This is a genomic window from Castellaniella sp. S9, assembly GCF_027257175.1.
Lineage (GTDB): Bacteria > Pseudomonadota > Gammaproteobacteria > Burkholderiales > Burkholderiaceae_B > Castellaniella.
This window is the reverse complement of sequence record NZ_JAPFGD010000007.1, coordinates 1-55,124: the sequence shown is the minus strand read 5'-3', so window position 1 is coordinate 55,124 and position 55,124 is coordinate 1. Positions and strand designations below refer to the sequence as shown.

The window sequence follows — 55,124 nt, the reverse complement described above, 5'->3', positions numbered from 1 at the left end:
CCGGTCATCGAGGCCATGACCCAGCCAGGGCGGTTCATCATGAGCCGCCAGGTCAGCCAGGCCGAATATGCGCGCTGCGTGCAGGCCGGCGCCTGCAAGCGCCTGGACAAGGCGTTCCGCAACCTCCAGGCCGGCGACAAGCCCGCCGTGGGCGTGAGCTGGAACGACGCCACGGCCTATGCCGAGTGGCTGTCGGCCACCACCGGCCGGGCCTGGCGCCTGCCCGACTATGCCGAATGGGTGCGCGCCGCCGCCGACCGTTATCGCATGGAGGGGCCGCTGCCCTCCGATCCCGATGATCCCGCGGTGCGCTGGCTGGCCGAGTACGAGCGCAGTACGGCCCGCGGCCGCGGGCGCATCAAGCCGGCCCAGCCGTTCGGCCATTTCGGCACGAACAGCCTGGGGTTGTGGGACGTCGGCGGGAACGTCTGGGAATGGACCAATACGTGTTTCGCCAGCCACACGGTCGGCACCGTGCCGCTGCCGCCGCGCGAGAACTGCAGCGTGCGCATTCTTGCCGGTGCGCACGTCGCCGCCATGCCGGATTTCATCCGCGATCCGCGCAACGGTGCCTGCTCCATCGGCCTGCCGCCCAGCAATCTGGGCTTTCGCCTGGTGCGCGACGGCTGAATCGTTTGCGCCAGATCAAACACCCGGTGTTTTGGCGGGCTGATACCTGGAATCGTTTGATCTAGTGCAACTAGTGTTAACCCTGATCATGGCACGATGGAACCGTCGAATAAGACACAACAAATCAGGGAGTTCAACATGAAGGTTTTTCGTCTGTGCATGGCCGCCACCGCCCTGGCTTCCGTTCTTGCGGGTGGGACAGCCCTCGCCGATCCGGTGGACAAGCTCGAGCACGTCAAGGTCGAGCTGGTCGCGCCCCCGCTGGTGCATGCGCACGAGCAGGCCACCAAGGCGGCCCCGCGGGTGATCCAGTTCCGGATGGTGATCGAGGAGAAAAAGGTCGTCATCGACGAGGAAAACGGCACGACCCTGCAGGCGATGACCTTCAACGGCTCGATGCCCGGACCGACCATGGTCGTCCACGAGGGCGACTACGTCGAGCTGACGCTGGTCAATCCGGACACCAACGCGCTCGAGCACAACATCGACTTCCACGCCGCCACCGGTGCGCTGGGCGGCGCCAGCCTGACGATCGTCAAGCCGGGCGAGGAAGCCGTGCTGCGCTTCAAGGCCGACCGCTCGGGCGTCTTCATCTACCACTGCGCGCCCGAGGGCATGGTGCCCTGGCACGTGGTGTCCGGCATGAGCGGCACCATCATGGTGCTGCCGCGCGACGGCCTCAAGGACGCCGCAGGCAATGCGCTGCACTACGACAGGGCCTACACCATCGGCGAGTTCGACTTGTACATCCCCAAGGACGAGGACGGCAATTACAAGGAATATGACACTGCGCTCGAGAGCTACGGCGATACGGTCGAGGTCATGCGCGGCCTGATCCCGACCCACGTGGTGTTCAACGGCAAGGTCGGCGCCCTGACCGGCGACGGCGCCATGACCGCCAAGGTCGGCGAAAGCGTCCTGTTCATCCACGCCTCGGCCAATCGCGACACCCGCCCCCACCTGATCGGCGGCCACGGCGACTGGGTCTGGGAAACCGGCAAGTTCGCTAATGCGCCCGAGAAAGACCTCGAGACCTGGTTCATCCGCGGCGGTTCGGCGGGTGCGGCGTTCTACACCTTCAAGCAGCCCGGGGTCTACGCCTACGTCAATCACAACCTGATCGAGGCTTTCGAGCTGGGCGCTGCCGGCCACGTCAAGGTGGACGGCAAGTGGAACGACGACCTGATGAAGCAGGTGGCCGCGCCCCGGCCAGTCACCGCCAAATAACCCATGAAACAACGGGCATGGCCTTGGGCCATGCCTCTCAGGAGACCCTCATGTTCAAGACTCTCGGTATCGCAGCCCTCGCACTGGCCCTCGCGCCTTTCGCCTCGATGGCCGCCGATGGCGGCAAGGTCAACCCCTCGGGTGAAAAGCTCTATAAATCCTCGTGTGTGGCCTGCCACAGCACAGGCGCGGCCAACGCCCCCAAGCTCGGCAATAAAAAGGCGTGGGAACCCATCATCGCGCGTGGCATGGACGAGATGATGGCCGTGGCCATCAACGGCAGGGGCGCCATGCCGGCGCGCGGCGGCACCAAGGCCGACGACGCCGCCCTGCGCGCGGCCGTCGAATACATGGTCAGCCGGGTGCGCTGATCACAGCCGGCGGATCCCCTCGAAGCGGAACCGGATGTCGCCCGGGGGGGCCTGCACCGTCCATGCGGCCAGCGGCCCGCCGAGGTCGATGTCCGCGGTGGCCATGGTGTTCTCGTCATCCGTATCGGCGGCCGAGTTCCGGTAGATGGGCTCGGCCGCATCGCCTTGATCGGCCAGGATGTCGAGGGCTTCGGTCCCTTGTGCCAACAGGGCGTCGCCGCGCGCCTGCCGGTGCCGCGACGAGGCCGTGACGACCTGGGACAGGCCGGCCTGCAGGGCGTGGATGGCATGGTTGGCGTGGACCCGCCTGCCGGCGGCCACGCGTTCGGCGGACACTGTTTCAGATGAGAATTCCACGCTGTACGTGGCGTCCCCGCCGGCCGTGCCGATGCCCAGGTGGAAGGCGCCGGCGCGCGGGTGGGCGCGCAGCAGCGCCACGGCGTCCGTGGGCGTGCCCAGCGTCAGTACGGCCCGCGTCAGCACCATGCGCGGCATGCCGGGCGGGGCACGGCGCGCCCGGATGTTGTTGACGGTCATGGCCAGACCGGCGTCGTTGACGGCAAAGGTGTGGCCCGGGATGGACCCCGGGTAGACGAAGGATACGAAGGCCGGGCCATCGGGCGGCCGCAGGTCGACCAGGCCGCAGCGGCCGGCGAAGCCCGGATCGCCGTCCTCGTTGTGCGACAGGCGCGCGGCGGCCAGCACGGTGGTGCAGCCGTCGGGCGCCATCGCCCACAGGTCGCCTCGGCAATTCCACAGAAAGACGTCCTCTAGCGGTAGTCCCAGCCCTTCGGCCAGGCCCGAGAGCTCGTCCATGATCCACGGAAAGGCCTGTTCGACATGCGCGCGCATGGCCGCAGCCTCGGCGCTGCCGCGCCAGCGCTGTACGCCGGCCCATGCGGACGAGCGCAGCAGATGGCCGTGGCAGGCCTCGGCCCCCCAGCGCCCCAGCGCCAGCCCGATGTCGCGATGGGATCCTTCAGCGCGCAGCCATGCCAGCACGGTGATTCTCCTGGTGTGGAAACGATGCCGCCATGCCGCGCCGCCTCAGAGGTAGGCGCCGCTGTCGTGCAGTTGCGCCTCGGCGTGCGCCAGGCCTTGCACGGCTCGCGCGCCGGCGCGCACGAGCAGTTGCTGGGCCAGCACCTCGACCAGACCCTGTGCGGCCACGGTGGACGGAAAGAAGGAACCGCTGTGCGTCGTGAACGTCAGTACGCATGCGGCCTCGATGGCCACCGGCGCGAGCTTGCTGTCGCACAGGGCGATGATGGGACAGCTTTGCCGGCGCGCGGCCTCGGTGATCTGGCGGACTTCGCGCGAGTAGGGCGCGAAGCTGATGAGGACAATGGTGTCTTCGGGGCCCAGGTGGCGCAGGTCCTGGTCGAGCGTGCCGGCGGTGTTGTCCAGCAGGTAGACGTCGGGACGGAACAGGCTGCAGAGGTACTTGAGGCTGAAGGCCGCGGGATGCGACGAACGAAACCCCGCGATGTGCAGCCGCCGCGCCCGGTGCAAGCGTTCGACCGCCTCGGGCATCGCCCGCGCGTTGGCCGCGCCCAGCGCCAGCAGGTTGGCCGATTGCGCCTGGGTGCCGCGGATCCAGTCGGCGGACTCGGACGGGTGGTCGGCGACCAGCGCCTGGGCGCGGTCGGCGTAGCCGCCGGGCACCATGCGCAGTTGCCGGTTGAAGACCGATTTCAGGGGCTCCCAGCCGGCATAGCCCAAGTGCTGGGCGAGCCGCACGAGCGTGGCCGGCTGTACGCCGGCCAAGGCCGAGATCTTGCGCATCGACAGGATCGACACTTGGGTCGGATGGTCGATCAGATAGCGCGCGGCGATCTGGAACTGCGGGCTCAAGTCCTTGTAGCAGGACTGGATGTGTTGGACCAGGGCTTCCAGGGACTGTGGCGCTTGCATGACGGTCGGTCGGGAAAAGCCTCGGGGGGATTGATTTATTTGTTCCAAGTATTATGATACACGAAACACTTGTTGAATAAACGGCGTGCCGCGACGATCGGCCGAGGACGCCTGGGACCCCCGCCATGACCCATGTCTTTCATCGCAACCCCCAGCATACGCTGAAACGCGCCGTACGCGGACAGGGGGTTTCCCTGTTCGATGAGGACGGTCGCGAGTACATTGACGCCTCCGGCGGCGCGGCCGTGTCCTGCCTGGGGCATGGCCACCCCGACGTGATCGCGGCCATCAAGGCGCAGCTCGACGAACTGGCCTACGCCCATTCTTCATTCTTCACCACGCAGGCTTGCGAGGATTTGGCCGACTTCCTGGCCGCCCGCGCGCCCGGGGACCTGGACCACGTCTATTTCGTATCCGGCGGCTCCGAGGCCGTGGAGGCGGCGCTGAAACTGGCGCGCCAGTATTTCGTCGAACGCGGCGAGGATTCCCGCAGCCAGTTCATCGCCCGGCGCCAGAGCTACCACGGCAACACCCTGGGGGCGCTGGCGATCGGCGGCAATGCCTGGCGGCGCGCACCTTTCCTGCCCCTGCTGGTCCCCGCCCATCACGTCTCGCCCTGCTATGCCTATCGCGACCAGCGCGCCGACGAGACCGAGGAGCAATACGCCGCACGGCTGGCGCAAGAACTCGAGCAAAAAATCCTCGAGATCGGCGCGGAAAACGTCGCGGCCTTCGTCGCCGAGACCGTGGTGGGCGCGACGGCCGGCGTGCTGCCGCCGGTGCGCACCTACCTGCAGCGCATCCGCGAGGTCTGCGACCGCCATGGCGTACTGTTGATCCTCGACGAGGTGATGGCCGGCATGGGCCGCACCGGCCACCTGTTCGCCTGCGCCGAGGACGGTGTGGCCCCCGACATCCTGGTGATCGCCAAGGGGCTGGGGGCGGGCTATCAGCCCATCGGCGCCATGCTGGCCAGCCGCCGGATCTATGACACCATCGTCGGCGGCAGCGGCTTTTTCCAGCACGGGCACACTTATATGGGCCACGCCACCGCCTGCGCCGGCGCCCTCGCGGTGCAGCGCGTGATCGAGCGCGATGGCCTGCTGGACAATGTGCGTGCCCGCGGCGAGCAATTGCGCGCCCGTTTGCGCGAGGCCCTGGGCGATCACCCCAACGTCGGCGACATCCGCGGCCGTGGCCTGTTCACCGGCGTCGAGTTCGTGCGGGACAAGGCCGATAAATCGGTGCTGGACCCCGCCCGCAAGACCCACGCCCAGCTCAAGCGCCAAGCCATGGCCAATGGGCTCATGGTCTATCCGATGGGCGGGACCATCGACGGCGTGCATGGCGACCATGTGCTGCTGGCGCCGCCCTTCATCAGCACCGCCGCCGACATCGACGAGATCGTCGAGCGCCTGGCGCGCAGCGTGCGCGACGTGCTGCCCGCCTGACCCGGCAAAGGACGATACCCATGGCAAGAATCGGATATGCGGACCTGGCGGACGGCTCGACCCAGGCGCTGGTCGAGCGCATCGTCGCCGAACGCGGCAGCGTGCTGCACCTGTACCAGATGCTGTTGCACAGCCCGCCGGTGGCCGAAGGGTGGCTGGCGCACCTGACCCGCATCCGCCAGCAGACCGGGCTGGACGGCGCGATCCGCGAACTGGTCATCATGCGCATCGCCCACCTCAACCGGGCGCCCTACGAGGCCGACCAGCATGCGCCGATCGCGCGGCGCGCAGGCCTGGCCCAGGCGCAGCTGGACGCCTTGCGTGAACGCGCCCTGCCCGAGGGCGTGTTCGATGCCCGCGAGCGCGCCGTCCTTGCCTACACCGATGCGATGACCTTGTCGGTGCAGGTCGAGGATGCGGTGTTCGATGCCCTGCGGCCGCATTTCGATGAGCGCGGCCTGGTCGAGCTGACCGCGACCATCGCCACCTACAACATGGTGTCGCGCTTCCTCGAGGCCCTGGATGTCCACTCGGCCGACGCGCGCTGAGGCCGCCGGCGCCGGATCGGCTTGGCGGTGGGGCGGTTTACGCCCCTGAGGCGTGCTGAGGTCCCGTCCAGCAGACATCGGGCACGCCGGCGGCGCGGTTCAGTGTGCGCGCCAGCACGAAGCACAGGTCCGAGAGGCGGTTCAGGTACTGGCGCACCGGGGGATTGACGGCCTCCTCGCGGTCCAGCGCCACCACGGCGCGCTCGGCCCGCCGGGCGAGCGTACGCGCCATGTGGGCCAGCGCGGCGGCCCGACAGCCGCCGGGCAGGATGAATTCCTGCAGGCGACCCAGCCCGGCGTTGTAATGCGCCAGGGCCTCGTCCAGGCGCGCCACGTGGGCCTCGGTCACGGCGGCGTGGCCGGGGATGCAGAGCTCGCCGCCCAGGTCGAACAGCTCGTTCTGGATGCGCCCGAGCAGCGCGGCTACGTCGGGCGGCAGGGCCTCGGTGCGCCACAGGCCGATCATGCTGTTGAGTTCGTCGACGTCGCCCAGGGCGGCGATGCGCGGCGCGTCCTTGGGCAGGCGCGTCCCGTCGCCCAGTCCGGTGGTGCCGTCGTCGCCGGTGCGGGTGCTGATGATGGAAAGCCGGATGGACATGATTGCCCTCGCGTTCGGTCGGAATGTCAGGGAGTCTGCGCCAGGCGCCGCAGCGCGTCGCCGGTCACGCGCACCACGCGCCAGTCGTGCAGGACCTCGGCGCCATGGTGCTCGTAGAATTCGATGGCGTTCCGGTTCCAGTCCAGGACCACCCATTCGAAGCGTCCGCAGTCCAGGTCCACCGCCAGGCGCGCCAGGTGCCGAAGGACCCAGCCGCCCAGGCCGCGTCCCCGGTGCGCAGGGCTAATGTACACGTCTTCGAGGTACAGGCCGCGCTTGTCCAGGAAGCTGGAATAGTTATGGAACCACATGATGTAGGCGATCGGCGTCCGATCGTCGTCCTCGGGCACGATGACCAGGCAGTGGGCCGCCGGCGTCGGGCCGAAGAAGCTCGCGCGCAGGCTGTCCCCGGTGGCCTTGAAGATCCCGGTGAGCCGTTCGAATTCCGCCATCTCGCGCATCAGCGCGAGGATGCCGGGGATGTCGGTTTCGATGGCGGGCCGCAGAATATAACCGGGGACGGGATCGGGCAAGGTGCTTCCTTTTGGCGTTATATTGGGGTGTTGAAACGGGATACGGAAAAGGAGTTTAGCGTATGCCTGGAACGATGTTTTCGCGATCAGGCGCCGTGGCGCTTGCCGCCCTGGCTGCGGTTGCCGTGGTTGCCGTGCCGGCCCAGGCGCAGGAGGCCCAGGCCAGCGGCGAGGTCCGGCGCGTGGATGCCGCGCAGGGCCGGATCGCCATCAAGCACGGCGCCATCAGCGCGCTGGACCTGCCGGCGATGACGCTGGTCTACCGGATCGATCCGGCCTTGCTGGCGGGAATCCAGGTCGGCGACACGGTCAAGTTCACCGCCACCCGCCAGGATGGCAAGTACGTGGTCACCAAGCTGTCCAAATAAGCCTTGCGCGGGTCCCGGCTACAGCACGTAGCGCGCCAGGTCCTGGCTGCCCGCCGTGGCCTCGAGCTTGTCGTTGACGTAGGCCGCATCGATCACGACCTTGTCGGCGCCCGGATTGGCAGCCTCGAAGGACAGGTCCTCCAACAGTTTCTCCATCACCGTGTACAGGCGGCGGGCGCCGATGTTCTCGGTGCGCTCGTTGACGTCGAAGGCGATTTCGGCCAGGCGCCGAATGCCCGCCTCGGTGAAGTCCAGCTCGATGTCCTCGGTGGCCAGCAGTGCGTGGTATTGCTTGGTCAGCGATGCGTCGGTCGCATCCAGGATGCGCACGAAGTCCTCGGCCGTCAGTGAGTCGAGTTCCACGCGGATGGGAAAGCGGCCCTGCAGTTCTGGGATCAGGTCCGAGGGGCGGGACAGGTGGAACGCGCCCGAGGCGATGAACAGGATGTGGTCGGTGCGCACCATGCCGTACTTGGTGTTGACCGTCGTGCCCTCGACCAGCGGCAGCAGGTCGCGCTGGACGCCCTGGCGCGAGACGTCCGCGCCGCCTTGCTCCTGGCGCGCGGCGATCTTGTCGATCTCGTCGAGGAACACGATGCCGTGCTGCTCGGCCAGCGAGACCGCGCGGCCGCGCAGTTCTTCCTCGTTGATGCGGCGGCCCGCCTCCTCTTCGATGATCAGGCGAAAGGCCTCCTTGACCGTGAGCTTGCGGGTCTTGGTCTTGCCCTGCGACAGGCCGGCGAACATGCCGCGCAGCTGCTCGGTCATTTCCTCCATGCCCGGGGGCGCCATGATTTCCATCTGAGGCGCGGCCTGGGCGACCTCGACCTCGATCTCGGTGTCGTCCAGACGGCCCTCGCGCAGGCGCTTGCGGAAGATCTGGCGGGTATTGTTCTCGTCGCGTTCGGGCTCGCCGCGCGCGTTGCGCGGCGGCGGCAGCAGGGCGTCGAGGATGCGGTCCTCGGCGGCGTCCTCGGCCTGGGCGCGCACCCGCCGCATCTCGGTCTCGCGGGTTTGCTTGACGGCGACCTCGACCAGGTCGCGCACGATGGTGTCGACGTCGCGGCCGACGTAGCCGACCTCGGTGAACTTGGTGGCCTCGATCTTGACGAAGGGCGCATTGGCCAGCCGCGCGAGGCGGCGGGCGATTTCCGTTTTGCCCACGCCGGTCGGGCCTATCATCAGGATGTTCTTGGGCACGATCTCGTGGCGCAGGGGTTCGGGCACCTGCTGTCGGCGCCAGCGGTTGCGCAGCGCTACGGCGACGGAGCGTTTGGCGCGGTCCTGGCCCACGATGTGCTTGTCCAGTTCCGAGACGATTTCTTTGGGGGTCATGGTGGAGGCGGACATGATGGACGGGCCTAAAGTGTTTCGACGATGTGGTTCTGGTTGGTGTAGATGCAGAGTTCGCCCGCGATCTCGAGGGACTTCTTGACGACCTCGGCGGGCGGCAGGTCGGTGTTCTCGAGCAGCGCGCGGGCCGCGGACTGTGCGTAGGCGCCGCCCGATCCGATGGCGGCCAGGCCGTGTTCGGGCTCGAGGACGTCGCCGTTGCCCGACAGGATCAGGGTGTGCTCGCGGTCAGCCACGATGAGCATGGCCTCGAGCCGGCGCAGGATGCGGTCGGTGCGCCAGTCGCGGGTCAGCTCGACGGCCGCGCGCATCAGGTGGCCCTGGTGTTTTTCCAGCTTGGCCTCGAAGCGCTCCTGCAGGGTGAAGGCGTCGGCCGTGGCGCCGGCGAAACCCGCCAGGACGCGGTCGTGGTAGAGGCGGCGGATCTTGCGCGCCGTGCCCTTGATGACGATGTTGCCGAGCGTGACCTGGCCGTCGCCGCCCAGCGCGACGTCCTCTCCGCGGCGGACGCAGACGATGGTGGTGGCGTGAAATTGTTCCATGGGAATCCTTGCTGTGAGCCGTTCATATGGGGGCGGGACAGCCGGATTCAAGGCACGGCGCCCCGCCGGGGTCTGATCGGGCGGGGCCGTGGGGTCCTGCGAGTGCCGGACTTAGTCGCCGTAGAGCTTCTGGCGCATTTCGCGGCGCTCCTGCGCCTCGAGCGACAGGGTGGCGGTGGGGCGGGCCAGCAGGCGGGCGATGCCGATGGGCTCGCCGGTTTCCTCGCACCAGCCGTATTCGCCGGCATCGATCCGGGCGATGGACTGCTGGACCTTTTTCAGCAGCTTGCGCTCGCGGTCGCGGGTACGCAGCTCGAGCGCGTGTTCTTCTTCGATGGTGGCGCGATCGGCCGGGTCGGGGACGTATTGGGTCTCGCGCAGGTTTTCCGTGGTGGCGCCGGCGTTCGTGAGGATTTCGTGTTCGAGGCGGTGCAGGCGGTCGCGGAAGAACGCGAGCTGTGCATCGTTCATGTAGTCCTTTTCCGGCATCGCCAACAGTTCCTTTTCCGTCAGCAGGCGGACCTGGGATTTCGTGCTGGATTTGCTAGCCATGGTGTTTCCTCTACTCTGATTATCGTGCCGGATGGCGTTCACCCGCTGCCGCCTTGCCGGTGCGGCGCATAGTGCGGGATCAGGCCAGGCATTGCTCGAGCCCCTGGGTGAAGATGTCCTGGGGAAGTTTACGGCCGATGAAGACCATGCGGGTATTGGGCTTTTCACTGGCAAGCCAGGGTTTGCCGGGTTCGGCGCCCATCATCATGTGGACGCCTTGGAACAGCATGCGGCGATTGATCCCCTTGAGGTAGAGGATGCCTTTGTAGCGCAGCAGGTCGGGGCCGTAGACCTGGACGATGCCGCCGAGGAATTCCTCGAGGCGCTCGGGGTCGAAGGCCTTGTTCGAGCGGAAGACGAAGGCGCCGATTTCGTCGTCGTGGTGCGCGTGATGGTGATCGTGGCCGCATCCGGGACCGCAGGCGTGGCCGTCCTCGTCGTGATCATGATCATGGCCGTGGTCATGGTGGTGGCCATGATGCGCGTGATCGTGATGATCGTGGTCTTCGGACTCGAGGAATTCGGGATCGATGTTCAGGATCGCATCGAGATCGAAGCCGCTGACCTCGAGGAGGGCCTCGATGTCGGTTTCGCCGAAATGCACCGGCGTGATCGAGGCGCGCGGGTTGATGCGCACCAGTCGCGCGCGCAATGCCTGGTAGTCGGCGTCGTTGACCAGGTCCTTTTTTGAAATCAGGAGGCGATCGGCAAAGCCGACCTGGCGCTGGGATTCCTCCTGGCGGTCGAGGGTGGCCATGCCGTGCTTGGCGTCCACGACGGTGATGACCGCATCGAGCCGATAGGTATCGGCGATGTCGTCGTCCATGAAGAACGTCTGGCACACGGGGCCGGGGTTGGCCATGCCGGTCGTTTCGATGATGACCCGGTCGAAGGCCAGGCCGCCGTCCGCGCGGCGGGCCGCCAGGTCGTTGAGCGTGCGGATCAGGTCGCCGCGCACGGTGCAGCAGACGCAGCCGTTGCTCAATTCGACGATCTGCTCGTCACTGTCCTGCACGAGCAGGTCGTTGTCGATGTTCTCGGGGCCGAACTCGTTTTCGATGACCGCGATGCGCTGGCCGTGGTATTCAGTCAGGATGCGGCGCAGCAAGGTGGTCTTGCCCGCGCCGAGGAATCCCGTAAGCACGGTCACGGGAATCATGGTGTCCAGTTCTGTCGCAGCTTTCATAGGTGCCTCGCAGGCCGCGCAAGGCATCCATCCAAAGCTCTGCCAGGGTACGCCAACCAGCCGCTGGTAAGGCCTCGCGCAATCAAATCAACAAGCGATTACATCACAGCCCATGCTTTAGGGCAAACGTGAGGGTCGCATCCATGATCCATCGTACCCTACCCGGGCCGGCAGCGGGTTCAGGGGTGGCCGGTCGCCTGGCGGCTGGCGCAGACGGCGCGCAACTCGGTCTTATGGTTATGTTATAACATAACAAGTTCGCCGCACCGATCCGGTGCCTTGCCCATCCCATCATGCCCAGATTGTCCTTATTCCAGCGGCCGCGCCGCTATCGCGGCTCGGTGCTGCTGCTCTCCGCCGGCCGGCGCATGCTGCGCGCGTCGATTGCCGCAGTCTTCCTGTGGATCCTGACCGGCTGGGCGATGCAATGGTGGTAGGGCAGCCGGCGATCGAATTGCAGCGCGTGTGGCTGGGCTGGCGCGACCGCGTCGCGGTGCGCGATGCCAGCGGCGCCTTCGAGCAGGGTTCGCTGACCGCCATCGTGGGCCCCAACGGGGCCGGGAAGTCCACCCTGGTCAAGGGAATCGCAGGCCGCCTGAATCCGCTGCGCGGGCGCATCCACGTGGGCGCGGGTCTGGCCCGCAGCCTGGCCTGCCTGCCGCAATCCGCCGAACTCGATCTCGCCTTTCCCATCAGCACCTTCGACCTGGTGGCCCTGGGGGCCTGGCACCGCGTGGGCGCCTGGCGCGGCCTGGACGAGGCCGGCCTCGAGGGGGTCGAGGATGCGCTGCGCGTGGTGGGCCTGGCGGGCCTGGGCCGCCGGCCGGTGGACACCCTGTCCGGCGGCCAGTTGCAGCGTGCCCTGTTTGCGCGGCTCATGCTGCGCGATGCCCGGGTGATCTTGCTCGACGAACCGTTTTCCGCGGTGGATCGGGCCACCACCGAGGATCTGCTGGACCTGTTGCATGCCTGGCATGCCGAGGGGCGCACCGTGATCGCCGTGCTGCACGACCTGGACATCGTGCGCGCCTATTTTCCCCAGACCCTGCTGCTGGCCGGGCAAGTGGTGGAATGGGGGGCGACGGAGCAGGTCCTCAGTCCCGCCAACCTGCACCTTGCCCGCCACCTGTGCGCAGGGGCGCTGACATGAATCTCTGGCTGGAGCTGCTGACGCAGCCGTTCATCGACTACGGTTTCATGCGCCGCGCGCTGGCGGGTGCCTGGGCGCTGTCCTTTGCCGCGGGCCCGCTGGGTGTATTCCTGGTGCTGCGTCGCCTGAGCCTGATGGGCGACGCGATGGCCCATGCCATCCTGCCGGGCGTCGCGGTCGGCTTCCTGACGGCCGGCCTGTCCTTGTCGGCGATGACGTTGGGTGGCCTGGTCACCGGCGTCGTGGTCGCCCTGCTGGCGGGCCTGGTGTCGCGTCTGACGCCCTTGCGGGAGGACGCGAGCTTTGCGGCGTTCTACCTGGTGTCGCTGGGGCTGGGCGTTCTGCTGGTGTCGCTGCGCGGCACCAATATGGATCTGATTCACGTGTTGTTCGGCACGGTGCTGGGCCTGAACGACGCCGCCCTCCTGCTGGTGACGGCGGTCAGCAGTGTGACCCTGCTGGCGCTGGCCGCCCTGTTCAGGGTGTTGGTCATCGAGTGCCTGGATCCTTTGTTCCTGCGGGCCGAGGGCGGTGCCGGCGCCTGGGCCCACATGGCCTTCCTGCTGCTGCTGGTGCTGAACCTGGTGGCCGGCTTCCAGGTCCTGGGGACGCTGATGGTGGTCGGCATCATGATGCTGCCCGCCACGGCCGCCCGCTTCTGGGTCCGCTCGGTCGGCTCGCAGATGATCCTGGCCGCCGCCCTGGGCGCGGCGTCCTCGTATGCGGGGCTGCTGGTGTCTTATTACCAGGACGTGCCTGCCTCACCGGCCATCATCCTGGCGGCCGGGCTCCTGTATTTCGTCTCGGTGGCCATCGGGCCGCACGGCGGGATACTGCAGCTCGTGCGGCAATCGCGCCAGCGTCGTGCCCGTCTGCTCGAATCCATGGGGTCCTGATCCATGCGGAATACCATTCTCCAGGCAGGCGCCGCGTCCATGCGTCGCCGGCCGGCGCGCAGCCTGTCGGCCTGGTCCGCCGCCGCCGTGCTCGTCCTCTGCGGTGCGATGCTGCCGAGGGCGCATGCGCAGGCGCCCTCGGACCGCATCCGGGTGGTGGCCACGTTCTCGATCCTGGCGGATATGGTTCGCGAGGTGGGCGGGGATCGCATCGACATCCAGGCCATTGTCGGTCCCAATGGCGATGCCCATGCCTTCGAACCCACGCCTCGCGATGCGCGCGCATTGGGGGCTGCGCAGGTTCTGGTGCGCAACGGCCTGGGATTCGAAGGCTGGCTGCCGCGCCTGCTGGATGCCGCGGGCTTCAAGGGCCTGGACGTCGTGGCCTCGGACGGCGTGCGGCCGCGCGTCCTCGGCGACGAGGAACAGGCCTTGGAGGCGCATGGGCATGAAACCCACGACCACGAACCCCATGGCCACGGCCATGCGGGCGACGTCGACCCGCACGCCTGGCAGGACCTGTCCAATGGCGTAATCTATGTGCGCAACATCGCGCGCGGCCTGGCCGCCGCGGATCCGGCGCATGCCGATGAGTATCGCCGGCGTGCCGACGCCTATGCCCTGCGCCTGCAGGACGAGGATCGGGCCTGGCGCAACGACTTGGAGGCCGTGCCCCCGGCGCGGCGCGTCATGATGACGACGCACGATGCATTCGGCTACCTGGGCCAGGCCTACGGCATCCGGATCGTCTCGGTGCTAGGCCTGTCCAGCGAGGCCGAGCCCGCGGCGGGCGCCCTCGCGCGGATCATCGACCAGATCCGCGACCGTGGTATCCGGGCGATGTTCCTTGAAAAGGCGGTGAATCCGACACTGATGCGGCGCATCACCCAGGAAACCGGCGCCCGGATCGGCGGCACGCTGTATTCCGACACATTGGATGCGCCCGGCGCGCCCGCCGGCACCTACCTGGGGATGTTCCGCTGGAATGCGCGGCTGATCCTGGAAGCCATGAGGGGATGACACCGGTAGCGCATCGATTTACGGCGCCTCCGCATGCTCCACGGTGTCTGCCCGTCCCATGATTTGTTCGGCGGAGCCCTAATCGCGCGATTTCCGGTGCGCCCGCGGATGCGCCTGGTCGTAGCTGGCCGCCAGATGCTGGAAATCCAGGCGCGTGTAGATCTGCGTAGTCGAGATATTGGCGTGCCCCAGCAGTTCCTGGACGGCGCGCAGGTCCTGGGCCGACTGCAGCAGGTGGCTGGCAAAGCTGTGGCGCAGGCTGTGCGGATGCACATGCAGCGGCAAGCCCACGCGTCGGGCCAGCCGGTCCAGTTGCAGCTGGACCACCCGCGGGCTGATGCGCGCGCCGCGGGCGCCCAGGAACAGCGCCGCGCGGGTGGCCGCATCGGCGTGGGCGGGCAGCAGCGTCGCGCGTACGGCCATCCATGCGCGCAGCGCCTCGATGGCCCGGCCGCCCAGGGGGACGATGCGTGTCTTGCCGCCCTTGCCGCGGACCACGGCCTCGCCCTCGTCAAGCTGGATCCAGCTGTGCGAGGCATAGCCATCCTCGCGCGTGGGCACGTGATCCAGCCCGACCAGTTCGGCCAGGCGCAGTCCGCTGGAATACAGGACCTCGAACATCGCCAGGTCGCGCCGTTCGACGGCCGACTCGGCCGGCGGCAGGCCGTTGCGGTCGAGCAGGGCCTGGGCATGGTCCACCGACAAGGCCTTGGGCAGTGTGCGCGGGATCTTGGGCGCACGCACGCCATGCGCGGGGTTGTGCTCGAGCCCGGCGGCCGGGGCCCGCCATTCGAAATAGCCGCGCCACGCCGCCAGTGCGCGCGCCAGGCTGCGAGGCTTCAGACCCTGGGCGTGCAGGCGGGCGAGCGCCTGGCGGATGTGCGATTCCGTCAGGCTGTCCAGCGCCAGCTCCGGATGGCAGCGCCGTAGGGCCGCCAGGTCCCGCCGATAACTGGCGATGGTGTGCGCCGCATAGCGCTGTTGTTCGCCCAGTGCGGCCAGCCATGCCTCGATCGATTGTGTGTCGCCGGTGGTGGGTGTCATGGATACGGCCTCTGGACTGCGTACTGGGGGGACATGCCGCGAGGGGCCACCGCCGGCGCCTCAGGCGGCGGCGGGCGCGGGGTCGGCCAGCCTGCCCAGCGCCGCGCCTGCCAGCAGGGCGATGACCTCGAGGAATGCGGTGCCCATGTCCTCGGTGAAGCGTTCGGGGTCGTCCGAGCCCAGCACCAGCAGGCCGACGGGGGCTTGTCCGGCCAGCGGACGCAACGCCATGATGGCCACCGATGCGGGAGGCGATGCCAGCCAGGCCGCGGCCTCTTGTCCGGCCAGCGGCCCGCAGTACGGGACCTCGAGCGCGGCGGCATACTCGCGGATGCCGGGGGTGACGTCCTGTGCGAATTCGCTGTCGGCCAGCGCCGGCAGGTCCCACACGCGCAAGGCCAGGGCGGACAGGTCGAACAGGTCGCCCAGGCTGCGGATGATGTGGGCCGGAATCTGCGCGGAGTCGGGTTCGGCCAGCATCCGCGCGCACCATTGCATGATGGCTTGATTGATGCGTTCGTTGCCGCCGGCGTTGTACAGCAGTTGGGCGAGGCGGCGTTCCTGCGCCTTGGCCCGGTCGCGCAGCGTGAGGATCTGGCGCTCGCCCAGCGAAATCGCGCGCGCCTGATGCGGGTGCGGCACGTTCAGGTTGGCGAACAGATCGGCGTGCTGTTCGAAGAAGTCCGGGCGGGTGCTGAGGTATTCGGCGATAGCCTGGGCGGTCAGCGCGTCTTGAGTCATATCCTGGTGGATTCCCTGAAAGTTGCGGTCAGGGCGTCGATGTCGACCTGGCCGTTGAAGACAGTGGCGGCCGGGCCGCGCATGCGCAGGCGCCCGTCCTCCCAATCGATGTGCAGCGTGCCGCCGTGTGTATCGACCCGCACCGGGTTCGCCAGCAGGCCGCGGCGCATGCCCGCCACAGCCGCGGCACAGGCGCCGGTACCGCAAGCCAGGGTTTCGCCCGCGCCGCGCTCGTGGACGCGCAGGCGGATGTGGCCCGGCCCCTGGACCTGCATGAAGCCGACGTTCACCCCTTGCCCGAAACGCGGATGCGTCGCGATGGCCGGGCCGACGACATCGACCGGATAGTGCTCCACGTCCTCGACCTGGAGCACGGCGTGCGGATTCGAGATCGCCACCAGCGACCACAGCAGCGGACCCTCGTGGCCGGGCACGTCCAATCGGTAGAGCGTGTCGTCCGCGCAGGCTTGCGTGGCCAGCCCGTCGGCGTCGAAATTCAGGTCGGCGGGTTCGAAGCGGGTCTGGCCCATGTCGACCGTCACCTCGCCGTCGTCCGTCTCGGTCAGCACGATCAGGCCGGTGCAGATCTCGGCGCGCAGGGGATTGCGGTGCGAGAGGCCTTGCTCGTGGACGAAACGCACGAAACAGCGTGCGCCGTTGCCGCAGTGCTCGACCTCGCCGCCGTCGGCGTTGAAGATGCGATAGCGGAAATCGGCCTCGGGGTGCAAGGGCTCCTCGACCAGCAGGATCTGGTCCGCGCCGATGCCGAAATGGCGATCGGCCAGCGCCCGGGCCCGCTCGGGCGTCATGTGGATGGGCTGGCGCACGCCGTCGAGCATGATGAAATCATTGCCGGCGCCATGCATCTTGGTGAAGTTCCAGATCATCCCGGGATTATCCTGCAAAGCGCGCCGCCGAACCAGACCGCGGCGGCGGTCCGGGCAGGAACGGTCCGCATGCCCGGCCGCGGTTCAGTAGACGCCGGGCTCGCCCTCGGGACGGGTCTTGAAGCGCCGGTGGACCCAGTAGTATTGGGCCGGATCGCGGCGGACCTCGGCCTCGATCAGGCGATTCAGGCGCGCGGTGGCCGCCGCCGGATCGTCGTCCCCGGGGAACGCCTCCAGCGGTGCGCCGACCTCGACCCGGTAGCGCCCCGTGGCCGCATCCAGCCGGCTGATGACCGGCACCACCGCCGCATCCCGGGCCTGGGCGATCTGCGCGGCCGACAGCAGGGTGGCCGCCGGGATGCCGAAGAATGGGACGAACGCACTGCCTTGGCGGCCGAAATCCATATCGGGCAGGTAATAGACCGGGATCCCCTTGCGCAGATGCCGGATCAGCCCGCGCACGCCGTCGCGGCGGCTGACCAGATGCACCTGGTGGAAGCGCCCCCGGCCCTGACGCACGATCTCGTCGACGTCGTGGTCGCTCTGCTGCGTGTACAGCGTGGCCGATTCCTTCAGGAACAGGGTCAGGCGGGTCGCGGCGGCGTCCAGTGCGATGAAGTGGGGCGCGAACATCAGGATGGGCCGGCCCTGGTCGAGCAAGGTGCTCAGGTGCGCCTCGCCCTGCAGCTCGATGGTGTCCAGGATGCGCTCGGGCGTGCCGAACCAGCACAAACCCCGGTCGACGAATGACTGGGCCAGCAGGCGGAAGTGACGCCGCAGCAGCGCCTCGCGCGTGGCGGCATCCATGTCGGGAAAGCAGAGGCGCAGGTTGGTGCGCACGATGTGCGTGCGCGAGCGCAACAGCAGGGGCGTGATCCGACCCAGGACCCGGCCCCAGCGCAGGCGCGCAGGCGTGGAGCAGCGGCCGAAATGGCCCAGCACCGCCCGCAGCAGAGGCTTCTTGTCGAGGCTCATGCGGACTCCCCGGGGATGGGCGGCGCATCCTCCGGCTGCTTGTAGCGGTTGTAGCTCCACAGGTATTGCTCGGGAAACCGGCGGATCAAGGTTTCCATTGCCTGGTTGATTGCGGCGGCGACCGCCTCCGGCGTGTCGGCCAGCGGTTCCGGCAGCCGCAGGTAGTGCATGCGCCAGCCGCGTGCGCCGGGCAGGCGCTCGCCGGCCGTCAGGATCACGGCGACGCCGGTTTGCAGGGCCAGGCGTGCGGCCAGCGTCATCGTCAGGGCGGGGCGGCCGAAGACCGGCAGCCAGACGCCGTCGCCCTCGCGCGGCACCTGGTCGGGCAGCATGCCGACCGCCTCGCCGCGCCGCAGCGCGCGCACGAACTCGCGCACCCCGTGGCGGTTGGCCGGCACCGCCCGCAGGTTGTGCATGTCGCGTGCGGACTCCACGATCGGATCCAGTAGCGGGCTGCGCGACGGGCGGTACATCACGGTCAGGGGACCGTATTGCGTGAGGTGGCGCGCGGTGATTTCAAAGCAGCCCAGGTGAGGGGTGAGGTAGATGATCCCCCGGCCTTCGGCCAGCGCGGCGCGCACGATGGCTTCTTCGCCGCTGCCCGTGATGGCCAGGCATTCGCGGGTGCGCCACCAGACTTTTGGAATCTCGAGGACCATGGCGCCGGATTCGGCTGCGGCCCGGCGGGTGAAAGCCGCATCGGCATAGCCCGCCTGGCGGGCGTTGTTCCTCAGGCGCCGGCGGTAGCGGCCGGGAAACGCATAGACGAGCAGGCCCAGCGCGCGGCCGATGGCCTGTAGCATCCCGAGGGGCAGCGCGGCCAGCAGCCTGACGAAAAACGACAGCATGAACGGAGCGACTCCTGGGCGGGGCGCGCCCGCCCCAATATCCCTGATGAAAGCGAAGAATTCTGCGATGAGGGGCTATTTTCGCTTAAAATCCGTTCCATCGCTGAGTTAACCGACAACTTGCGGAGCGATACCGGCCCTTCCGGGGCCGTCAAAAAACCGCTAAAGCGTCGCGCCCCGACTCCTTGGTATGAGGTGCAACGCGTTTCGTTCAACCTCGTCCCGGCGCATGCGCCGGCACAACCTAAGGACGCATCGCTGTGGCAAACAACGATTTTCTCTTTACTTCCGAATCGGTCTCCGAAGGCCATCCCGACAAGGTCGCCGACCAGATCTCCGACGCCATCCTGGACGCCCTGCTCGAGCAGGATCCCACGTCGCGCGTAGCCGCCGAAACGCTCTGCAACACCGGGCTGGTGGTGCTGGCCGGCGAGATCACGACCACCGCCAACATCGACTACATCCAGATCGCCCGCGACACCATCCGGCGCATCGGCTACGACAACACCGACTACGGCATCGACTACAAGGGCTGCGCCGTGCTGGTGGCGTATGACAAGCAATCCCCGGACATCGCCCAGGGCGTGGACCGCACCCCCGAGGAAATCCTCAACCAGGGCGCCGGCGACCAGGGCCTGATGTTCGGCTATGCCTGCGACGAGACCCCCGACCTGATGCCGGCCCCCATCTGGTATGCGCACCGGATCATGCAGCGCCAGAGCGAACTGCGCAAGGACGGCCGCCTGCCCTGGCTGCGTCCCGACGCCAAGTCCCAGGTGACTTTCCGCTATATCGACGGCAAGCCCGCCGAGGTCGATACCGTGGTCGTGTCGACCCAGCATCATCCCGACATTTCGCAGGACGACATCCGCGACGCCGTGATCGAGCACATCATCCGGCCCGTCTTTCCCGAGGGCCTGCTGACCGGCAAAACGCGCTACATGGTCAACCCCACCGGCAAATTCGTCATCGGCGGCCCGCAAGGCGACTGCGGCCTGACCGGCCGCAAGATCATCGTCGACACCTACGGCGGCGCCTGCCCCCACGGCGGCGGCGCGTTCTCGGGCAAGGATCCCTCCAAGGTCGACCGTTCGGCGGCCTATGCGGCCCGCTACGTCGCCAAGAACATCGTCGCCGCCGGCCTGGCGCGCCAGTGCCAGGTGCAGGTCAGCTACGCCATCGGCGTGGCCGAGCCCATCAATATCACGGTCTACACCGAGGGCACCGGCGTCATCCCCGACGAGCAGATCGCACGCCTGGTGCGCGAGCACTTCGACTTGCGGCCCAAGGGCATCATCAACATGCTGGACCTGCTGCGCCCCATCTATTCCAAGTCGGCCGCATACGGCCATTTCGGCCGCAGCGAACCCGAGTTCAGCTGGGAAGCCGCCGACAAGGTGCAGGTGCTGAAGGCCGCCGCCTGAGGAAAGACATGAACGAACGTACCGGTCCCAGCACACCGTCGCCGACGGACGGTGCCGGCCCGGTGCGCGGCCGGCGCGACGAAACCCTGTCCTCTGCGGAGTGTGCCTGCGCCGCCGGGGGCGCGGATGCGGCGCCCCGCCTGCCCGTGGGCTCGGCCGCAGACGCCCAGGCTGACGCCCGCTCGCTGAACCCCACCGATTCACCTTGCGTGGCCCTGTGCTCGACTTTGTACGACGACGTTTGCCGCGGCTGCGGGCGCACCGTCTTCGAGGTCGCCAACTGGGTCTTCATGGACGAGGCCGAAAAACGCGAAGTCTGGGACCGTATCCGCAGCCAGGGTTTTCCCCGCAGGCGCCCCGCCACGGGGCGTCACGGTCCGGCATCCGGCACGGGCGAATAACAGTCCGGGGCGCTCGCCAGCAGGGCGAGCAGCAGCGCCGCGCACAGATTGTGCGCCAGGACCAGCGCCAGCGGCAGCCCCAGCGCCACGAGGGCCAGGCCCAGCGTCACCAGCGCTACGGGCAGGCCGGCAAGGACGGCGGCGAAGGCGCGTGCCCCGCGGCGCCACGCCCGCCATGACAGCATCGCCAGCATCACCGCCAGTGCCAGTCCGACGCCGCGGTGCGTCATGTGCAACCACGCCCCGCCCGCGTGGGTGGGCGGCGTTCCCGCAGCCGGTTCGATCCACGGATTGAACGCCTGCCAGCCGCCCGCACCCAGGTCGCAGGCGCCGAAAGCCGGGCAGCTCAGGCCCGCCTGACCCGCACTCACCAGCCCACCCAGGGCCACCTGGACCAGCGCCAACAGCAGCGCGAGGCGAAACCCGTGTGGCGCCGTTGCCGCAAGGCGGCCGTGGCCCACGCGGGTCCTTCGAGTGGCCAGCCGCACACTGAGGGCGAACATCGCGAATCCTCCCAGCAGGTTGCCCAGCGTCACCGCCGGCAGCGCGGAGGCGCCGGCCGCCATCCCGAGCACCGCGAGGAACAACGCCAGCCCCAGCAGGCCCAGGGCCATGCGGCCCTCCGGCCACAGGATGGGACGCGGCCCCAAGGCGACGGCCAGCATGGCCAGCACCAGCAGCAGGGCTGCGGAGGCAGCCATCCGGTGCGCGGCGCGCGCGGCCGGTGGCGCACCGGGCGCATCCGCGTCCAGCGCCTGCGCCTGCTGGCATTGAGGCCAGGGCTGACAAGCTGGGTCGACGCGGCTCAGGCGCATGTGGGCGCTGAGGCCGATGATCGACAGCACCAACGCCGCGCAGAACCAGGCCATGCCGCGCAGCCATGCGCGCCGCCGCGCTATGCGAGGCGCTGCCGGGTATGAAACGGGGACATGGGCGTTCATGGTCGGCTCCTGGGGCGACGGGGGGAGCCCCGGCCGCGGGGCGTGGGGGCGTGTCATTTTGACAGCTTTCCGCCCGGGTTCGGCCGTTTACTGGCGCGAAACCTGGCGGCGAATTCCCAGAATTGATGCAAATCATGGCATTGGCCCTTGGCGCCCCGGACAATCACATCACCCCTGAAACAGGCATGCACCGGGTTTCCATCCCGTGTCCAAGAGCAACCCAGGGCATTTCGAGGAGACCACCATGGGCCACCATGACGACGACGAGGACGAGAAGGTTCCCCTGATCCAGCAGCTGCTGGACAGCCCGTTTCTGCTGCTTTTTCTGGGCGTGATGATTCCCATGGTGGTCTACAACCTCTGGGGCTTCATCGACATCCTGACCATCCCCGCGGCCAAATAAGGAAGCCGACCCATGAGCGCAATACTGCCCCCCTCAGAGCGGCTGTGGTGGAAGCACCCCCTCGACCGCCTCGAAGCCACCTGGATCATCATTTCCTTCGTGTGGTGCATGATCATGTTCTTCATGATGGTGCTCTGGCACGTCTACGGCAAACAGAACCTCGCCACCGAAACCTACAAGACCAACCCGGCGCAGTTCATGGCCCAGACGCAGGCCTTCGTGGATAAATGGACGGTGCGCACCGAGACCGACCAGAAAATCCCCGTGGTGGCGCCGCCCGAGGGGGCCGACATCTATCTGATCGCCCGCCTCTGGAGCTGGTGGCCCATCCTCGAACTGGAAAAGGGCAAGACCTACAAGCTGCACCTGACCGCCATGGACTACAACCATGGCTTCTCGCTGCAGCCCACCAACATCAACATCCAGGTGGTGCCGGGCTACGAGCACGTGATCAAGGTCACGCCCAACGAGTCCGGCGTCTTTTCCATTGTGTGCAACGAGTATTGCGGCATCGGCCACCATGAAATGGTGAGCCGCCTGTACGTCAAGTAAAGCGAGGACCGACATGGCCGTCAACACCACTTATCGTACGTGCCCGCGCTCGGGGCTGCAGTTCGAGGACCAGGCTGAAAAACTCATCAAGATCAACGCCGTCACCGCCATCGTCGCGCTGATGGTCGGCGGACTGCTGGCCATCGGCGTCGTGCTGACGCGCTGGCCCGCCGTGCACTGGCTGCCCGCCGACACCTTCTACATGGTGCTCACGGCGCACGGCCTGGACATGCTGATCTACTGGATGATCTTTTTCGAGGTCGCGGTTCTGTACTTCGCCGCGTCCTCCCTGCTGCGCTGCCGGATCGCCACGCCACGGATCGCCTGGGCGGGCTATGCGCTCATGCTGGTCGGCGCCGTGGTCAACAACATCGCGGTCTTCCGGGGCGACTCCAGCGTCATGATGACCTCGTACGTGCCGATGATGGCGCATTGGTCGTTCTACCTGGGCCTGATCGTGTTCGCCGTCGGCGCCCTGATCGCCTGCGGCGTGTTCTTCGGCACGCTGGTCGTCGCCAAGCGCGAAAAGACCTACGAGGGCTCGGTGCCGCTGGTGACCTTCGGCGCCATCACGGCGGGGATCATCGCGGTCTTCACCCTGCTGTCGGGCGCGATCATCCTGATCCCCACCTTCTTCATGTCCATCGGGCTCCTGCAGAACGTCGATCCGCTGGTGTACCGCGTGATCTGGTGGGCGCTGGGCCATTCGTCCCAGCAGATCAACGTGGCGACCCATATCTCGATCTGGTATGCCGTGGCGGCCATCGCCTTCGGCGCCAAGCCCATGTCCGAGCGCGTCAGCCGCGGCGCCTTCCTGCTCTACATCCTGTTCCTGCAACTGGCCAGCGCCCACCACATCCTGGCCGACCCGGGCGTCAGCACCGAATGGAAGATCGTCAACACCAGCTACTTCATGTATTTCGCCGTGCTGGCCTCGATGATCCATGCCTTGTCGATTCCCGGCGCCATGGAGGTCGCGCAGCGTGCGCGGGGCTTCAACAAGGGCCTGTTCGAGTGGCTGCGCAAGGCGCCCTGGGGCAATCCCGTATTCTCCAGCGTGTTCATCTCGCTGGTCGGCTTCGGTTTCCTGGGCGGCATCTCCGGCGTGATGATGGGCACCGAGCAGCTCAACCTGCTGATCCACAATACCATCTACGTGCCGGGGCATTTCCACGCCACCGTCGTCATCGGGTCCACCCTGACCTTCATGGGCCTCACCTATTTCCTCATCCCGGTGCTGTTCCGGCGCGAGATCATCTCGCCTAACCTGGCGCGCATCCAGCCCTATTTCTTCGGCTTCGCGATGTACTTCTTCTGCCTGGTGATGATGGGCGCCGGTACGCTGGGCGTGTCCCGCCGCCATTGGGACATGGCCTTCAGCGGCCATGCCCTGGCCTACGAGTGGCCGGGCGCCGCCTACCTGATGATGGGGCTGGTGGGCATCGGCGGCGTCGTGGCCATCATCGGCGGCGCGCTGTTCGTCTACCTCGTGCTGGGCTCGCTGCTCTGGGGCAAAAAGCTCGACACCGGCGTGGTCAGCAACACCTTCACGCCCGTCCAGCGCGCGGCGCCGACGGCGGCGGTCCAGACCTACGGCTCCGCGGGCTTCGTGGCACCCGGCACCTTCGTGCTGGCCATGGTCTTTCTGCTGGCCTTCGTGCTGTACTACTTCGTCAACTGGAAGTACCTCAGCCAGCTCTGGGGCCTCAGTTGACGAGGCCGGGGTTCTAGGAACGAGGTGTCCGGTTTGATGTTGTTTTCCCGTCTTTGGCGTGGCGCCGCGGCCTGCGGCCTGGGATTGGCGCTGCTTGCCGCGCCGTCCCCCGCTCGCACCGAGGCGGCCGGGGCGTCGGGCCTGGATGCGGACCATGCCCTCGCCCTCAGCCAGGCTGCGCTCGGGCGCCGGATCGGCGACCATATCCTGGTCGACCGCGGGGGCAGCCCGGTGTCCCTGGCGTCCTTCCGCGGCAAGCCCCTGCTGGTCAGCTTCATCTACACCGGCTGCTTCCGGGTGTGTCCCGCCACCACCCGCTCGTTGCAAGAGGCCGTCAAGGGCCTGCAGAAAAGCCTGGGCGTCAACCAGTTCAACATCGTCAGCATCGGCTTCAACCAGCCCGCCGACTCGCCGCAGGCCCTCAAGGCGTTCGCCACCCAGTACGGCATCACCGCGCCCAACTGGGAATTCCTCAGCCCACCCGCCGCCATCGTCCCCGATCTCACGGCGGATTTCGGCTTCGCCTATGCCGCGACGCCGGCGGGCTTCGACCATGTGCTGCAGGTCTCGGTCCTGGATGCCGAGGGCCGCATCGTGCATCAGATCTATGGCGAGGACGTCGCGGCCGGCGCATTGGGCGAACCCCTGAAGATGCTGCTGGCCGGGATGCCCCTGAATCCGTCGAACACGCTGCTCGACAACCTCATGGATCGCGTCCGCATCATGTGCACGGTGGTCGACCCCGAGACCGGCGCGTATCGGGTCGACTACACCTTGCCGATCCAGATCGCGGGAGGTGCGACCTTCTTCGTTCTGATGATGATTTTCTTCATCAATGAATGGCGTGCGAGCCGGCGAGGCGCGCACAAAAAGAGGGGGCGCAGCACCGCTTGACGCCGATCCGACCGACAGGCTGCCGGGGCGCGCCCCTTGCATCCCAGTCACGATGCGTCCGGCGCGCCGCGCCCCCGTTCCCAAGGAGCCCCTGATGAGGCGCGTATTCGATTGGGCGGGCCAGGCCCTGCTGTATGGCTGCTTCGCGGTGGCGATCGGCGTGTTTTCGCGCTGGCCCGCATACCATCCCCTGCCGCCCGACATGGCGCAGATCAAGGTCAGCTTCATCCACCACGGGGCGCGGCTGGCCGACTGCCGCCCGTATACCGCCGAGGAGCTGGCCAAACTGGCGCCCAACATGCGCAAGGCCACCAAGTGCGAGCGCGAGCGCTCGCCGGTCAGCATCGAGGTGGATCTGGACGGCCGGACGGTGCTCAGCCATGTGGCGGCGCCGTCGGGGCTGTCGCGCGACGGCGCTTCCACCATGTATCGGCGGCTGGACGTCCCGGCGGGCCAGCACCGCATCGCCGTGCGCTTCAAGGACAAGCAGTCCGCCGAGGGGTACACCCACCAACGCGAGGACACGATCACGCTGGCGCCGGCGCAGGTGATGGTGATCGATTTCAACGCTGATCAGGGAGGCATCGTCCTGCAATGAGTGCAAATCCTTCCCATGTGCCGGGCCTGCGCGGTGGCGTGCCCATGGCCCCGCCGCCGGCGTGCCTGGGCGCGGACTATCAATTGGACATTGTCCGGGACGCGCGCCTGGCGCTGGGGCGCGGCTGGCTGGGGCTGGGGCTGGCCGCGCTGATCGGCTCGGGCCTTTTTTCGATGCTGCTGGTGGCGTCGCGTACGCCCTTCGTCAACCAGTGGCTGCCGTCCGCCGATTTTTTCCGGGTTTCGCTGGTGCTGCACGTGGACCTGTCGGTACTCGTCTGGTTCGTGGCGATGGCCGGCCTGCTCTGGAGCCTGTACGGCTCCCGGCGCATGCAATGGATGGCGTGGTCGGGCTTGTGGGTCACGGCGGCCGGCACGCTCGTCATGGCGCTGGCCCCTTTCCTGGACCCCGGCGAGGCCATCATGGCCAACTACATCCCGGTGCTCGATTCGACCCTGTTCCTCGCGGGGCTGGTGATGTTCGGTTGCGGCGCGGCGCTGCTGGTGCTGCGCAGCCTGCTGGCCGCGCCGCGCCTGGGGCTGCGGTACGACGGGCGCGGCGCCCTGCACTTCGGCCTCGGCGCGGCCGCCGTGGCGGCCGCCGTCGGCGTGCTCAGCTTCGCCTGGTCCTGGGCGGTGCTGCCCACCGCCCTGCACGGCAAGGCCTACTACGAGATCCTGTTCTGGGGCGGCGGGCACGCCCTGCAGTTCACCTGGACTTTGCTGATGCTGGTGTGCTGGCTATGGCTGGCCAGCGCCTGCGGGGCGCGGTCGATGCTCACGCCGCGCGTCGTGATCCTGCTGTTTTCCCTCGCCCTGGCGGGTGTCTTCGTCACCCCGTACGCCTATCTCGCGCACGAGGTCGCTTCTGTAGAGCACCGCAATCTGCTGACCTGGGCCATGCGCCTGGGAGGCGGCCCAGCCATCCTGCCTGTCGGCCTGGCGGCGGTCTGGGGCGTCGTCGCTCTTCGGCCGGCCGACGCCACGCTGCGCCCGCTGCGTGCGGCGCTGCTGGCGTCGGTGCTGGTGTTCGCCGCGGGCGGGCTGATCGGCATTTTCATCGACGGCAGCAATGTCCGCATTCCGGCGCATTACCACGGCTGCATCGTCGGTGTGACGCTGGCGCTCATGGGGATGGTCTATCGCATCCTGCCCGTGCTGGGCTACGAGGCGCCACAGGGCCGCTTGGCCACCTGGCAGCCGTGGCTATACGGCATCGGGCAACTGATCCACATCATCGGCTTGGTGTGGTCGGGCGGCTACGGGGTGCAGCGCAAGGTGGCGGGCGCCGAACAGGTGTTGCGCAGCACCGGCGAGGTGATCGGCATGGGCATGATGGGCCTGGGCGGCTTGATCGCCATCGTCGGCGGCCTGCTGTTCGTGGTGGTGGCGATCCGCGCCGTTCGCCGGCCGGTGGCGCGCTGAAGGGAATCCAATGATCAAGAGACTTCAAGGCCTGTTGCAGTGGTGTTTCCTGCGGGTCGAGGCGATGTTCAACGCCGCATTCGGCGATCGCATCAATCCCTTCTATCACCTGGGGGCGATCTCCTTCTTCCTGTTCTGGGTGATCGGCGGCAGCGGCCTGTACCTTTATATATTCTTCGAGACCGGGATCACCGACGCGTACGATTCGGTGGTCTCGCTCAGCACCACGCAGTGGTGGCTGGGCGGCATCATGCGCAGCCTCCACCGCTATGCCTCGGACGCGATGGTGCTGACCATGGCGCTGCACATGCTGCGTTATTTCGCCCTCGACCGGTTTCGCGGGTTCCGCTGGTTCTCGTGGCTGACGGGGGTCATGCTGATCTGGATGGTCTACGCCACCGGCATCAATGGCTACATGCTGCCCTGGGACCAGCTGGCGCAATACGTCACCGTGGCGACGTTCGAATGGCTCGACTGGCTGCCGATCTTCGACGGCGCGCTGATGCGCAATTTCCTCTACACCGAACATGTCGGCAACCGCTTCTTTTCCCTGCTGTCCTTCATGCACGTGGGCCTGCCGCTGGTGGTGCTGATGGTCATGGCCATCCATGCGCAGCGCGTGCCCAAGGCGCGCACGATCCCGCCGCGCCCCATCGTGGCGGGCCTGCTCGCGACGCTGGTGGTGCTGTCGCTGGTGGCGCCGGTGCACAGCCAGGGCGGCGTCAGCGAATTATCCCGGGCGGTCTCCCGGATCGAGCTCGACTGGTTCTACATGGGGATCTTTCCGCTGCTGACGCAATGGCCGTTGGGCTGGGTGTGGACCTTGGTGCTGGGCGCCTCCATGCTGCTTGCGCTGCTGCCCTGGTGGCCGCCCCGATTCCGTCGGGGCGAGCAGCGCTTGGCGGGGATCATGATCCACGGCGAACCCGGTACCAGCGCCCAGGTCCAGGCGCGCGAAGGCGAGACCATCCTCGACGCCGGCCTGCGCGAGGGGCTGGCGCTGCCGTTCGAATGCCGCAACGGTGCCTGCGGCCTGTGCATCTGCACCGTCCAGCAGGGGTCTTACGATCACCGTCCTTACAGCCCCGGCGCGCTGACGGATGCCCAGAAGGCCCGGGGCATGGCCCTGATGTGCTGCGCCTTGCCGCGCGGCGACATGGTCGTCGAGGTCGAGGGTTTCGCCGGCGGGCCCGCCCTGGCCGTGCGGGAATACACCGCCACCGTGGCGCGCCTCGAGCCGCTGTCCGACGACGTGATGTTCCTGGCCCTGCAACCGTCCGACCGCGCAGCCCTGGAGTTCAAGGCCGGTCAGTACATCAACATCGTGTTGGACGACGGCCAGCGGCGTGCATTCTCGTATGCCAGCCGGCCCGGCGGCGACGGGCTGATCGAATTGCATGTCCGCCTGGTGCCGGGAGGGCGCTTCACGACCCATGTGTTCCAGGGCATGCGGATCGGCGATGTCGTGCGCTTCGAGGGGCCGCTGGGCCAGTTCACGCTGCGCGACAGTCCCCAGCCCATCCTGTTCGTGGCGGGCGCCACGGGCTTCGCACCGGTCAAGAGCATCGTCGAGGACGCGTTCGCGCGCGGCGTGCAGCGTCCCATGCGCCTGTACTGGGGCGTGCGCCGGCGCGCCGACCTGTACATGCTGGATCTTTGCGAACAATGGCAGCGCGAGCATGGCAACTTCACCGTGGTGCCGGTGCTCTCCGAGCCCGCCGACGGCGACGGCTGGACGGGCCGCACCGGCCTGGTGCACGAGGCCATGCTGGCCGATGTCGCGGACCTGCGCGGCTACGAGGTCTATTTGTGCGGCTCGGTCAGGATGGTCGAGGCGGCGGCGCCGGCCTTCATCGCCCAGGGGCTCGACGAGAACGCCTGTTTTTCCGATGCGTTCCTGACGGCGGCCCAGGCGCCCAGCGGGCCCGCCACCTCTTGAACGCTGGCCCCGCACCCACGCTATAATCCCCACTTGCCCGAGGGGCGCTGCAGCGGCGCGACGACCGGATCCGACGGATCCCGCGCGCCGCCAGGCTCGGGATCTCGTTTTCAAACGGCGCCCATCGCCGCCTCGCGCGGGTCCGATGGGCTGCCGCTTTCCCATCGCCGGCGCAGGCTCTACAGGACTATCATGAGCACTGCACACGACTACGTTATCGCCGACATCGCCCTGGCCGACTGGGGCCGCCGCGAAATCGCCATCGCCGAAACCGAAATGCCCGGCCTGATGGCCACGCGCGAGGAATTCGCCGCCGCACAGCCCCTCAAGGGCGCGCGCATCGCGGGCAGCCTGCACATGACCATCCAGACGGCGGTGCTGATCGAGACCCTGAAGGCACTGGGCGCGGAGGTCCGCTGGGCCTCGTGCAACATTTTCTCGACCCAGGACCACGCCGCCGCCGCCATTGCCGCCGGCGGCACGCCGGTCTTCGCCGTCAAGGGCGAATCGCTCGAGGACTATTGGCAGTACACGCACCGCATTTTCGATTGGCCCGGCGAGCAGGCCAACATGATCCTCGACGACGGCGGCGACGCCACGCTGCTGCTGCACCTGGGTGCGCGCGCCGAATCCGATCCCGCGGTGATCGCCAATCCGGACAACGAGGAGGAACGCGTGCTCTATGCCGCCATCCGCGACCGTCTGGCCCGCGACCCGTCCTGGTATTCCACGCGCCTGGCCCAGATCAAGGGGGTCACCGAGGAAACCACCACCGGCGTCCACCGCCTCTACCAGATGTCGCAGCGCGGCGAGCTCCAGGTCGCCGCGATCAACGTCAACGACTCGGTCACCAAGTCCAAATTCGACAACCTCTATGGCTGCCGCGAATCGCTGGTCGACGGCATCAAGCGCGCCACCGACGTCATGGTGGCGGGCAAGATCGCCGTGGTCTGCGGCTTCGGCGACGTGGGCAAGGGCTGCGCACAGGCGCTGGCGGCCCTGCGCGCGCAGGTCTGGGTGACCGAGGTCGATCCGATCTGCGCCCTGCAGGCCTCGATGGAGGGCTATCGCGTCGTCGATCTGGACGAGGTCGTCGAGCAGGCCGATATCTTCGTCACCGCCACGGGCAACTACCACGTCATCAACCGCGACCACCTCTATCGCATGAAGGACCAGGCCATCGTCTGCAACATCGGCCATTTCGACAGCGAGATCGACGTCGCCTCGGTCGAGGACCTGCAATGGGAGGAAATCAAGCCCCAGGTCGACCACATCATCTTCCCCGATGGCCGGCGCATCATCCTGCTGGCCAAGGGCCGTCTGGTGAACCTGGGCTGCGCCACGGGGCACCCGTCCTTCGTCATGTCGGCCTCGTTCACCAACCAGACCATCGCCCAGATCGAGCTCTTCACGCGTGGTGAACACTACCAGCAGGGCCAGGTCTACGTGCTGCCCAAGCATCTGGACGAAAAAGTCGCCCGCCTGCACCTGACGAAGCTCGGCGCACGGCTGACCACGCTGAGCCAGAAGCAGGCCGACTACATCAACGTCAAGGTCGACGGCCCGTACAAGCCCGAGCACTACCGCTACTGATTCCGGCGCGCGCGGCGCGCCTTCCACCGGAGCCCATCATGACTCTATTGCTCGTCTGGATCCTGAACGCCGTGGCCCTGCTGGTCGTGGCCTACATCCTCCCCGGGATCACCGTTGCGTCCTTCGGCTCGGCGCTGATCGCCGCGCTGGTGCTCGGCCTGCTCAATACGCTGGTCAAGCCGGTGCTGATCCTGCTCACCTTGCCGATCACGGTGGTGACCCTGGGCTTGTTCCTGCTGGTCCTGAACGCCCTGGTGTTCTGGTTCGCCGGCTCCATCCTCAAGGGCTTCCAGGTGGATGGGTTCTGGTGGGCGCTGCTGGGCGCCCTGGTGTACAGCATTGTGTCGGGGGCCTTGGCGAGCCTGCTGCTCGCATGAGCGCCGCATCACCGTCGATCTTCAGCCTGGAGTATTTCCCGCCGCGCGACATCGCGGCCCAGGAGCGGCTCGTGCGCTCGGCCAAGCGCCTGATGGCCTTGCGCCCCGGCTACGTCAGCGTGACTTTCGGCGCGGGCGGCTCCACCCGTGAAGGCACCGTCGATACGGTGCAGCTGATGCAGAACCTGGGCGCCGACGTGGCGCCCCATCTATCATGCATCGGCTCGACGCGCGCGCAATTGCGCAGCATCCTGGACGCCTATCGGGCGCGCGGCGTACGCCGCCTGGTGGCCCTGCGCGGCGACCTGCCCTCGGGCATGGGCGGCGACACGGGCGAACTGCATTATGCCAGCGACCTCGTGCGCTTCGTGCGGTCCGAGTACGGCGACGCCTTCCACATCGAGGTGGCCGCCTATCCTGAAATGCATCCGCAGGCCCTCGGCGCGCGCGAGGATCTGGACCATTTCGTCGCCAAAGTCTCGGAAGGCGCCGACAGTGCGATCACCCAGTATTTCTTCAATCCGGACGCGTATTTCGACTTCGTCGACCGCGCGCGCGCGCGCGGCGTCGACATCCCGATCGTGCCGGGCATCATGCCGATCACCAACTATACGCAGCTTGCCCGTTTTTCGAACATGTGCGGCGCCGAGATCCCGCGCTGGCTGCGCCTGCGCCTGGCGGATTTCGGCGACGACAAGGCCTCGATCCGGGCTTTCGGCACCGAGGTCGTATCCCGCATGGTGGCGCGCCTGCTCGAGGGCGGCGCGCCGGGGGCGCATTTCTACACCCTGAACAACGCCGATGCGGTGATGGCGATCTGCGCCAATCTCGAGGGCGGCTCCTGAATTAGGGTGAACAGGCCCTAAAGCTCGGGCGCCGGCAGGGCCCACCCCTTGTCGGTGAGGACGCCGTCCAGGCGCACGTCGTGGACGGCGGGCGAGTAGTCCTCGCCGCTGAGATCCCCGCAGGCCCAGGCGATGCCCAGGGTCGTGAACGGATGGCCCGAGGCCTTGAGGGCGGCCAGGGTGCGATCATAGTATCCGCCGCCATATCCCAGGCGGTCGCCCTGCCGGGTGAAGCCCAGGGTGGGGACCAGGACGACGTCGGGCGGCGGGGCCTGCGGGCCTTCGGGCTCCAGGATGCCGTAGGCGCCCGGCCTCATGGGCGTGTCCGGCGTCCAGGTGCGGAATTGCAGCCGCGCGCCGGGCGCGGTGACGACCGGCAGCGAGACCGTCAGGGTCTCGTCCTGCGCCCACTGGCGCAGCAGGGGCTGCAAGGCGGGTTCGTCGGCCATGGACCAGAAGGCGGCGATGCACTGGGCGTCGGGGCGGCCCGATTCGAGCAGGCGGCTGCGGTTGGTCGCCAGCCAGGTGTAGAGGCGCCCGCGTATCAGCAGGGCGCCGCGGTCTCGATCGCCGGCAGCCTGTTGCGCGCGGCGCTGCTTGAGTCGCATCCGCAAGGGGACTGCGTTATCCTGTGCGTTGTCGTTCATGGCGTAGTAGCGGGGTTGCAGGCGATATGTTGTCAAGCCTTCTAAGGTATCAGAAAAACCCGGGATGCACCGCCCTTGGGGCCGGCCGCTGGCGCGGCACGGCGGCGGGCGCGGTCTTTGCACTGGGCCTGGCGGGCTGCGCGGGCGCCGAGGCGCCGACGGTGCCGCCCCCTACGCTGGCCACAGTGGGCGCCTTGCCGGCCGGCCAGGCCATCCAGGCCAGTCCCTCGCTGCCGGCGCCGGCGCGCGCGGCCGCGCCCTACGTGCCGCCGGTCGTGCCCGCGGCGGCACGCCAGGCGGTCGTCGATGCCTACGAGGCCATGCAAAAGCGGCGCTGGGACGAGGTCGCCCGCCTGGCGCCGCTGGCGGCGGCCGATCCGGTGCTGGGCCTGTATCCGCGCTACTGGCTTCTGCGCCACAAGCTGTCCGATCGCACCACGCCCGTCCCGGACGCCGAGGTCGGGCAGTTCCTCGCCGACAATACCGACGCCTATCTGGCCGACAGGATCAAGGGCGACTGGATCCTGGCCGCCGTGCGGGCGGGCGACTACGGCGGGGCGCTGCGCGTCGGGCCGGTGATCGTCGGCAGCACGAGTCTCGAGTGTGCGCAGTTGCTGGCCGGCCACATGAGCGGGCGCAAGGCGCGTGCCGCGGAGGTCCTCGAGGTCTATCGGCCCAACAGCGATTGCTGGGACATGCTCGACCAGGTCGTCGAGGACCACGTGCTCAGCCGCAACCAGCTGGCGACGCTGCTGCGCGATACGCTCGAGACCGGCAAGGAGGCCCATGCGCGCCGGGTGGCGGCCATCGTCTTCGATACGCCGGCCATGGTCCAGTACGCCGCGCTGATGAAAAATCCCCGCAAGTGGCTCCAGAACCAGTCCAAGCCGCGCACCCGGATCCAGACCGAACTGACGGCCATCGCGCTGTCCCGGCTGGCGCGCGAGGACGACCGGGCGGCGGCCGCGCGCGATGTCGAGGGCCGCTGGGCGGGCTTCGTGCCCAAGGCGGATCTGGAATGGGTCTGGGGCCAGTTCGGGCTGGTGGCCGCACTGAACGTCGAGCCCGATGCGGCGCGCTGGTACCGCAAGTCCGGCTTCGTTCCCATGACCGACTACAACCACGCCTGGGAGGTCCGGGCCGAGCTGCGCGAGGCGCGGATCAATTGGGGGCGGGTCGCCACGGCAATCCGCAAGATGTCCGCACGCCAGGCCGACGAACCGGTTTGGCGCTATTGGTACGGGCGTGCATTGGCGGCCCAGGGCAACCAGAAGGCCGCACGGCAGTATTTCGAATCCATCGCCACGGATCTCAGCTTCTACGGCCAGCTGGCCAACGAGGAACTGGGACGGCCGCCCTATATGCCGGCCCAGCCCGTGCCGGTGGATGCCGCGCTCGTCCAGCAGGCGCGCGCGAACCCGGGCCTGGAACGCGCGATCGCGCTGTTCGACCTGGGATGGCGGCGCGAGGCGGTGCCGGAATGGAATTTCGCCCTGCGCGGGATGGACGACCTGCAGTTGCGGGCGGCGGCCGAACTCGCCCGCGAGGAGCACATCTACGATCGCGTCGTGAATACCTCCCTGCAGACGCGCAACGAGGTCGATTTCAGCCAGCGCTTCATTGCGCCGTTCGAAGGCCAGGTGGCCGCCAAGGCGCGCGAGGTCGACCTGGATCCGGCCTGGGTCTATGGCCTGATCCGGCAGGAATCCCGCTTTATCACCGATGCGCGTTCGCGGGTCGGCGCATCGGGCCTGATGCAGCTCATGCCCGCGACCGCGCGCTGGGTGGCCCGCAAGATCGGCATGAAGGATTTCAAGCCCAGCCGGGTCAATGAATTCGACGTCAACACCATATTGGGCACCCGGTACCTGGATATGGTGCTGCGCGACCTGGACGGCTCCGAGGTCCTGGCGACGGCGGGTTACAACGCCGGCCCGGGGCGGTCCAAGCGCTGGCGCGCACGCCTGCAGGCGCCGGTCGAGGGCGCGATCTTTGCCGAGACCATTCCATTCACTGAAACGCGCCTGTACGTCAAGCACGTCATGTCGAACGCGGTCTACTATGCCGCCTTGTTCTCGGGGCAGCCCCAGTCGCTCAAAGAGCGCCTGGGCACGATCAGCCCCTCGGGCGCGGCCCGCACCGCCTTGCCATGAGTCCTTGCGGCGACCCTGCCGTCGAGGGGCTGGAGGTCTATGTCGTGGGCGGCGCCGTGCGCGACGCCCTGCTGGGCTTGCCGGCGGGGGATCGCGACTGGGTAGTGGTCGGCGCCACGCCCGAGATCATGGCGGCGCGCGGCTTTACGCCCGTTGGCGGCGACTTCCCCGTGTTCCTGCATCCGCGCACGCACGAGGAATACGCGCTTGCGCGCACCGAGCGCAAGTCGGGGCGTGGCTACAAGGGCTTCGTGTTCCATGCCGGGCGCGAGGTCACCCTCGATGAGGATCTGCGGCGCCGCGACCTGACGGTGAACGCGATCGCGCGCGCGCCCGACGGCGCGCTGATCGATCCCCTGGGCGGCGTGGCCGACCTGCGGGCGCGGGTATTGCGCCACACGGGCCCCGCATTCATCGAGGATCCAGTGCGGCTGCTGCGCCTGGCGCGTTTTGCGGCGCGGTTCCACGAATTCTCGATCGCACCCGAAACCCTGGCCCTGTGTCGCGCCCTGGTGGACAGCGGCGAGGTCGACGCCTTGGTGCCCGAGCGCGTCTGGCAGGAATTGGCCAAGGGCCTGTCCACCGGCCATCCCGGACGGATGATCGAGGTGCTGGCCGAATGCGGCGCCTTGCCGCGCGTGGCGCCGGGGTTGCGGTGGGACGAGACGGTGGCTGCGGGCCTGCGCGAGTCCGCGCGCCGCGGGCTGGACCTGGCCCAGCGCTATGCCCTGCTGTGCCGTGCCTCGTCGGCGAGCCTGCAGGACGCCTTGCGGGCGCCCACCGCCTGCCGTGACCTGGCGCGCCTGCTGCCCGGGGTGCTGGAGCGCCTCGGGGATGGCGCCGTCGGCGCCGAGGCCCACCTGGACCTGCTGGAATCCTGCGATGCCTGGCGGCGGCCGGACCGCTGCCGGGCGCTGCTCGAGGCGGCATCCTGCGTGCGCGCGGACGTCGACCAAGCCGCCTGGGCGCAACGCATCGAGGCGGCGCGCGCCGTCGATGCAGGGGCGATCGCGCGCGCCGCCGGCGGCGATGCGGGGCGCATCCGCGCGGGCCTGCGGGCGGCGCGGCTGCGTGCTCTGGAGGCGCTCGAGGCCTGATTGCCGCGCTTCCGGCGATTGTGGCGAATCGGACGCAGATACCATCAGTCGTTGACCGCCACGTTCAATTTAAGTACAAAAGATACTTAATATTTCATTTGATACTTATATTTTCATTGTGCGGAGGCTCGCTTGCGAAGAGGACGCTGGTTTCAACGACGCCCCCTGACAATTCAATGCATGCGAGCCGTGCCGGCCGGGGGGCCGATGCGCCTGCGACCCCGCGCGCGCCTGATGACGTTCATGGCCCTTGCCGTGTCGGTGCTGCTGGTCGGCTGCGATGGCTCGGGCGGTTCCGGGGGCGAGGCGCCCGGACCGAATGTGCAGATCAGCGGCCAGGTGACCTACGATTTCGTGCCGCTGGTCGCCTCCGTCGCTCCACGGGGCGCCTATCTGAACTATGCCGGCACCATCGCCAGTCCGGCGCGGGGTGTGCAGATCGCCGCCATTGCCGACGATGGCCGGGAACTGGCCTCGGATGATGCCGATGCCGATGGCCGTTACGTCCTCACCGTGCCCAAGAACATGCAGGTCCGCCTGCGGGCGACCGCGCGCCTGTTCCAGGCGCCCGGCGAGGGCGCCAGCTGGGACTTTTCCATACGCGACAACACCTCGCCGGGTTATGTCGACGGCCAGGCGTCGATCTATGCGGTGCAGGGCGAGGCGTTCAACACCGGCGCCACGCATCTGACGCGCAATCTGCATGCGGCCTCCGGCTGGACCGGCGCCGGATACGGCAACCAGCGCTCGGCCGCGCCCTTTGCCATTCTGGATCAGATTTTCTCGGCCATGCAGAAAGTCCTGGCCGTGGACGAGGATGCGGTCTTTGCGCCCATGAATACCTATTGGAGCGTGGCCAATCGCCCGAACGGCGGCGACAAATCCCGGGGCGAGATCAGCACCAGCCACTGGTGGTCCGGCGCCGATCAGCCGGGACTCTACATCCTCGGGAAAGAGGACGTCGACACCGATGAATACGACACGGCGGTGATCGTGCACGAGTGGGGGCACTACTTCGAATCCAGACTGTCGCGCTCCGACAGCCGGGGAGGCGATCATACCGGCGGGGATCGGCTGGACATGCGCCTGGCCTTCGGCGAAGGGTGGGGCAATGCCCTGGCCGGCATGGTGCGAGACGATCCAGTCTATGCCGATACCATGGGTCTGCGGCAAAGCGTTCCGGGCGTGGTCATGAACCTGGACACGATCCCCGCCGATGAGCCGCGCGGCTGGTTCAATGAGGCTTCGGTGCAGCACGTGCTCTACCAGATGTACAAGTCGCCGTCGATCGGCTTCGGGCCGATCTACGAGGTGATGGTCGGGCCGCAAAAGAACACCCCGGCCTTTACCAGCCTGTTTTCGTTCGCCACCTATTTGCGCGAGGCGGCCAATGGGGTGTCCAGAGGCGTGATCGATTTTCTGCTGGGCGAGATCTATACGGTCAATGGCGTCGACCTCGATATCTGGGGCGCCAATCAGACCTATCCTGTTGATCCCAAGTCCTTGCCAGTGGGCTACGAAACGATCGTTTTGCCGATCTATACGGATCTGGTGGTCGACGCGGGCGACGTCGCGGTCTGCGGAACGGATGGCTTTGGCACTCAGGACAGCGCCAAACTGGGCAATTACCGGTACCTGCGAATGGTGATTCCCGCCGATGGCGATTACACCTTGACGTTCTCGGGTCCAGGCACCGAGAGCTGGGCGGCCTTGTATCTCAATGGTGAGTACGCTGGTGCTTTGAAAGAGAACAGCACGGCCACGGACACCCTGGCGGCGGGGGTTTATGCGGTGTGGGTGCAGGGGGACCCGGCGAAAGAATGCCGGACCATCCGCGTAGATCAATAAGGGGATCGCCATGAAACTCCAACTCCTGGCGATCGGCATCGCCCTGTTTGCACTGACGGGCGTCAGCCACGGCGCCGGCCACACTCACGCCGTCACCCCCAAGCCCGGCGCGGCGGTGGCGGTGCAACGGGCCGATGAAGTGCCCTTGTCCATCGGCGTCCAGACGCGCCTGGACTTGCGGTTCACCGGCAGACCCGACAGCGTGTTGAGCATCGAGTACCGTCCCGAGGACGGCCTGGTGCTGCATTCGCCGGCGACGGTGCAGCTGCGCAGCGACCTGCGGGGCGCGGCGACCGATGCGCCGACCGTCGAGGCCGTCACCGACGGCGTCCACTACCTGAACGTCTTCGTGACGGAAGGCGCCCGCAGCCGGGCGATCTCGATCCGTGTGACGGCCGGCAAGGCCGCCCGCGACGCGCGCAAGCCCGACGGCCAGGGCCAAACAGAAGCCCTGCCGTCGCCGGGCACATCCGGCGTGACCTCGCAAGGCGAACCCTTGATCATCCTGCCGGCGGCCGAGTAATTGATTCTTCGCACCAAACCCCATTCCTAAAAGCCATGACCTTCAAAGACGATATGCCCCTCGGCCTTGCGACCGACCGGACCCACTCGCCGTCTGGATTCCGCTGGATGGTTTGCATGGCTCTTGCCTTGACGGTGCTGCTGGCCGGCTGCGACGGCTCCGGTGGTTCCGGCGGCACGGTGTTCGGCCCCAATGTGCAGCTCAGCGGCCGGGTGACTTATGATTCCGTGCCAGTGGCCGCGTCCGTCACCCCGTATGTTGCTTATCTGGATTATGCGGAGACCGTCGCCCGCCCGGCGCGCGGCGTGCAGGTGGCCGCGATTGACGACGATGGCCGGGAGCTGGCCTCGGGCGCCACCGATGCCGACGGTCGCTACGTCCTCACCGTGCCCAAGAACACCCAGGTCCGCCTGCGCGCGGTCGCCCGTCTGTTCCAGGCGCCCGGCGAGGGCGCCAGTTGGGATTTCACCATACGCGACAACACCTCGCCCGGCTATGCCGACAAGGCGGCGTCCATCTATGCGGTGCAAGGCGAGGCATTCAACACCGGCGTTGCGCATCTGTCGCGCGACCTGCATGCGGCCTCGGGATGGACGGGCGCCGGGTATGGCAACCCGCGTTCCGCCGCGCCCTTCGCCATCCTGGACCAGATTTTCACGGGCATGCAAAAGGTTCTGGCCGTCGACCAGGACGCGGTCTTTGCGCCCATGAACACCTACTGGAGCATTCACAACCGATCGGCCAATGGCGACAAGGCCATCGGCGAGATCGGCACCAGCCACTGGCAGCCGGGCACCGACCATCCGGGGCTCTACATCCTCGGAAAAGAGGATTCCGACACCGACGAATACGATACGGCGGTGGTCGTGCACGAATGGGGGCACTATTTCGAGGCGAAATTCTCTCGTTCCGATAGTGTCGGCGGGTCGCATGGCGGCGGGGATCTTCTTGACATGCGGGTGTCGTTCGGCGAGGGCTGGGGCAATGCCCTGGCCGGCATGGTGCGCGACGATCCGATCTATGCCGATACCCAGGGGCCTCAGCAAAGCAAGGGCGGCGTCGTCATGGACCTGAACACCCCCGCCGACCCTGCTGACCCGCCTGGCTGGTTCAACGAGGCCTCGGTGCAGCATATGCTCTACCAGATGTACAAGGCGCCGTCGATCGGCTTCGGCGCGATCTACGAGACGATGGTCGGGCCGCAAAAGGACACCCCGGCCTATACCAGTCTGTTCTCGTTCGCCACCTACCTGCGTGGGGTCGTGGATGGGGCAGGGCAAGGCCTGACCGACACCTTGCTGGCCAATATCGGCATGGTCAATGGGGCCAAACTTGATATCTGGGGTGACGAACAGACCTATCCGGGGTCTCTTGCCGCCGATGGCAAGGATTTCGTCGTGCCGGTTTATAAGGATTTCCCGCTGGCTGCGGGCGAGAGAATCTGCGGCACGTATCTGCTTGAACAGGATTACAACAAGCTGGGCCGGTATCAGTTCCGGCGCGTGACGATCGATGAGGCAGACGCGGGCGACTATACGCTGACCTTCTACCCGGATCCAGTCGCGCCGGCTCCGCCGGATCTGAAAGAAGACGAACAGGCCGGACTGTATCTGTCTTCCCGTGGTGTATCGAAGCTTGAACTGGAGTTCGAGGGGCCGAGGGCGGGGGGCTATGGCGGCACGGTGGATGTGAGCCTGGACGCCGGCATTTACACTATGGCGGTGATCGATCAGCGCAATGATGGAACGGCATACTGCCAGACTGTCACCCTGACCAAAAAACCATGAGGACCTTCGCCATGAAACTCCAGCATCTGGCGATCGGTATCGCCCTGTTCGCGCTGACGGGCGTCAGCCACGGCGGCGGCCATGCCCACGCCATCACCCCCAAGCCCGGCGCGGCGGTGTCGGTGCAGCGGGCCGATGAGGTGCCCTTGTCCGTCGGCGTCCAGACGCGCCTGGACCTGCGGTTCGCCGGCAGGCCCGACAGCGTGCTGAGCGTCGAATACCGTCCCGAGGAAGGCCTGTTGCTGCATTCGCCGGCGACGGTGCAGCTGCGTAGCGACCTGCAAGGCGTGGCGACCGATGCGCCGACCGTCGAGGCGGTCACCGACGGCGTGCACTACCTGAACGTCTTCGTGACGCAGGGCGAGCGCAGCCGCGCGATCTCGATCCGCGTGACGGCCGGCAAGGCCGCCCGCGACGCGCGCAAGCTCAACGGCCAGGGGCAAACAGAAGCCCTGCCGTCGCCGGGCACATCCGGCGTGACCTCGCAAGGCGATCCCCTGGTCATCCTGCCGGCGGCCGAATAGCGCGTCGTTGGGTGCGCCGCTGCGCTGACGGACCTACAGGCGGTCGCGCCGATCCCCGCGCACAAAGCCCAGCAGGGGCTCGTCCAGGCCGCGGCCCACGGCCAGGACCTTGAACAGCTCGCCCATCTCGGCCTCGGACGTCAAGGTGTTGACCTCGGCCAGCAGGCGGGCCCGCGCCGCGGGGTCCTCGCCCGGTGCCTGGATCAGCCCGGCCAGGCCCGCGTTCATCAGAAAGCGCGCCTGCGACGCATAGCCCAGCACGTCCAGGCCGCCCGCCAGCGCGGCATCGGCCATGGCGGTGAAATCCACGTGGGTGGTGATGTCCTGCAGTCCGGCGAGGATCAGCGCCTGATCGTGCGCGTGATGGCGGAAATGGCACATCAAGGTGCCCTGGGCGCGCTGGGGATGGTAGAACTCGGCCTGCGGAAATCCGTAGTCGATCAGCAGCGCCGCGCCGCGTGCCAGCCACCGGCCCATGTGTCGCACCCAGGCCTCGGCCTGCCGGTTGAGCTCGGTGCGATAGCCCGGCAGGGGCGGCATGCGTTCAGCGAGGCTGCCGGCCAGCTCGGCCGGGGCCGGGCGCACCGCCCAGCGAAACGGGCAGGGCGCGTCGGGCTGGCCGTCCAGGGCCACGCCCAGGACCTCGACGGCGCCCTCGGCGTTCCAGCGCAGCAGCGCCGCCGGCATGGCATCCAGGACCTCGTTGGCGATCACGCAACCGCTGAAATCCTCGGGCAGGGCATCCAGCCATTGCACGGCATCCCCCCAGTGCGCCAGCCGTCCGGCCTGGCGCGCGCGCAGATCCGCGGAGAGTTCGATGATGCGATAGTTCACGGACTGGCCCAGGTCGTGCAGGGCGGGAATGAGGGTTTCCGCCAGGGCGCCGGAGCCCGCGCCGAACTCCAGGACCTCCGTGCTGCCTGAGGCCTGGAGGACCTGCGCCACCTGCCGGGCCAGCGCCTGGCCGAACAGGTGTCCGGCCTCGGGGGCGGTGATGAAATCGCCCGGGCCGCCGAACTTGCCGCTGCCCGCGCTGTAGTATCCCAGGCCCGGGGCATAGAGCGCCGCCTGCATCCAGTCCTCGAAGGGCAGCCAGCCGCCGGCGGCCTGGATGCGTTCGCGCAGTATGGCTTGTACGCGCAGGCCGTGGGCGTGCGCGTCCCCGCCGGGGACCGGCAGGCCGGATGGGATGGCGACGGTGGGCAAATCCATGCGCGACAGGATATCAGGCCCCGGCCGTGCCGGTCAGGCGAAGCGGGGGCGCTGCGCGGGCTTGGTGTCGTTGCGGCGCGCCTCGCGCTTGAAGGCGGACTTGGCGCCGACCTTGCCGGCCTTGTCGGTGCGCGCGGCAAAAGCCGGGCGATCGGTACGCGTGCGCTCGGCATGCTCGCCGCGTGCGGAGCGCCCCGGGCGCGCCGCATAGTCCGGCCTGGCCGGGCGCTCGGCGCGGTCCACGCGGGCGCCGGCGGGCGCGTCCTGCTGCCAGGGCTTGCGGGCATGATCCGAGCCGGCGGCGGCGGTGCCTTCCTTGTGCCAGGGTTTGCGCGCACGCGCCGCACCGTTGGCCGATTGTCCGCCCCCCTTGTGCCAGGGCTTGCCGCCCTGTGGGCGCGCCCCGCGCGGCTTGTCCCGGTAGGTCGGCCGCACGCTGCGGACGGGTTCCAGGCCGGGAATGGTCTCCATGGGGATGGACTGGCCGATGAAATGCTCGATGCGGCGCACCTTGTGGCGCTCCGCATGCACGGCGAGGGTGATGGCCTGGCCGTCGCGCCCGGCGCGTCCGGTGCGGCCGATGCGGTGGACATAGTCCTCGGCCTGCATGGGCAGGTCGTAATTGAAGGCGTGGCTGATGGTCTGCACGTCGATGCCGCGTGCGGCGACGTCCGTGGCCACCAGCACCCGCACCCGGCCTTTCTGCAGCATGCCGAGGGTGCGCGTGCGCTGGCGCTGGTTCATGTCGCCGTGCAGGGCGGCGGCGGCGAAACCGTTTTCACTCAGGTGGTCGGCCAGGTCGTCGGCGCCGCGCTTGGTCGAGGTAAAGACAATGGCCTGGTCCAGTTCAGTGTCGCGCAGCAAGTGGTCCAGCAGGCGCAGCTTGTGCGCCTTGTCGTCGGCATACAGCAGGTGCTGGGTGATGTTGGCGTGCCGCTGGTGTGCGTGCGAGATCTCGATGCGCTGGGGATCGCGCATCATGCCGGCGGCCAGCTTGGCCACGGTGCCGTCCAGGGTGGCCGAGAACAGCAGGGTCTGGCGCTCGGCGCCGATGCGCGCGACGATGGCCTCGATGTCCTCGATGAAGCCCATGTCCAGCATCCGGTCGGCCTCGTCCAGGATCAGGGTATGGACGGTCGACAGGTTGACGCGCTTGGCCTGCAGATGGTCGATCAGGCGGCCCGGCGTGGCCACCAGCACGTCCACGCGGCGGCCCAGCGCCTTGATCTGCGGGCCGTAGGGCATGCCGCCCACCACGGTGGTCACACGCAGGCCCTCGAGGTGGCGGCCATAGCTGGCCGTGGCGTCGGCGACCTGCATCGCCAGCTCGCGCGTCGGCGTCAGGACCAACACCTGCACGCCGCGCCCACCCTGGGCGGGACGGTGCGACAGGCGCTCGAGGGCCGGCAGCATGAAGGCGGCGGTCTTGCCGCTGCCCGTTTGCGAGGACACCATCAGGTCGCGGCCGGCGAGGGCCTGCGGAATGGCGGCCGCCTGCACGGACGTGGGCGTGTCGAAGCCTTCCGCGCGCAGGGCGGACAGCAGGGAGGGGCCTAGGCCCAGTGTTTCAAAAGACATACAGATCCTCATGCCATGCAAGCGATGGCAGGCATGCGCGAGGGATAGGGAAGGGTCGCCTCGAGCAGGTTGATGGAGCATCGTGCCGACCGGATCAACCTACTCATAGCGCAGCGCATCGAGGGATGCGGGCGCGACACAAAGGCCAGGGGGTCAGGAAGCGATGATGGGCGGCATGGGGAATCGGCGTGTTGCGTATGCGCCGACGGTGCTGCGTAGGGGGCCGATCCCGGCACCCGGATGCCGCCGCAAGAGTCTTGCAGCCCCGGCAGTATAACCCAGGGATAACCCGAGGTTTCAAGAAATTGGATAGCGAGTGTCGAATTTGCCCCGCGCTGTGGCAAAGAAGCTGCGTACGTTGCGCACCCGGGCATCGCCCGTGAAGGCCCGCCGCGCGAGCGCCTGGTAGGCATCCATGTCCGCCACCTGGGCCACCAGGATGAAGTCGGGACCGCTGCTGACCCGGTAGCATTGGCCGATGGCCGGATCGGCGACGATGCGCGCCTCGAAGGCATCCAGGTCCTCGGCGGCCTGGGTGTCCAGGGTGATCTCGATGATGGCCGTCAGCCCTACGCCCAAGGCGGCGGGATTCAGGATCGCGACCTGCCGCTCGATCACGCCGCTTTCCACCAGGCGGCGCACGCGGCGCAGGCAGGTGGGCGGCGAGGCGTGGACGCGCTGGGCCAGCGCCTGGTTGCTGAGACTGCAGTCGCGTTGCAGCTGGTCCAGGATGCGCAAATCGAGATCGTCGAGGTTCAGGTCGGGTGACGGCATGGTCTGGTTTTCGGAATGAAACATTCCTGGGGAGATGAAACAGAATTGAATGCTTTATTCATGGATAAATTGTATATGAAATTAAATTTCATTATGACTTATATGAGTCCATTAATTTCATAAAATAGAGAAATAGGAAATCTAATTTCATAGAAGTTCAACGACAATGGCCCTCATCATCCATTGACCCGGCAGAGGCATCCATGTGCGGCATCGTAGGCGCTGTGGCGCAAGACAATATCGTTCCCATCCTGCTCGAGGGCCTCAGGCGTCTCGAGTACCGGGGATATGACTCCTGCGGGGTCGCGGTGCATACCGGCACCGGCCTGCGGCGCGTGCGCAGCACGCAGCGCGTGGCCGAGCTCATCGCCGAGGCGGACCGGGACGGGTTGCAAGGCCTGACCGGCATTGCGCATACCCGCTGGGCGACGCATGGCGCGCCCGTGACGCACAACGCCCATCCTCATTTTTCGGGATCCACCCAAGGCGCGGCGCGCATTGCACTGGTGCACAACGGCATCATCGAGAACCACGACACCCTGCGGGCGGAATTGCAGTCGGCCGGTTATGTGTTCGAGAGCCAGACCGACACCGAGGTCATCGCCCACCTGGTCGACCACCTGTACGATGGGGATCTGTTCGCCGCCGTGCAGCAGGCCACGCGCCGGCTGGAAGGCGCCTATGCCATCGCCGTGTTCTGCGCCGAGGAACCCCACCGCGTGGTCGGCGCGCGGCAGGGCTCGCCCTTGGTGGTGGGGCGCGGCGCCGCCGGCAATTACCTGGCCTCCGACGCGCTGGCGCTGGCGGGCACCACCGACCAGATCATGTATCTGGAGGACGGCGACGTCGTCGACCTGCAACTCGCGCGGGTCTGGGTCAGCGATGGCCAGGGCCGTCCCGTCGAGCGGACTGTCCACACTGTGCAGGCGCACACCGGCGAGGCGGAACTGGGCCCCTACCGGCATTTCATGCAAAAGGAAATCTTCGAGCAGCCGCGCGCCGTGGGCGACACCCTGCAGGACATCGACTCGATCATGCCGGAACTGTTCGGCGACGGCGCCCATGAGGTCTTCCAGGCCATCGACCGGGTCCTCATCCTGGCCTGCGGGACCAGCTATTACGCGGGCCTGACGGCGCGCTATTGGATCGAGTCGGTGGCGGGCGTGCCGGTCAACGTCGAGATCGCCAGCGAGTACCGCTATCGCACCAGCGTGTCCGATCCACGCACCCTGGTCGTGACGATCTCGCAGTCGGGCGAGACCGCCGACACCCTGGCGGCGCTGAAGCACGCCCGGGAATTGGGCATGGCGCACAGCCTGACCATTTGCAACGTCGCCACCAGCGCCATGGTGCGGGAATGCCGGCTGGCCTTCATCACCCGCGCGGGCGTCGAGATCGGCGTTGCCTCGACCAAGGCCTTTACCACCCAGTTGACCGCCCTATACCTGTTGACGCTGGCGCTGGCCCAGACGCGCGGCCGCCTGGATGACGCCGCCGAGGCGCAGGCCATCAAGTCCCTACGGCACCTGCCGGCGGCGATTTCCGCGGTCCTGGCCCTGGAACCCCAGATCATGGCCTGGGCCGAACGTTTCGCCAGCAAGGAACACGCCTTGTTCCTCGGGCGCGGCATGCATTACCCCATCGCCCTCGAGGGTGCGCTGAAACTGAAGGAAATCAGCTACATCCACGCCGAGGCCTATCCCGCCGGCGAACTGAAGCACGGCCCCTTGGCCCTGGTGACCGACGCCATGCCGGTGATCACCATCGCGCCGCATGACGAACTGCTGGAAAAGCTGAAATCCAATATGCAGGAGGTCCGTGCGCGCGGCGGCGAACTGTACGTATTCGCCGACGCGGATTCCCACATCGCCAGCGCCGAGGGCATGCACGTCATCCGCATGCCCGAGCACTACGGGCGCCTGTCGCCGATCCTGCATACCGTGCCGCTGCAATTGCTGGCCTATCACACGGCCTGCGCCCGCGGCACGGATGTGGACAAGCCGCGCAATCTGGCCAAGAGCGTGACGGTGGAATAGGCCGCCGGACGGCACTCAACGCATGAAGGGAGGAAATAAAGTCTGTCGGTAGGAAATAAAGTCCGTCGATTGCTATTTCCTTCTATCGTCTGTTAATTCCGTCTTACAAGCGTATAAGTTGTTTTAATTTTGATTATTTTGTAGATGCTGAAAAAATTTGATTACGGATTGTCAATCAGTCCTATTGCTTCGTACAGAATTGTCAGCGTCTCCATAGATATCTGTGGCTGTGAGGATGCTCTGTACTAAGCTTGAGTGATGTTCTAGAAGCACAGTATCTGACTTATGCGCTAGGTGTGGAGGTTTTGCAGGGGCATCCAGGCATTTAGGAGTGTGGTTTTTGCGACGTACCGCTTCCTTTATTTGCTCGGTATGACCATTTAACTTGCATAAGTCCATGCATATTTGATAGGCTATTACTAAGGGGCAACGTTTCGACTTGCCGCTCCCGTCTCTCAAACAACGACTGAGACCCATCATGAACCGCTACGAATGCTACACACCGAAGAATTGGACGATGACGATCGCTGTCATATCGACCGTTTACGGCCGTGTGTGCGGGGACATGATGTTGTGACGCTTTAATGCCGTCATCCACAAGCCCCGCCACTATTGCGGGGCTTGTTGCTTTTATGGGCTCCGCCAAGATTACAAGACTAATTGGAGCCCCCCTCATGTCATCCATACCGCCCAACATACGCTAACTGACTGACCGCCCGTAGGCAGCCCCGTCATCTTGACACAGGTTGCAGTATCGGTCGTCAGCCACGATTTCCGCCTATTTGCCACCCATTTGTATCGGAGACACATCATGTCCGAGGCCCGTGCTCGTCTGGATGCTTTGCCCAACCTTTATCCGAAACTCTTTCCGCGCGGCCCCTTGCCCTGGGGCTTTGAGGTGAGCGATGGCTGGAGCGAACTGGTGGCCATACTGTGTGCCCGTATCGATTCAATCCTGTGCGAGACCCAGAGCGCTCGCATGCAAGTTGTACAGGTCAAAGAGAAGTTTGGCGCCCTGCGGTTTTATTACGAGTTGAAGGGGGCTGATGCCTCGATCTCGGGCGTAATCCGGGAGGCAGTGGCGCTGGCTGAGGCTGCAAGCACTCATATCTGTGAGCGGTGTGGGTGTCCAGGTGAGCATCGCACTGGCGGTGGCTGGTTTGTCACGTTATGCGCCGCGTGTAGTGCGACTGACCCTTGAAGACTAAATATAAGAATAGGAAGAAACATCATGGAACAGAAAGATTTTGCCGAGGCCTTGTCTGAATGTCTGGACGACGAAGCTTGCAAGCAAGTGCTGGGCGATGAGGCACGGATCGCCCAAGCGCCTGAGGCACCGATGAATAATTTTTTTGGCGATGATTTATTCACGCTTTTGTACTTGCGCGAGGGGCCGTGCTCAAGAGGTTTGGTACGTATCAGGGGGAGCCTTGAGGAAGTGTCCAACCAGAAGCTGTCACGCCACCTCCGAGCTAATGCAGCGGTGGTGCTCGGGCATTTCGTATTGTCGCGCCACTCTAAAGTTGATTTGTACGCACGTGGCGTAAGCCATCCCATCGAATGGTTTCGCCTGGCGCGCCAGTTGGGTAGTGTGATCGGTGGGCTTGCCTACGCCAACGTTCTCTTGGCTGAGGCTAACCAGAGCGTCGAATTTAGCCTAGAGAAGGACCCACTGCCCAGGCTCGTGTGGGACTCGAAACCAGAAGCTTCGGCACCCAGCCCAAGCGATAGAATTTGCGAGGCTTGGTGCATGGGTGCGCGCGTTGCCTTGCGTCATGTGCAGCGCGACTTTACTGGATGGGGGACCGAGGCGTTTGGCTGTGCGCTAGCCTGCGTGGTGAATTACCTGACACTGCTACCTCAGCAACAAAGACTCACTGGAGTTTCGCCGTTGCCACAACGTCGTGCAGCGCTTGCCTGGCTCAAACCGCTGTGGAACCGCCTGATTGTCGCTGCGCCCGAGCACGTTCTGGATCCGCAAGCGTACCGTATGGCTCTCGTCGAGCAGCAGTTGGCCGTCTTCATGCGCTTGGATGACCTGGAGCAGGGGCGAGGCGACTATGTGAGGGCTCCTGTAGCTGTTGATTCACTTGTCTCTGAGGGTGGTCAGATTATTGTGATCCGTGGCGAAATCCCGGACACCTCTGATCGCTCGGAAAAGGACTATCTGAAGCGCTATGAAGTATTGCGGCGACCGGTAGCACTCACTTCTTTGCCTGACCTCACGGGGTTGGAGGCAATCCGTCGTGCTCTGGAGGTAGAGTTTCCCTGGGCCATTGAGGCAATTGGTACCGTGATGAGCGATCTGCTTGCTCGGCGGCGTCACGGAGCAGTGCGCCTAGGCTTGTCTCCTATCTTACTGGCGGGACTGCCGGGCACGGGCAAGACGCGCTTTGCGCAGCGCCTCAGTGACCTGCTGGGTACGCCCAATACGGTCATCAATCTTGCGGGCATGGCCGACGTCAAGGTCTTGAAGGGGGTGGCGCGGGGCTGGGCAAGTAATCGCCCCTCTCGGATGCTGGAATTCATCCAGCAAGCCCGCGTCGCCAACCCTTTATTTGTGCTCGATGAGATCGATAAGGCGCGTGGTGGTCACAGTAATGGCGGTGATCCCCAGGAGGCGCTGCTTGATCTGCTTGAGCCAGGCAATGCCAAACGGTACCAGGACATCTATCTCATGGCCGAATGTGATCTTTCGTACTGTCTATACATCGCCACAAGTAACTCGCTCGCAAAGGTTCCAGAACCGCTGCTCTCACGTCTGCGTCCGGTGTATTTTCCACCCCCTGGGCCAGAGCACACGGAGAGCATCGTGCAGGGTTTGCTTGCTGACCTGGCACGTAGCTGGGGACTGCCTGAAGGCACTTTGATGGTCACTCCACATCAGACCGCACTGTTGCGCGGCCTTGCCCCGCGCGAGCTTCGCCGTGCGTTGCTTGATCTCTTCGGGGATGAGGCAAATGGCGCTGTCTACACGCTGCATTAATCCGCCTCGGCCTGCCAGTTATTGGCCGGTCGGGGCACTCAAACAATCGAGTCATTATGCAAGTCTTACATCAACGCTTTTCTGAGAATTTGTCTGGCCGCGACTTCGTAGTCGGGGATCTACACGGGTGCCTGGATCTGTTTCAGGCGCAATTGGATCGAATTGGGTTCGACACCGCTCGGGATCGAGTATTTTCTGTGGGGGATTTGGCAGATCGTGGGCCAGACTCTATGGGTTGCCTGCGGCTGTTGCGTGAGCCGTGGTTTCATGCGGTGCGAGGCAATCACGAGGACATGCTCATCGATTATGCCGACCCGGCTACCCCTTATGCCTATGGGAGAACTGCAGATCTGTTCTTTGGCAACGGAGGGCGCTGGGTATTGGATCTGAATAAGTTCGATCAGGATGAGCTCTGGGAGGATTTGGTGCCTAGGGCAGCGAAACTTCCCTACGTCATCACGGTGGGCGAGGGCACGGCGCGATTTCATGTCGCGCATGCAGAGCTGATGACTGGGCACGTAAATGAAGTCAGTGCTTGGCTCAAAGGCCAGGAGAGTAGGTCACTAAAACAGGTGCTGACCGATGCGATGATCAATGATGAAATACTCGCGACGATGATCGAGCCGCTCGCCTGGGGAAGGCGGCTGATTCGAGAGGTTAAGTCGCGTGAGACATCCGAGATAACTACCCCGTATGGGAAACTAACGATTAGCCACAAGCCATGGCATTCTGGGCTCGCGCTTACCTATGCGGGGCATACGCCGTTGAAACATATGGTGCTGCATGAGTCTCATCTGTACATCGATCGGGGTGCCTACGCTAGAAAGCCGGGTAGCTGCTTGCTGGTGCTACATCACCAGGAGGTGCGGGAGTGGCTTGGCCTGTGGACGCCTGGTGACGAGCCTTGATGGCTCACGCCACCGACGAAACATGCACATAGGAAACCAAAGGCAAAAGGTGCGTTTTGCAATCTGGCTGCTTAGGGCCTTTCCGGCGTTTGGATAGCACGACTTTTATAAAAGAAAGTGTCAAATGAAAAAGATAGCTTTGGCAATAAGGCGAAGGCTCCTAATGGACTGGCTATGTAGTATGTCGGCCAGGAGCCTATACTAATCGAATGATCTGGAGCAAAGCTTTTGTGTGCATTTTGATCGCGTGGATATCTCTATTCGGATCCATCGCACAGGCGACTGCATGCCCTGATATGCCGATGATGGCAATGTCTACAGAGGCTCAGGTAGTAGTCGGTCGAGATGTTCATGAAAACTTGCATAATGGGCAAATGCCTATTGCCACGGCCCTGCCGGGGTTTCACAGCGGGGCATGCATGTCATTGTCATGCATGGTGGCTGTACTACCTGACAAACCTCAATTGGCAGCTATAGCTGTTTCGATGGCTTATGCTGTGCCCAGCAATTCTCTTCCCGATCAGTTTCTTCCAGATGTTATGCCTCCGCCACCGCGTACGCACAGAATATTTATTTAACGAGTTTTTCCGAATTGGCGCCTGCGTAATCCGCAGGGCCGCGCGTGGAGTTAATTGAATCTAGGAGATATACATGAATACGACGAGATTGCTTATTACATCTTTTACTGTTCTTTTGTTGGGTATGGGGAACGTAGCCTTTGCAGCGACACCTAGCGGTGATAGCACCGCGACCATGCCCAATGCATCAGGGATGATGCAGGATGGCAATACGCCCAGAATGGGCCATATGATGCGTGGTGGCATGATGGGAATGATGGGCGGTTGTCCGATGATGGGTGCGGAAGGAGGGCCCAACGGAAAAGTCATGATGCAGATGCATGGCGAGATGATGCGCTCCATGGGCGAGATTATGATGAAATATGCCGATAAACTTGAAGCACCGTCCTCGTCTACGTCTAAATAGCTAGGCTCGTATAGGCGAAAGAGGCGTCATCCCTTTGCAGCATGGGATGGCGCACAACTTACAGCATCTACTCGACCGGTTCAGTGGAAATATCGGAATATTTTCGAGAAAAATTGCTGCTGAGCCCCTGAGCTAGATACTTCTGACCAAAGCTCCATAAATTGGTTGCAAGCGCTCTATTGTTCGACTATAGTAGAAATATGGAAACAAATTCAGTTCTTGAGGCGCTTGCCGCCCTGGCTCACTCGATTCGCTTGTCGGTCTATCGCCTCTTGGTGCAAGCCGGGCCAAAAGGCCTGCCTGCAGGGCGCATCGCGGAATTGATGGAGATACCTGCCTCATCGTTGTCTTTTCATCTGAAAGAGCTACACCGGGCAGGATTGCTCGCCAGTCGTCAGGATGGGCGGTCGATTATTTATTCAGCACGCTACGAGACGATGAACGATTTGCTTGGTTACCTCACGGAAAACTGCTGCGGCGGCAATCCGTGCTCGCCCATCACCAGCTGTGACACCTCATTGGAGTCCAAATCATGAAGCGCTTTCATGTCCATGTCGCGGTAGCCGACCTGTCGGCCAGCATCCGCTACTACTCAGCTCTCTTTGCAGCCGAACCCACAACGGTCAAATCAGACTATGCGAAATGGGCGCTTGACGACCCACGGGTGAGTTTTGCGATCTCCGTCCGAGGCACTTCGCCAGACAAGCTCGGTGTCGATCACTTAGGTATTCAGGTGGAAACCGATGAAGAGCTGGCAGAGATGCAAGATCGCCTGGTAAGTGCGAGCCTCCCTCTGCAGAAGCAAAGCAATACGACCTGCTGCTATGCGAAGTCCGACAAGTACTGGTCTGTTGATCCTCAAGGCGTGGCCTGGGAGTCATTCCAGACGCTGGAGAGCGCACCGACCTATGGCCAGTCTCGCCAGGCAACAGACAGCGGTGGCGTGTGCTGTACACCAGTACCGAGTTCCTTCGATATGGAGCCCAAGGTAGAAAATGCGTGCTGTAAACCTGGCTCAGCTTGCTGCTAGGACCCAATGAGCCAACCCTCGTGACTTCAAAACACTATTCGATCATGTCTGACAGAACTTTCAATGTGCTGGGCAAAACATGCCCCCGAGCCTATATCACTAGCAGTCAACAAACTGCAGAGTCCAAGGAATGAGCTCGGTCGCGCAAGTAGCCGCTCTCCCGCAGGGCGGCGGTATCAGCTTCTTTGAGCGCTACCTAACTGTATGGGTGCTGCTTTGTATCGTCGCGGGCATCTTGCTGGGCCAAGGCATGCCGGGGGTATTTCAAGGTATCGCGGCTGTGGAGGTGGCACAAGTCAATCTACCGGTGGGCCTACTGATCTGGGTCATGATCATCCCTATGCTGATCAAGATCGATTTCGCCGCCATGGGACAGGTAACCAGCCACTGGCGCGGCATCGGCGTGACGCTATTCGTAAATTGGCTGGTGAAGCCGTTTTCGATGGCGCTCTTGGCCTGGATCTTCATACGCCACCTGTTTGCAGGCTGGTTACCCGCAGATCAACTCGATGGCTATGTGGCGGGCCTGATTCTGCTGGCAGCCGCGCCCTGTACCGCGATGGTTTTTGTCTGGTCGCAGCTATGCAAAGGTGACCCTTACTTCACACTATCCCAGGTGGCACTGAACGATGCCATCATGATCGTGGCGTTCGCACCAGTCGTCGCACTATTGCTCGGGCTCTCCTCGATCTCGGTGCCGTGGGATACGCTGATTACATCGGTCGTGCTGTACATCATCATCCCGGTATTCATCGCGCAGGTGATCCGTAAGTTGCTGCTCTCCAGGGGAGAAGCGACGTATCAGCGTGTGGTCAGCGCATTGGGCCCGTATTCCATCGCTGCACTGTTGGTCACGCTGGTCCTGCTGTTCGGCTTCCAGGGCAATGCGATCGTTGAAAAACCGCTGATTATCCTATTGCTAGCTATTCCTATCTTGATTCAGGTCGTGCTGAACTCGGGTCTGGCGTACTACCTGAATCGCCGATTGGGCGTAGCCCATTGTGTAGCAGGTCCATCGGCTCTGATCGGCGCCAGCAATTTCTTTGAACTGGCTGTGGCTACGGCCATCAGCCTGTTCGGTTTCCAATCAGGTGCGGCACTCGCTACCGTGGTCGGCGTGCTCATCGAGGTGCCTATCATGCTTGTCGTGGTTCGCATCGTTAATCGCTCACGCCCCTGGTATGAAGCAAAGGCAAGCTAAGGATTCACAATGTCTACAACCATCTATCACAACCCCGCGTGCGGGACCTCTCGCAATACGCTGGCAATGATTTGCAATGCGGGCATAGAACCGCAGGTGATCGAGTATCTGAGCGCACCGCCGACACGCGCTGAACTGCAAGACATGATTTGCCGGGCGGGTCTATCGGTGCGCCAGGCGATCCGAGAAAAAGGTACCCCTTATGCGGAGCTCGGTCTGGATAACCTCGATCTGACCGATGATCAATTATTGGATGCCATGCTGGCTCACCCGGTCCTGATTAATCGTCCGTTCGTCGTCACAGAGCTTGGCGTGCGTCTATGCCGGCCATCAGAGCTCGTGCTTGAGATTCTGCCTTCTCCCCAGCAAGGCGCCTTCTCCAAGGAGGATGGAGAAGTGGTGATCGACTCAGCAGGCCAGAGGGTAAGCCAATGATCGAAACACTACCCAACATCGTTCCTGCAGTGCTGGATGCACCTGACTTGAGTAAGCTGGAGTCACTGGCGCCTAGCCAACATCCCCCTCGCATTCTATTGTTGTACGGGTCGCTTCGGGAGACCTCCTATAGCCGACTGCTCACTTTAGAAGCCGAGCGGCTTTTGCAGCATCTTGGCGCTGAAACTCGGATTTTTGACCCGCACGGCTTGCCAGTCGTTGATAGCGTATCCGCCGATCACCCCAAGGTTGTTGAGCTTCGAAAGCTATCCGAATGGTCTGAGGGCCAAGTCTGGTGTAGTCCCGAGCGGCATGGCACGCTCACTGCCGTGTTTAAGAATCAGATCGACTGGCTGCCCTTGGAAAGCGGCGGCGTGCGTCCCACGCAAGGTCGTACGCTCGCTGTTATGCAGGTTAATGGCGGCTCGCAGTCCTTCAATGCAGTCAATGCGTTACGCATCCTCGGGCGCTGGATGCGGATGGTCACGATCCCCAATCAGTCTTCGGTGGCCAAGGCTTACCAGGAGTTTGACGAGCATGGCCGAATGAAGCCGTCTTCGTACTATGATCGCGTCGTGGATGTCATGGAGGAACTGTACAAGTTCACATTGCTGGTTCGGGACCGCTCCGATTATCTGACTGATCGGTATAGTGAGCGGAAGGAAGCTGCCCCAAAAATGGCGTCAACGCTCATCGCGGCGGCTATGAGCCACGAAAAGGAAGTCGTTGTCAGTGGCATAGTGAGCGAGGTTGAGTGACTGTAAAGCACCATCCCTTACTGTCTAGGATGGTGCTCAAGTTTCTCAGATTACTGATTTTTTAACGTCGTGATGACATACGCGCCGTTGATGTTCTCCAGGCGGAATTTCACCTTTCCGCCTTCTTTGGCCTGCTGGAGCGTCGCAGCGTCCTTGGTCTTGTAGGCCATTGTCATTGGCGGCATACCAACATTTTTGAGTTCGCCATGCTCAAGGGTCACCATTCCAGTTTGCCGATCAACTTTGCGAACGGTGCCTTCGGCTAGATCCATGTCTGCATGCGAAGCTGAGGTGTCATGTGTGGCCATGCCCATGCCCATCATATCCATTTTCATGTCGCCAGCTGCGTTCATATCCATTTTCATACCATCGCCAGCAAAGACTGCAGGAGCCATTCCGAAGGTCAAAATTACTGCAATTGAGAGAGTGGCTAGTTTGTTCATAATTTTCTCCAAAGTGAAAAGGGTGGCACCTTCGTGCCAGACAGACGTCGTGTCAATGACGAATTGAGTCAAGAGCGGTGGATGCGCCGCCGCTGCAGCAAAAACCAGGCTGCGGGAATCACAAACATAGACAAGTGCGTATTCCGATGATTGTGACCACCGATTCCGGTGATCGTGACCAGGCAGCCCGGTCCCTCTGATTTTCCCTGATTCCGGCATCGTGACCACCTATTCCGGTGGTGTGACCATCGATTCCGATGA

Annotated in this window: 57 protein-coding genes and 1 riboswitch (1 of these 58 running past the window's edge); of the genes, 38 read left to right on the top strand and 19 right to left on the bottom strand. The window is 65.4% G+C overall.

Annotated elements, in window-relative coordinates:
• The 3 genes from OOZ48_RS12515 to OOZ48_RS12505 form a co-directional block, all read left to right on the top strand.
• A protein-coding gene (locus OOZ48_RS12515; protein ID WP_269498815.1) for a formylglycine-generating enzyme family protein crosses the window boundary here: on the top strand, positions 1-630 show its 3' portion. 210 nt of this gene lie to the left of the window's left edge; only the last 630 of its 840 coding nucleotides appear in the window; its start codon lies beyond the left edge, outside the window; the stop codon is at positions 628-630.
• Positions 631-768: 138 nt separating this feature from the next.
• Positions 769-1,857 carry a copper-containing nitrite reductase gene (gene nirK, locus OOZ48_RS12510; RefSeq protein WP_269498814.1) on the top strand — a complete coding sequence of 363 codons (1,089 nt, stop codon included), beginning with the start codon at positions 769-771 and terminating at the stop codon, positions 1,855-1,857.
• Between the two features lie 50 nt (positions 1,858-1,907).
• The gene (locus OOZ48_RS12505; RefSeq protein WP_269498813.1) at positions 1,908-2,228 is read left to right on the top strand and encodes a c-type cytochrome; all 321 of its coding nucleotides are present in this window, start codon (positions 1,908-1,910) and stop codon (positions 2,226-2,228) included.
• On the opposite strand, the gene OOZ48_RS12500 is transcribed toward OOZ48_RS12505, so the two are convergent.
• On the bottom strand, positions 2,229-3,230 hold the full coding sequence (locus OOZ48_RS12500; RefSeq protein ID WP_269498812.1) for a C45 family autoproteolytic acyltransferase/hydolase: 1,002 nt from the start codon (positions 3,228-3,230) through the stop codon (positions 2,229-2,231).
• A 45-nt stretch (positions 3,231-3,275) separates the two neighbouring features.
• Positions 3,276-4,142 carry a MurR/RpiR family transcriptional regulator gene (locus tag OOZ48_RS12495; protein WP_269498811.1) on the bottom strand — a complete coding sequence of 289 codons (867 nt, stop codon included), beginning with the start codon at positions 4,140-4,142 and terminating at the stop codon, positions 3,276-3,278.
• A gap of 125 nt (positions 4,143-4,267) precedes the next feature.
• On the opposite strand from OOZ48_RS12495, the gene OOZ48_RS12490 reads away from it, so the two are divergent.
• Together OOZ48_RS12490 and OOZ48_RS12485 are read left to right on the top strand one after the other, a co-directional pair.
• The gene (locus tag OOZ48_RS12490; protein ID WP_269498810.1) at positions 4,268-5,593 is read left to right on the top strand and encodes an aspartate aminotransferase family protein; all 1,326 of its coding nucleotides are present in this window, start codon (positions 4,268-4,270) and stop codon (positions 5,591-5,593) included.
• Between the two features lie 20 nt (positions 5,594-5,613).
• Positions 5,614-6,141: a carboxymuconolactone decarboxylase family protein gene (locus tag OOZ48_RS12485; protein WP_269498809.1), complete on the top strand. Its 528-nt coding sequence runs from the start codon at positions 5,614-5,616 to the stop codon at positions 6,139-6,141.
• Positions 6,142-6,178: 37 nt separating this feature from the next.
• Here the strand turns inward: OOZ48_RS12485 and OOZ48_RS12480 are convergent, their stop codons facing one another.
• On the bottom strand, positions 6,179-6,739 hold the full coding sequence (locus OOZ48_RS12480; protein ID WP_269498808.1) for a cob(I)yrinic acid a,c-diamide adenosyltransferase: 561 nt from the start codon (positions 6,737-6,739) through the stop codon (positions 6,179-6,181).
• 26 nt (positions 6,740-6,765) lie between these two features.
• On the bottom strand, positions 6,766-7,200 hold the full coding sequence (locus OOZ48_RS12475) for a GNAT family N-acetyltransferase (protein WP_269499141.1): 435 nt from the start codon (positions 7,198-7,200) through the stop codon (positions 6,766-6,768).
• 134 nt (positions 7,201-7,334) lie between these two features.
• Here OOZ48_RS12475 and OOZ48_RS12470 point away from each other — a divergent pair, with 134 nt between their 5' ends.
• Positions 7,335-7,640: a copper-binding protein gene (locus OOZ48_RS12470; RefSeq protein WP_442867583.1), complete on the top strand. Its 306-nt coding sequence runs from the start codon at positions 7,335-7,337 to the stop codon at positions 7,638-7,640.
• An 18-nt stretch (positions 7,641-7,658) separates the two neighbouring features.
• On the opposite strand, the gene hslU is transcribed toward OOZ48_RS12470, so the two are convergent.
• From hslU to OOZ48_RS12450, 4 genes are all read right to left on the bottom strand, one after another.
• Positions 7,659-8,990 carry an ATP-dependent protease ATPase subunit HslU gene (gene hslU / locus OOZ48_RS12465; protein WP_269498807.1) on the bottom strand — a complete coding sequence of 444 codons (1,332 nt, stop codon included), beginning with the start codon at positions 8,988-8,990 and terminating at the stop codon, positions 7,659-7,661.
• An 11-nt stretch (positions 8,991-9,001) separates the two neighbouring features.
• A complete protein-coding gene (gene hslV / locus OOZ48_RS12460) occupies positions 9,002-9,535 on the bottom strand; it encodes an ATP-dependent protease subunit HslV (RefSeq protein ID WP_269498806.1) in 534 nt (177 codons plus the stop codon).
• A gap of 111 nt (positions 9,536-9,646) precedes the next feature.
• A complete protein-coding gene (dksA, locus tag OOZ48_RS12455; RefSeq protein WP_269498805.1) occupies positions 9,647-10,087 on the bottom strand; it encodes an RNA polymerase-binding protein DksA in 441 nt (146 codons plus the stop codon).
• A 79-nt stretch (positions 10,088-10,166) separates the two neighbouring features.
• The gene (locus OOZ48_RS12450) at positions 10,167-11,273 is read right to left on the bottom strand and encodes a CobW family GTP-binding protein (RefSeq protein WP_269498804.1); all 1,107 of its coding nucleotides are present in this window, start codon (positions 11,271-11,273) and stop codon (positions 10,167-10,169) included.
• 293 nt (positions 11,274-11,566) lie between these two features.
• On the opposite strand from OOZ48_RS12450, the gene OOZ48_RS12445 reads away from it, so the two are divergent.
• From OOZ48_RS12445 to OOZ48_RS12430, 4 genes are read left to right on the top strand one after another with little or no spacing between them, the layout of a single operon-like run.
• Positions 11,567-11,710 (top strand): hypothetical protein, encoded by a 144-nt coding sequence (locus OOZ48_RS12445; RefSeq protein ID WP_269498803.1) that lies wholly within the window; start codon positions 11,567-11,569, stop codon positions 11,708-11,710.
• Complete coding sequence (locus tag OOZ48_RS12440) at positions 11,701-12,423, top strand: metal ABC transporter ATP-binding protein (protein WP_269498801.1); 723 nt, start codon at positions 11,701-11,703, stop codon at positions 12,421-12,423. Before OOZ48_RS12445 ends, OOZ48_RS12440 begins: the two co-directional genes overlap by 10 nt.
• A complete protein-coding gene (locus OOZ48_RS12435; RefSeq protein ID WP_269498799.1) occupies positions 12,420-13,319 on the top strand; it encodes a metal ABC transporter permease in 900 nt (299 codons plus the stop codon). The genes OOZ48_RS12440 and OOZ48_RS12435 overlap by 4 nt, the downstream gene beginning before the upstream one ends.
• A 39-nt stretch (positions 13,320-13,358) precedes the next feature.
• Positions 13,359-14,339, top strand: coding sequence for a metal ABC transporter solute-binding protein, Zn/Mn family (locus OOZ48_RS12430; RefSeq protein WP_442867589.1), 981 nt, complete (start codon positions 13,359-13,361; stop codon positions 14,337-14,339).
• Between the two features lie 78 nt (positions 14,340-14,417).
• On the opposite strand, the gene OOZ48_RS12425 is transcribed toward OOZ48_RS12430, so the two are convergent.
• The 5 genes from OOZ48_RS12425 to OOZ48_RS12405 form a co-directional block, all read right to left on the bottom strand.
• Positions 14,418-15,383, bottom strand: coding sequence for a tyrosine recombinase XerC (locus tag OOZ48_RS12425; RefSeq protein ID WP_269498796.1), 966 nt, complete (start codon positions 15,381-15,383; stop codon positions 14,418-14,420).
• A 60-nt stretch (positions 15,384-15,443) separates the two neighbouring features.
• Entirely contained in the window at positions 15,444-16,124 is a 681-nt protein-coding gene (locus OOZ48_RS12420; protein ID WP_269498794.1) for a DUF484 family protein, read from the bottom strand.
• Positions 16,121-17,029, bottom strand: a complete 909-nt coding sequence (dapF, locus tag OOZ48_RS12415) for a diaminopimelate epimerase (RefSeq protein WP_269498792.1) — start codon at positions 17,027-17,029, stop codon at positions 16,121-16,123. Before dapF ends, OOZ48_RS12420 begins: the two co-directional genes overlap by 4 nt.
• Before the next feature lie 66 nt (positions 17,030-17,095).
• Positions 17,096-17,986: a lysophospholipid acyltransferase family protein gene (locus OOZ48_RS12410; protein ID WP_269498790.1), complete on the bottom strand. Its 891-nt coding sequence runs from the start codon at positions 17,984-17,986 to the stop codon at positions 17,096-17,098.
• A complete protein-coding gene (locus OOZ48_RS12405; RefSeq protein WP_269498788.1) occupies positions 17,983-18,834 on the bottom strand; it encodes a lysophospholipid acyltransferase family protein in 852 nt (283 codons plus the stop codon). Before OOZ48_RS12405 ends, OOZ48_RS12410 begins: the two co-directional genes overlap by 4 nt.
• Before the next feature lie 260 nt (positions 18,835-19,094).
• Here OOZ48_RS12405 and metK point away from each other — a divergent pair, with 260 nt between their 5' ends.
• Together metK and OOZ48_RS12395 are read left to right on the top strand one after the other, a co-directional pair.
• Complete coding sequence (gene metK / locus OOZ48_RS12400; RefSeq protein WP_269498786.1) at positions 19,095-20,258, top strand: methionine adenosyltransferase; 1,164 nt, start codon at positions 19,095-19,097, stop codon at positions 20,256-20,258.
• A gap of 140 nt (positions 20,259-20,398) precedes the next feature.
• Complete coding sequence (locus OOZ48_RS12395) at positions 20,399-20,659, top strand: DUF1289 domain-containing protein (RefSeq protein ID WP_269499137.1); 261 nt, start codon at positions 20,399-20,401, stop codon at positions 20,657-20,659.
• Here the strand turns inward: OOZ48_RS12395 and OOZ48_RS12390 are convergent.
• Positions 20,629-21,600: a COX15/CtaA family protein gene (locus OOZ48_RS12390; RefSeq protein ID WP_269498784.1), complete on the bottom strand. Its 972-nt coding sequence runs from the start codon at positions 21,598-21,600 to the stop codon at positions 20,629-20,631. The genes OOZ48_RS12395 and OOZ48_RS12390 overlap by 31 nt on opposite strands.
• 205 nt (positions 21,601-21,805) lie before the next feature.
• Here OOZ48_RS12390 and OOZ48_RS12385 point away from each other — a divergent pair, with 205 nt between their 5' ends.
• The 10 genes from OOZ48_RS12385 (at position 21,806) to metF (ending at position 31,939) form a co-directional block, all read left to right on the top strand.
• Entirely contained in the window at positions 21,806-22,003 is a 198-nt protein-coding gene (locus OOZ48_RS12385) for a hypothetical protein (protein ID WP_269498782.1), read from the top strand.
• A gap of 12 nt (positions 22,004-22,015) precedes the next feature.
• A complete protein-coding gene (locus OOZ48_RS12380) occupies positions 22,016-22,555 on the top strand; it encodes a cytochrome C oxidase subunit II (protein ID WP_269498780.1) in 540 nt (179 codons plus the stop codon).
• A 13-nt stretch (positions 22,556-22,568) separates the two neighbouring features.
• On the top strand, positions 22,569-24,269 hold the full coding sequence (locus tag OOZ48_RS12375) for a cbb3-type cytochrome c oxidase subunit I (RefSeq protein WP_269498778.1): 1,701 nt from the start codon (positions 22,569-22,571) through the stop codon (positions 24,267-24,269).
• A 36-nt stretch (positions 24,270-24,305) separates the two neighbouring features.
• Positions 24,306-25,163 carry an SCO family protein gene (locus tag OOZ48_RS12370; RefSeq protein ID WP_269498776.1) on the top strand — a complete coding sequence of 286 codons (858 nt, stop codon included), beginning with the start codon at positions 24,306-24,308 and terminating at the stop codon, positions 25,161-25,163.
• Between the two features lie 94 nt (positions 25,164-25,257).
• Complete coding sequence (locus tag OOZ48_RS12365) at positions 25,258-25,761, top strand: hypothetical protein (RefSeq protein WP_269498774.1); 504 nt, start codon at positions 25,258-25,260, stop codon at positions 25,759-25,761.
• Positions 25,758-27,185, top strand: a complete 1,428-nt coding sequence (locus OOZ48_RS12360) for a cbb3-type cytochrome c oxidase subunit I (RefSeq protein WP_269498773.1) — start codon at positions 25,758-25,760, stop codon at positions 27,183-27,185. The genes OOZ48_RS12365 and OOZ48_RS12360 overlap by 4 nt, the downstream gene beginning before the upstream one ends.
• A 10-nt stretch (positions 27,186-27,195) precedes the next feature.
• Positions 27,196-29,124 carry an FAD-binding oxidoreductase gene (locus tag OOZ48_RS12355; protein WP_269498771.1) on the top strand — a complete coding sequence of 643 codons (1,929 nt, stop codon included), beginning with the start codon at positions 27,196-27,198 and terminating at the stop codon, positions 29,122-29,124.
• A 33-nt stretch (positions 29,125-29,157) separates the two neighbouring features.
• Positions 29,158-29,254, top strand: a riboswitch (S-adenosyl-L-homocysteine riboswitch).
• A 62-nt stretch (positions 29,255-29,316) separates the two neighbouring features.
• Positions 29,317-30,717 carry an adenosylhomocysteinase gene (gene ahcY / locus OOZ48_RS12350; RefSeq protein WP_269498768.1) on the top strand — a complete coding sequence of 467 codons (1,401 nt, stop codon included), beginning with the start codon at positions 29,317-29,319 and terminating at the stop codon, positions 30,715-30,717.
• 38 nt (positions 30,718-30,755) lie between these two features.
• Positions 30,756-31,094, top strand: a complete 339-nt coding sequence (locus tag OOZ48_RS12345; RefSeq protein WP_269498766.1) for a phage holin family protein — start codon at positions 30,756-30,758, stop codon at positions 31,092-31,094.
• On the top strand, positions 31,091-31,939 hold the full coding sequence (metF, locus tag OOZ48_RS12340) for a methylenetetrahydrofolate reductase [NAD(P)H] (protein ID WP_269498763.1): 849 nt from the start codon (positions 31,091-31,093) through the stop codon (positions 31,937-31,939). The genes OOZ48_RS12345 and metF overlap by 4 nt, the downstream gene beginning before the upstream one ends.
• A 17-nt stretch (positions 31,940-31,956) precedes the next feature.
• Here the strand turns inward: metF and OOZ48_RS12335 are convergent, their stop codons facing one another.
• Complete coding sequence (locus tag OOZ48_RS12335) at positions 31,957-32,586, bottom strand: 5-formyltetrahydrofolate cyclo-ligase (protein ID WP_269498759.1); 630 nt, start codon at positions 32,584-32,586, stop codon at positions 31,957-31,959.
• 26 nt (positions 32,587-32,612) lie between these two features.
• Between OOZ48_RS12335 and OOZ48_RS12330 the strand changes: the two genes are divergently transcribed.
• The 6 genes from OOZ48_RS12330 (at position 32,613) to OOZ48_RS12305 (ending at position 40,518) form a co-directional block, all read left to right on the top strand.
• Positions 32,613-34,739, top strand: coding sequence for a lytic transglycosylase domain-containing protein (locus OOZ48_RS12330; RefSeq protein ID WP_269498756.1), 2,127 nt, complete (start codon positions 32,613-32,615; stop codon positions 34,737-34,739).
• Positions 34,736-35,836, top strand: coding sequence for a CCA tRNA nucleotidyltransferase (locus OOZ48_RS12325; protein WP_269498754.1), 1,101 nt, complete (start codon positions 34,736-34,738; stop codon positions 35,834-35,836). The genes OOZ48_RS12330 and OOZ48_RS12325 overlap by 4 nt, the downstream gene beginning before the upstream one ends.
• 207 nt (positions 35,837-36,043) lie before the next feature.
• Entirely contained in the window at positions 36,044-37,684 is a 1,641-nt protein-coding gene (locus OOZ48_RS12320; protein WP_269498753.1) for a hypothetical protein, read from the top strand.
• A 10-nt stretch (positions 37,685-37,694) separates the two neighbouring features.
• Positions 37,695-38,207 (top strand): hypothetical protein, encoded by a 513-nt coding sequence (locus OOZ48_RS12315; protein ID WP_269498750.1) that lies wholly within the window; start codon positions 37,695-37,697, stop codon positions 38,205-38,207.
• Between the two features lie 116 nt (positions 38,208-38,323).
• On the top strand, positions 38,324-39,994 hold the full coding sequence (locus OOZ48_RS12310) for a hypothetical protein (RefSeq protein WP_269498749.1): 1,671 nt from the start codon (positions 38,324-38,326) through the stop codon (positions 39,992-39,994).
• A gap of 11 nt (positions 39,995-40,005) precedes the next feature.
• Positions 40,006-40,518, top strand: coding sequence for a hypothetical protein (locus OOZ48_RS12305; RefSeq protein ID WP_269498747.1), 513 nt, complete (start codon positions 40,006-40,008; stop codon positions 40,516-40,518).
• A 33-nt stretch (positions 40,519-40,551) separates the two neighbouring features.
• Here OOZ48_RS12305 and OOZ48_RS12300 read toward each other — a convergent pair whose 3' ends face one another.
• The 3 genes from OOZ48_RS12300 to OOZ48_RS12290 all read right to left on the bottom strand — a co-directional run bounded on the left by OOZ48_RS12300 (position 40,552) and on the right by OOZ48_RS12290 (position 44,082).
• Positions 40,552-41,730, bottom strand: coding sequence for a class I SAM-dependent methyltransferase (locus OOZ48_RS12300; protein WP_269498744.1), 1,179 nt, complete (start codon positions 41,728-41,730; stop codon positions 40,552-40,554).
• A 33-nt stretch (positions 41,731-41,763) separates the two neighbouring features.
• Positions 41,764-43,308 carry a DEAD/DEAH box helicase gene (locus OOZ48_RS12295; RefSeq protein ID WP_269498742.1) on the bottom strand — a complete coding sequence of 515 codons (1,545 nt, stop codon included), beginning with the start codon at positions 43,306-43,308 and terminating at the stop codon, positions 41,764-41,766.
• A gap of 297 nt (positions 43,309-43,605) precedes the next feature.
• Positions 43,606-44,082, bottom strand: a complete 477-nt coding sequence (locus OOZ48_RS12290) for an Lrp/AsnC family transcriptional regulator (RefSeq protein ID WP_269498740.1) — start codon at positions 44,080-44,082, stop codon at positions 43,606-43,608.
• A gap of 203 nt (positions 44,083-44,285) precedes the next feature.
• On the opposite strand from OOZ48_RS12290, the gene glmS reads away from it, so the two are divergent.
• The 10 genes from glmS to arsH all read left to right on the top strand — a co-directional run bounded on the left by glmS (position 44,286) and on the right by arsH (position 54,420).
• Positions 44,286-46,118, top strand: a complete 1,833-nt coding sequence (gene glmS / locus OOZ48_RS12285; protein ID WP_269498737.1) for a glutamine--fructose-6-phosphate transaminase (isomerizing) — start codon at positions 44,286-44,288, stop codon at positions 46,116-46,118.
• Positions 46,119-46,929: 811 nt separating this feature from the next.
• Entirely contained in the window at positions 46,930-47,319 is a 390-nt protein-coding gene (locus OOZ48_RS12280; protein WP_269498734.1) for a hypothetical protein, read from the top strand.
• A gap of 30 nt (positions 47,320-47,349) precedes the next feature.
• Positions 47,350-49,104, top strand: coding sequence for an AAA family ATPase (locus OOZ48_RS12275; protein ID WP_269498731.1), 1,755 nt, complete (start codon positions 47,350-47,352; stop codon positions 49,102-49,104).
• A 56-nt stretch (positions 49,105-49,160) separates the two neighbouring features.
• Positions 49,161-50,012: a metallophosphoesterase gene (locus OOZ48_RS12270; protein ID WP_269498729.1), complete on the top strand. Its 852-nt coding sequence runs from the start codon at positions 49,161-49,163 to the stop codon at positions 50,010-50,012.
• A gap of 651 nt (positions 50,013-50,663) precedes the next feature.
• Positions 50,664-50,996 carry a hypothetical protein gene (locus tag OOZ48_RS12265; RefSeq protein ID WP_269498727.1) on the top strand — a complete coding sequence of 111 codons (333 nt, stop codon included), beginning with the start codon at positions 50,664-50,666 and terminating at the stop codon, positions 50,994-50,996.
• Between the two features lie 200 nt (positions 50,997-51,196).
• Entirely contained in the window at positions 51,197-51,532 is a 336-nt protein-coding gene (locus OOZ48_RS12260; protein WP_269498725.1) for an ArsR/SmtB family transcription factor, read from the top strand.
• Positions 51,529-52,026, top strand: coding sequence for an ArsI/CadI family heavy metal resistance metalloenzyme (locus OOZ48_RS12255; RefSeq protein ID WP_269498724.1), 498 nt, complete (start codon positions 51,529-51,531; stop codon positions 52,024-52,026). The genes OOZ48_RS12260 and OOZ48_RS12255 overlap by 4 nt, the downstream gene beginning before the upstream one ends.
• Before the next feature lie 130 nt (positions 52,027-52,156).
• Entirely contained in the window at positions 52,157-53,227 is a 1,071-nt protein-coding gene (arsB, locus tag OOZ48_RS12250) for an ACR3 family arsenite efflux transporter (protein ID WP_269498722.1), read from the top strand.
• 9 nt (positions 53,228-53,236) lie between these two features.
• Positions 53,237-53,662 (top strand): arsenate reductase (glutaredoxin), encoded by a 426-nt coding sequence (gene arsC, locus OOZ48_RS12245; protein WP_269498720.1) that lies wholly within the window; start codon positions 53,237-53,239, stop codon positions 53,660-53,662.
• The gene (gene arsH / locus OOZ48_RS12240) at positions 53,659-54,420 is read left to right on the top strand and encodes an arsenical resistance protein ArsH (RefSeq protein WP_269498718.1); all 762 of its coding nucleotides are present in this window, start codon (positions 53,659-53,661) and stop codon (positions 54,418-54,420) included. The genes arsC and arsH overlap by 4 nt, the downstream gene beginning before the upstream one ends.
• Positions 54,421-54,470: 50 nt before the next feature.
• Here the strand turns inward: arsH and OOZ48_RS12235 are convergent, their stop codons facing one another.
• The gene (locus OOZ48_RS12235; protein WP_269498716.1) at positions 54,471-54,863 is read right to left on the bottom strand and encodes a copper-binding protein; all 393 of its coding nucleotides are present in this window, start codon (positions 54,861-54,863) and stop codon (positions 54,471-54,473) included.
• Positions 54,864-55,124 lie beyond the last annotated feature (261 nt).

Coding starts and splice junctions, on each gene's coding strand:
- OOZ48_RS12410 (WP_269498790.1), bottom strand. CDS start 17,986: ATGAGCCTCGACAAGAAGCCTCTGCTGCGGGCGGTGCTGGGCCATTTC.
- OOZ48_RS12450 (WP_269498804.1), bottom strand. CDS start 11,273: ATGAAAGCTGCGACAGAACTGGACACCATGATTCCCGTGACCGTGCTT.
- OOZ48_RS12405 (WP_269498788.1), bottom strand. CDS start 18,834: ATGCTGTCGTTTTTCGTCAGGCTGCTGGCCGCGCTGCCCCTCGGGATG.
- OOZ48_RS12485 (WP_269498809.1), top strand. CDS start 5,614: ATGGCAAGAATCGGATATGCGGACCTGGCGGACGGCTCGACCCAGGCG.
- hslU (WP_269498807.1), bottom strand. CDS start 8,990: ATGTCCGCCTCCACCATGACCCCCAAAGAAATCGTCTCGGAACTGGAC.
- OOZ48_RS12505 (WP_269498813.1), top strand. CDS start 1,908: ATGTTCAAGACTCTCGGTATCGCAGCCCTCGCACTGGCCCTCGCGCCT.
- arsH (WP_269498718.1), top strand. CDS start 53,659: ATGATCGAAACACTACCCAACATCGTTCCTGCAGTGCTGGATGCACCT.
- OOZ48_RS12355 (WP_269498771.1), top strand. CDS start 27,196: ATGATCAAGAGACTTCAAGGCCTGTTGCAGTGGTGTTTCCTGCGGGTC.
- glmS (WP_269498737.1), top strand. CDS start 44,286: ATGTGCGGCATCGTAGGCGCTGTGGCGCAAGACAATATCGTTCCCATC.
- metF (WP_269498763.1), top strand. CDS start 31,091: ATGAGCGCCGCATCACCGTCGATCTTCAGCCTGGAGTATTTCCCGCCG.
- OOZ48_RS12375 (WP_269498778.1), top strand. CDS start 22,569: ATGGCCGTCAACACCACTTATCGTACGTGCCCGCGCTCGGGGCTGCAG.
- OOZ48_RS12390 (WP_269498784.1), bottom strand. CDS start 21,600: ATGAACGCCCATGTCCCCGTTTCATACCCGGCAGCGCCTCGCATAGCG.
- OOZ48_RS12470 (WP_442867583.1), top strand. CDS start 7,335: ATGCCTGGAACGATGTTTTCGCGATCAGGCGCCGTGGCGCTTGCCGCC.
- OOZ48_RS12475 (WP_269499141.1), bottom strand. CDS start 7,200: ATGCGCGAGATGGCGGAATTCGAACGGCTCACCGGGATCTTCAAGGCC.
- OOZ48_RS12345 (WP_269498766.1), top strand. CDS start 30,756: ATGACTCTATTGCTCGTCTGGATCCTGAACGCCGTGGCCCTGCTGGTC.
- OOZ48_RS12420 (WP_269498794.1), bottom strand. CDS start 16,124: ATGACTCAAGACGCGCTGACCGCCCAGGCTATCGCCGAATACCTCAGC.
- OOZ48_RS12380 (WP_269498780.1), top strand. CDS start 22,016: ATGAGCGCAATACTGCCCCCCTCAGAGCGGCTGTGGTGGAAGCACCCC.
- OOZ48_RS12300 (WP_269498744.1), bottom strand. CDS start 41,730: ATGGATTTGCCCACCGTCGCCATCCCATCCGGCCTGCCGGTCCCCGGC.
- OOZ48_RS12480 (WP_269498808.1), bottom strand. CDS start 6,739: ATGTCCATCCGGCTTTCCATCATCAGCACCCGCACCGGCGACGACGGC.
- OOZ48_RS12325 (WP_269498754.1), top strand. CDS start 34,736: ATGAGTCCTTGCGGCGACCCTGCCGTCGAGGGGCTGGAGGTCTATGTC.
- hslV (WP_269498806.1), bottom strand. CDS start 9,535: ATGGAACAATTTCACGCCACCACCATCGTCTGCGTCCGCCGCGGAGAG.
- OOZ48_RS12330 (WP_269498756.1), top strand. CDS start 32,613: ATGTTGTCAAGCCTTCTAAGGTATCAGAAAAACCCGGGATGCACCGCC.
- OOZ48_RS12425 (WP_269498796.1), bottom strand. CDS start 15,383: ATGACACCCACCACCGGCGACACACAATCGATCGAGGCATGGCTGGCC.
- OOZ48_RS12235 (WP_269498716.1), bottom strand. CDS start 54,863: ATGAACAAACTAGCCACTCTCTCAATTGCAGTAATTTTGACCTTCGGA.
- nirK (WP_269498814.1), top strand. CDS start 769: ATGAAGGTTTTTCGTCTGTGCATGGCCGCCACCGCCCTGGCTTCCGTT.
- OOZ48_RS12320 (WP_269498753.1), top strand. CDS start 36,044: ATGCGCCTGCGACCCCGCGCGCGCCTGATGACGTTCATGGCCCTTGCC.
- OOZ48_RS12445 (WP_269498803.1), top strand. CDS start 11,567: ATGCCCAGATTGTCCTTATTCCAGCGGCCGCGCCGCTATCGCGGCTCG.
- ahcY (WP_269498768.1), top strand. CDS start 29,317: ATGAGCACTGCACACGACTACGTTATCGCCGACATCGCCCTGGCCGAC.
- OOZ48_RS12255 (WP_269498724.1), top strand. CDS start 51,529: ATGAAGCGCTTTCATGTCCATGTCGCGGTAGCCGACCTGTCGGCCAGC.
- arsB (WP_269498722.1), top strand. CDS start 52,157: ATGAGCTCGGTCGCGCAAGTAGCCGCTCTCCCGCAGGGCGGCGGTATC.
- dksA (WP_269498805.1), bottom strand. CDS start 10,087: ATGGCTAGCAAATCCAGCACGAAATCCCAGGTCCGCCTGCTGACGGAA.
- arsC (WP_269498720.1), top strand. CDS start 53,237: ATGTCTACAACCATCTATCACAACCCCGCGTGCGGGACCTCTCGCAAT.
- OOZ48_RS12435 (WP_269498799.1), top strand. CDS start 12,420: ATGAATCTCTGGCTGGAGCTGCTGACGCAGCCGTTCATCGACTACGGT.
- OOZ48_RS12315 (WP_269498750.1), top strand. CDS start 37,695: ATGAAACTCCAACTCCTGGCGATCGGCATCGCCCTGTTTGCACTGACG.
- OOZ48_RS12360 (WP_269498773.1), top strand. CDS start 25,758: ATGAGTGCAAATCCTTCCCATGTGCCGGGCCTGCGCGGTGGCGTGCCC.
- OOZ48_RS12490 (WP_269498810.1), top strand. CDS start 4,268: ATGACCCATGTCTTTCATCGCAACCCCCAGCATACGCTGAAACGCGCC.
- OOZ48_RS12265 (WP_269498727.1), top strand. CDS start 50,664: ATGAATACGACGAGATTGCTTATTACATCTTTTACTGTTCTTTTGTTG.
- OOZ48_RS12295 (WP_269498742.1), bottom strand. CDS start 43,308: ATGTCTTTTGAAACACTGGGCCTAGGCCCCTCCCTGCTGTCCGCCCTG.
- OOZ48_RS12335 (WP_269498759.1), bottom strand. CDS start 32,586: ATGAACGACAACGCACAGGATAACGCAGTCCCCTTGCGGATGCGACTC.
- OOZ48_RS12260 (WP_269498725.1), top strand. CDS start 51,197: ATGGAAACAAATTCAGTTCTTGAGGCGCTTGCCGCCCTGGCTCACTCG.
- OOZ48_RS12275 (WP_269498731.1), top strand. CDS start 47,350: ATGGAACAGAAAGATTTTGCCGAGGCCTTGTCTGAATGTCTGGACGAC.
- OOZ48_RS12280 (WP_269498734.1), top strand. CDS start 46,930: ATGTCCGAGGCCCGTGCTCGTCTGGATGCTTTGCCCAACCTTTATCCG.
- OOZ48_RS12270 (WP_269498729.1), top strand. CDS start 49,161: ATGCAAGTCTTACATCAACGCTTTTCTGAGAATTTGTCTGGCCGCGAC.
- OOZ48_RS12365 (WP_269498774.1), top strand. CDS start 25,258: ATGAGGCGCGTATTCGATTGGGCGGGCCAGGCCCTGCTGTATGGCTGC.
- OOZ48_RS12370 (WP_269498776.1), top strand. CDS start 24,306: ATGTTGTTTTCCCGTCTTTGGCGTGGCGCCGCGGCCTGCGGCCTGGGA.
- OOZ48_RS12305 (WP_269498747.1), top strand. CDS start 40,006: ATGAAACTCCAGCATCTGGCGATCGGTATCGCCCTGTTCGCGCTGACG.
- OOZ48_RS12310 (WP_269498749.1), top strand. CDS start 38,324: ATGGCTCTTGCCTTGACGGTGCTGCTGGCCGGCTGCGACGGCTCCGGT.
- OOZ48_RS12440 (WP_269498801.1), top strand. CDS start 11,701: ATGGTGGTAGGGCAGCCGGCGATCGAATTGCAGCGCGTGTGGCTGGGC.
- OOZ48_RS12290 (WP_269498740.1), bottom strand. CDS start 44,082: ATGCCGTCACCCGACCTGAACCTCGACGATCTCGATTTGCGCATCCTG.
- OOZ48_RS12495 (WP_269498811.1), bottom strand. CDS start 4,142: ATGCAAGCGCCACAGTCCCTGGAAGCCCTGGTCCAACACATCCAGTCC.
- OOZ48_RS12430 (WP_442867589.1), top strand. CDS start 13,359: ATGCGTCGCCGGCCGGCGCGCAGCCTGTCGGCCTGGTCCGCCGCCGCC.